Genomic DNA, 56300 nt, shown 5'->3' with positions numbered 1-56300 from the left:
GACTCCGCGTAGCGGCGCCTGCGGTGCAGGACCCAGGCCAGGTTGTGCTCGGTGTGGGCCCGCATCTGCGGTTCCAGCCGGTCCAGTTGTCCGAGCAGCAGGTCCACCTGCGCGTCGACCTGGTCGTCCTGGCCGGTCAGCACCAGGGCGCGGGCCAGGGTCGCGCCGGCCTTCGCGATGGCGCTCGGGTCGTCGAGGGCGAGGGCCGCGTCGAGGCAGATGCGCTGGATCGTGAGCTGCTCGGCCCAGCGGCCGGTGACGATGAGATAGCTCTGCCAGGTGTGCGTCAGCTCCATGCGGGCCCGCACCAGCCGGGGATCGTGTCCGGAGCGCAGGCTCGCCATGGCGGCGGCGTCCTCCTGGTGGAACCACTCCATCGCCTCGGTACGGTCGGCGATCGCGACGCGTACGACGCCGGGCGCCGGGGAGTCGGGCAGGTCCTCCCAAGGGCGGGTGTCCATGATCAGGGTGGCGGTGTGCGCGTTGTGGCGCAGGTAGTCGAGGAGTCTGGTCTCGGCGGCGGAGCGGTCGTCCTGTTCCTGCTCCAGGAGTTCGGCGCCGTAGGCCCGGACGAGGTCGTGCAGCACGTAGCGCCCTTCGGCGTCACGGGAGAGAAGGCTGGCCGAGACCAGCTCCCGCAGATGCCGCCGGGCGGTCGGCATGTCGACGGCCGCGAGCGAGGCGGCGGCCTCGGCGGACACGGCCGGTCCGGGGTGGACCGCCAGATGCCGGAAGAACCGCGCCCGGTCGGCGGTCAGTGCCCGATAGGACCAGGAGAACACGGCGCGTACGTCGACCTGCTGGTCGTCGGTCGACAGGGCGTCGAGCCGCGGCAGGGACTCCATCAGCTCGCGGACGCCGCGGCTCAGCGCCATCCGCGGCGCGGCGCTCAGCTGCGCCCCGACGATGGCGACGGCCAGCGGCAGGCATCCGCACAGCTCCACCAGCCGGGCGGCGGCCTCCGGTTCCGCCGCGCACCGCTCCGCACCGATGCGGGCGGCCAGCGCGGCCACGGCCTCGTCCCGCGTCCACACGTCGAGACTGATCCGGGAAGCGCCCTCGCTCGCGGCCAGGCCGGAGAGTTGATTGCGCGAGGTGATGACGGTCAGGCAGCCCGCGGAGGCGGGCAGCAGGGGGCGCACCTGCTCGGCGTCCCGCGCGTTGTCCAGGACGACGATCAGGCTCCGGGACGAGCACTTCTCGCGGAACAGCGCGCCGCGCGCCTCCGCGGTGCGGGGCATCTCGCCGCTGGGCACTCCGAGCGCGCTCAGAAAGAGCCCGAGGGCCTCTTCGGGGTCCATGGGCCGTCCCGATGCCTCGAACCCGCGCAGGTTCACATAGAGCTGCCCGTCCGGGAAGCGGTCGGCGACCCGGTGCGCCCAGTGCACGGCCAGCGTCGTCTTGCCCACCCCCGCCATGCCCCCGACGGCGCCGATGACGACGTGTGCTCCCCGCACGGCGATCTGCGAGGTGATGTGGCGGGCGGCCGCCATCGCCTCCTCCCTGCCGCGGAACATGGCGGGATCGGGAGGCAGTTGCCGGGGCACCTGCTCGGTGCGCCGGACGGCGGCCTGGGCAAGCTGTTGCCGTCGGCTCTCGTCGAGTCCGAGGGCGTCCATCAGCTCGCGCAGCGTCGCCTGGCGCGGGACGCTCTTCCCGCGCTCCATGTCGCTGATGGCGCGGACGCTCACACCCGAGGCCTCGGCGAGGCTCTCCAGCGTCAGCAGCGAACGCTGCCGCGCCTCGCGCAGCAGTCGGCCGAAAGGCGTCTCGTCCATGTCCACCCCGGAGCGTCGTCAAGGTTGCCGTCATGGATTGAACACCACAGCAACCGGACGGGTTCACCGCCGTCCCTCCAGGCGGTGTGCGAGGTGGAGCAGGTCGGCCAGGCGCAGGACCCGTCCGTCGAATCCCGGGAGGGGGACGTGGAGCGGCGAGGTCCAATGGCCGGGGACGGCGTCCAGGCCGTAGTACGCGCCCGCGAGGCCGCCGGTGACCGCGGCGACGGTGTCCGTGTCGCCGCCGAGGTCGATCGCCGCGCGTATCGCGTCCTCGAAGCCGGTGGTGGTGCGCAGGGCCCACACCGCGGATCCGAGGCAGGGCCAGACCGCTCCGTTGAACTCGGTGGCCCGGTCGGGGTGCCAGTCCGGCGCGAGGACCGTCGCGTAGCGGGTGCGGTGGTCGGGGTGGACGAGGTCCAGGGTGTCCGGGAGCGCGGCGAGGGGGTCGGCGCCCTCGATGGCGACACGGACGAGTTCGTGGAAGATCGCGGTGCCTTCCCAGGCCGCGCGGTCGCCGTGGGTGAGGGCGGCGATGCGGCGGGCCGCGTCCATGGTGGCCCGTGGGCCGGCCGCCGCGAAGTGCACCGCGGAGGTCGACGCCCGCATCAACGAGCCGTTCCCCGCCGCTCGTCCGGTCACCTGGAAGTGGATCGGGGCGGCGAGGTCCCAGGGCATGCCGTTGGTCAGGACGTCCTCGGTCTGCAGCCCGATGTCCTTCGGCTCCGCCGCCGCCCAGCGCTGGAAGCGGGCGAAGATGTCCGGCGGATCCAGTCCGTCCCGCTCCAGCAGCGACTCCGCGACCAGGACGGCCATCTGGGTGTCGTCGGTCGCCTCGCCGGGATCCCAGCCGCCGCCCCCGCCCATCTCACCGCCGCCTCCCGGCACGGGGAACCGCGCGGAGAACACACCCCGGGGCCCGAACTCGAACGGTCCGCCCAGGGCGTCCCCCACGGCCGCGCCGACCACCGCGCCGGCGGCCCGCTGACTCCGCTTCATCCCGCGTACGCTCCCTCCCCGTCGCCGCGACGGCTGTCAGACGACGTCGAACTCGTTGCCCTCGGGGTCCTGCAGGGCCGTGGCGTAGAACCCCGTGTCCGGCTCGTCCTTGACCTGCAGCACCGTGGCACCGGCCGCGACCAGACGGTCCACCGTGGCCCTGACCCGCTGGGTGCGGACGTCCAGCGGGACGTCCCGGCCCCCACCGACCTTCAGGTCGAAGTGCCACCGGTTCTTGGCGGCCTTCGGCTCCGGAACCTGCTGGAACCACACCCGAGGGCCGCGTCCCTCAGGATCGACAATCGACTCCGGGACGTCTCCGGCGCCGGCCGGCAGTTCCTCCTCGGGCACTCCCACCGACGCCCAGTAGGCACGCCACGTGGCGTGCCCGGTCGGCGCGGGTTCCGGCACGTAGCCCAGGGCCTGGGCCCAGAACGCCACCATTCGCTGCGGATCGGAGCAGTCGATCGTCAGCTGCACTGTCATCTCCATGTCCCGGAGCATCCCAGGCGGGTCTGACAATCCGTCGACGGTCCGTCATCGATCGCCGACGGCGGGCTCCCCCAGCACGGCCCCGATCTGCCTGCGTGAGGTGATGCCCAGCTTGCGGAAGACCCTGCTGAGGTGGAACTCGACGGTCGACGTGGTGACGAACAGCCGCCCGGCGATCTCGGCGTTGGTCAGTCCCGACGCGGCCAGGGTCGCCACGTGTCGTTCCTGCGGGGTGAGGTCGAGCCGGGTCGTGGCCGTTCGCCTGCGCGCCTTCTCTCCCGTGGCCAGCAGCTCCGCCCGGGCCCGTTCGGCGAAGGGGGCCGCTCCCCAGGACGCGAAGGACTCGTACGCGGCCCGCAGCTGGATCCTCGCGTCGGCCCGGCGCCTGCGCCGACGGAGCCATTCGCCGAACAGCAGCCGGGACCAGGCGAGTTCGACGGCCACCGGCACCTTTTCGAGCTGGGCGATCGATTCCAGGTACAGCTGCTCGGCGCGGTCGTCGTCGGTCATCAGGGCGCGGCAGCGGGCGAGCAGGCCGAGCGCCCACGGGGTTCCGGCCAGTGGGGCGCGTTCCTCCAGGCGTTCCATGGCCAGGTCGGCGGCGTCGCGACGGCCTGCGCGCAGTCCGGCCTCGACCATGCCGCCGAGGTTGATGTCACCGAGGATCAGCGGGTGTTCGCGGAACACGGCGAGCTGGGCGTCGAGCGCCTGCCGGTACCGGCCGCGGCCGATCTCGTAGATGCTCAGGGCCTGGGCGATCCAGCGCCGGTTGGTCGCGAGCCCCAGTTCCTCGGACAGGGCGCGCAGGGTGGCGACCGCGGCCCGCAGCTCCTTCTCCTGGCCGGTCCAGGCGTACAGCAGGGCCCGGTGGAAGTCTCCGGCGACGCTGAATCCGGTCGCGGCCATGTAGTCGTCGGACTCGTTGAAGCAGCGCTCGGCCACGGCGAAGCGGCCGTCCCAGATCTCCACGGTGGACAGGGCGACCAAGGCGATGCCGAGGCCGAGGACGGCGCCGCGCTCGCGGTTCGCGGTGATCAGCCCCTCCAGGATCTCCCGCTTGGCCTCGATGTCCCACAGCTCGTCCCCGGCGATGCTGACGACCGTGCTGAACGTGTTGGGGTCCCGGAGTTCGCCGGCGGTACGCAGCCGGGCCAGGGCGTCGGCCACGGGTCCGGCTCCCTCGGCGTAGCCGTAGGCGATCAGCCGGGCCATCGCCGCCATCAGCGGGTCGGGGCTCCAGGACGGGAGTTCGCCCTCGCGCCAGGCGTCGGCGGCGGTCTTGGCGACTTCGCGGGGTGTCGTGCCCGTGATCGTCCGGCCGCCGATGATCGCCGCGTGTGTCGCCTCGCGGAGCAGCTCCCAGTTGGCCATGGGGTCGGCGGCGCCGAGGTCGGCCACCGCGTCCAGGAGCATCGCCGGTACCTCGCGCGGGCGGGCGCGGACCATCTCGACGGCGGCCCGCAGCCGTGTCGCGCGGGCCCGCCCCACGGGGCCGGTCAGGGCGGGTGTGGCGAGTTCGAGCAGCGGCTGGACGGCGGGCAGATTGCCGGAGGTGAGGTGGGCCGCCGCGGCGTCGAGATACCGTTCGGCACGCCTGCCGGGATGGGTGGTCATCTCCGCCGCGCGGGTCAGGACCAGGGCCTGTTCGGAGTACTTGCCGCGCGCCTGGGCCCGTTCGGAGGCGGCTTCGAGTTCCGCGGCCACGGTGTCGTCCGGGCCGTCGACCGCCTCGGCCAGATGCCAGGCCCGCCGCTCGGGGGCGCTCGTGGCGGCGAGGGCCGTCTGCACTCGGCGCAGTTCGTCGGCGGTTGCCGCGGAGTGGACCGCCGAGCGGATCAGCGGGTGGCGGAACTCGGCGGTGGTGCCCCGGTTCAGTATCCCGGCGGCGACCGCGGGCCGGGCGGCGCGCACGGACAGTCCGAGGGCGCCGGCCGCCCGCCACAGCGCCGCCTGGTCGTCCGTCGGCGTCGTGGCCATGAGGAGCAGCAGCGTCCGGGTGTCCGCGGGCAGCAGGGCCGCCGCTCGCCGGAAGTGCTCTTCGAGCTGGCGGTTGACCGGCAGGGGCTCGGGCAGCGGGGCGACGCCGGCCAGTTGTTCCGAGGGCAGGTTCACCGCGAGTTCGAGGAGGGCGAGGGGGTTGCCTCCGGTCCCGGCGGCGAGTCGCTCGGCCACCTCCTGGTCCAGGTGGCTGCGCACCCCGGCGGCCAGCAGGGCTCTGGCCTCCGCGCGCGCGAGCCCTTCGAGCCGGAGCGCGGGCAGGTCCGCGAACACGTCGAGGCCGCCGCCGGCGTCCTCGCGCCCGGCGAAGAGCAGTCCGAGGCAGTCCGCGTAGAGGCGTCTGCCGACGAACGCGAGGGTCTCCGCCGATTCGCGGTCCAGCCACTGCACGTCGTCGACCAGGCAGAGCATCGGTGTCGCCGTGGCCGCGTCGGAGAGCAGAGTCAGCGCAGCGAGTCCGACCAGGTGTCGGTCGGAGGGCGGGGCGTCGGTCAGTCCCAACGCGGCGTTCAGCGCGTCACGCTGACGCTGCGGCAGCAGGGGCAGCCGGTGCAGATGAGGACGCAGGAGCCGGTGCAGGGCTCCGTAGCCGAGCCGGGTCTCGGCCTCCACCCCGACCAGCGCGACGACCGTCAGGTCTTGCGCGGACTCGGCCGCGTACCGCAGAAGCCGGGACTTGCCGACTCCCGCGTCGCCGTCGAGCACCAGGACGGCGCTGAAGCCGTCGCGGACGGACGCGATCAGCTTTCCGATCTCCGCCCGCTCGGCGTCCCGGCCGACGAGCGGTGGTTCGGCGGGACGGTGGGTCCGGACCACTCCATGAGACTCCCCCGACGCGTACGGCGACACGCGCACCCCTCCCCTGCCCGCCCATCCCCATGGGCCGTGGCACACCGCACCCTAGAGAGGTGCGGGGCGAGGGGCTTGTCCGATCGTGCACACATGCTGTGCTCCCAGTGAACGCGCCGCGGGACCAGCAGTGCGGAATCCTCGCGTCCGCGCGCCGGGGAAGTCGATACTTCATGCGTGGACGTCCGGCGTCGGTCGAAGCGCTTCGATGTCCGCCCGATCCACGGCTCCACCTGCGATGCCTTCGTCACACGACCTGGGGAAAGTGACATGAGCGTTGTGCACTCGGTGCGGTCGTCGCACGGCAGTGAGGGGCTGGAGCACTGGCAGGAAGAGGTCTTCCGTACCTTCGTCCCGCTGCGGATCACCCTCCCCAAGGACGAGCCGTTCGACGGCCGCATCAGCAGCAGCCAGGTCGGCCCGCTCCAGGTGAGCACCGTCGACTGCGACCGCGGCCGGGTCGACCGCACTCCGCAGCTGATCGCCCGGGACAGCGCCGACTTCGTGTACGTCGGTCTTCAGCGCAGCGGGCGCGCCCGGGTGGAACAGGATGACCGGAGCACCGACATCGGCGCGGACGACCTGGCGTTGTACGACACCACGCGCCCCTACACCCTGCGCTTTCCCCAGCGGTTTCGTATGCAGGTGCTTCTGGTGCCGCGTTCGCTGCTCCCGCAGCCGGAGTCGGACCTCCGGCGGGTCACCGCGACCGCCGTGCACCGCGATGCCGGGCTTGGGAAGGTGATCCTGCCCTTTCTCCAGGGTCTGGTCGACCACGCGCCCGACGTCAACGCCACGGCAGGCGAGCAGTTGGCCGCCAATGCCGTGAGCCTCGTCGGAACGCTCCTCGCCGAGCGGCTCGACCAGGAGACGCAGGACACCCCGGGTGGCAGTCTCGCGCTGCTGCTCCGGCTGAAGGCCTTCATCGACCTGCATCTGGCGGATCCGGATCTGACCCTGGCGTCGATCGCCCGCGAGCACCGGATATCGGTCCGCTACCTCCATCGGCTCTTCGAGGGCGAGTCGACCACCGCCGCCCGCTGGATCCAGCACCGCCGGCTGCACGCATGCCGCACCGAACTGTCCCGCCGCTCCCCGGCCGCCCCCACCGTCGCGGCGGTGGCCCGGCGCTGGGGTTTCACCAACGCGGCACATTTCAGCCGTGCGTTCCGCGCCGCGTACGGCACGTCGCCGAGCGAGTGGAGAGCGGACGCCGCGGCGAGTCGGCCGGGGTGAGCCGAACCTGAACCACTGGGGTCCAACCCCGGTGCGAGGCGGTGAAGTTGCCGTTTTCCTGGTGGCACACCGGGTCGATACGCCCGTAGAAGAAGGGATCGATCATGACCGCTCCGCTTCCCGTGGTCTTCATCCACGGACTCTGGCTGCACAGTTCCTCCTGGCAGCCCTGGATCGACCTGTTCCGCAGCGAGGGCTACGAGCCGTCCGCCCCGGGCTGGCCCGGCGATCCGGACACCGTCGAGGAAGCACGGCAGAACCCGGAGAGCATCGCCGACCACGGCATCGACGACGTCGTCGAGCACTACGCGAACCTGATCGCCGACCTGCCGACGCGGCCCATCCTGATCGGGCACTCGTTCGGCGGCATGATCGCGCAGAAGCTGCTCGGCCAGGACCGGGCCGCCGCGGCGGTCGCGATCGACGCCGCGCAGATCAAGGGTGTTCTGCCGCTGCCGCTGTCCGCGCTGAAGGCGACGTTCCCCGTCTTCAAGAACCCCGCCAACAAGCACCGGTCCGTCTCCTTGACCGAGGAGCAGTTCCGGTTCGCCTTCGGCAACGCGATCCCGGAGGAGGAGTCGACGGCGCTGTACGAGCGCTGGACCATTCCGGCGCCGGGAAAGCCGCTGTACGAGGCGGCCTCCGCCAACTTCAACCCGCACTCGGCGGCGAAGGTCGCCACCGAGAACAGCGGCCGCGGTCCCCTGCTGCTCATCTCCGGCGGCAAAGACCACACGGTGCCCGAGACCGTCACCCGCGCCACGCTCAAGCAGTACCGGCACTCGGACGCCGTCACCGACATCCTCAACTTCCCCGACCGCGGGCACTCCCTGACGATCGACGGCGGCTGGCGGGACGTCGCGACACCCGTGCTCGACTGGCTGCGCAAGCACGGCCAGGAGAACGGGCGATGAGCGACCCTCTCTCCCCGGCCTCCGGGGCGGCCGGGGCCTCCAGGATCCTGGCCGGACGGACCACCGTCGTCACCGGCGCCGGGCGCGGCATCGGGCTGGCCGTCGTCGAGGCCTTCCTCGCGGCCGGCTCCCGGGTGGTCGCGGGGACGAGAGAACGCACCGAGGCCCTGGACCGGCTCGTCAAGCAGGGAGCCGAACTCACCGTCGTGGAGGTCGACCTCGCGCTGCCCGACGGCCCGGCGGCGCTGGTCGCCGAGGCCGTCGCGCTGCACGGCGGCATCGACGTCCTGGTGAACAACGTCGGGGCGGTGCGGCCGCGCCCGGAGGGGTTCCTGAGCGTGACGGACGACGAGTGGGAGTGGACGTTCACGATCAACTTCATGGCCGCCGTCCGCGCCACCCGGGCCGCCCTTCCCCATCTGCTCGCCACCGGCGCGGGCCGCATCGTCACCGTCTCGTCGGTCAACGCCCGGCTGCCCGACCCGCTCGTCATCGACTACAGCGCGGCCAAGGCGGCGCTGACCAACTTCTGCAAGGCCCTGTCCAAGGAGGTCGGGCCGCGCGGAGTGCGGGTGAACACCGTCGGCCCCGGCCCGGTGGAGACGGCGCTGTGGCAGGGTGACGGCGGCGTGGCCGCGACCGTCGGCCGGTCCCGGGGCGTCGACCCCGCGGAGGTGGCGCGCGGCGCGGCGGCCCAGGCGGTGACCGGCCGCTTCACCCGCCCGTCGGAGGTCGCCGACCTCGTCGTCCATCTCGCGGGCCCGTCCTCGGCGAACATCACCGGCGCCGACTTCGTGATCGACGGCGGCCTCGTCGACTCCCTCTGACGGTCCGATCCGCTGTCGTGCCGCCACGTCGTGACGGCTTCACGGCGTGGCGGCGCGACGGATCCCGTCCGCTCACCTCCTGCCCCGCTTCCCCCTCGCGTCCTTTGGAGACGTCAGTGAGATTCCGCATGCCCAGATCCCGTCGGCCGGTGGCCGCGCTCTTCGCCCTGGCCCTGTGCCTGGGCTCCCTCACCCTCACGGCCTCGGCGGCGGACAAGCCGGCCGTGTCACACGGCGAGCAACTGCCCACCGGCTTCAGCGAACACAAGACCGAGGTCGCCGGGACCGGCGTCAACTACGTGATCGGCGGCCACGGTCCGACGCTCGTGCTGATCCACGGCTACCCCCAGACCTGGTACGAGTGGCACGCCGTCATGCCTGCGCTCGCGCGGCACTACACCGTGATCGCTCCCGACCTGCCCGGAGCGGGCAAGAGCGACGCGCCCGGGACCGGTTACGACAAGAAGACCATGGCCTCCACGCTGCACGCCCTCCTCGTGTCGCTCGGGAAGGACGAGGACGTCAACGTCGTCGGGCACGACATCGGCACGATGGTCGCCTACTCCTACGCCGCGCAGTACCCGGGCAGCGTCCGCAGGCTCGTGCTCAGCGAGGCACCGATCCCGGACGCGGGCGTCTACGAGTTCCCCGCCCTGACGGCGAAGGGGCCCGGGGTGTGGAACTTCGGCTTCTTCTCGCTGCCGTCGAACTTCCCGGAGAGCATGGTCGAGGGCCGCGAACTGACCTGGACCTCGGGCTTCATGCGGAGCATCGCGGTGCACAAGGACGCGCTCACCCCGGACGACCTCGAGGTCTTCGCCTCCTATCTGCGGGACGGCGCGCACCTGGAGGCGAGCTTCGACTGGTTCCGGGCGTTCCCGCAGGACATCGCCGACAACGCACGGTTCCGGAAGAAGCGCCTGAGCATGCCGGTCCTGGCGATCGGCGCCGACGGCAGCCTCGGCCCGGCGGTCGCGAAGCAGGTGCGCCGCTACGCCACACACGTCACCCCCGTCGTCGTCCCCGACTCCGGTCACTGGATCTACGAGGAGCATCCGCGGGAGATGACCGACCTGCTGCTGCGCTTCCTGAGCGGACGAAAGTAGCGGCGGACCAGGGGAGCCCGCACCGGTGTCGGCCTCGTCGCCTCCGGCTCAGGCGGCGCGCTTGCGCACCCGTTTGCCCTCCAGCGGCGGGGCCGTGACGGAGCCGTGGGTCCGGCACTCCGGGCGGGCGCAGCCGGGTGCGGGACGGCGGACGAGGGTGAACGCCAGCACCGATCCGACAACCAGTACGGCCGCGCAGATCGGCATGGCCCGCCGGAACGCCGAACCGAAGGCATCCGCCGATCGATACGCGTCCTCCCCCATCCCGGTCAGCAGCGGCAGCGCGGCGACGGCGACGAGACCCGCCACCCGCGCCGCCGCGTTGTTGATGCCGCTGGCCAGGCCGGCACGGGAGGCGTCGACGGAGCCGAGCACCGTGGACGTCAGCGGCGCGACCAGGACGACCATGCCGGTGCCCATGACCAGCACGGCGGGCAGCACGTCCGTGAGGTAGTTCGCGTCCTGTCCCACGCGGAGCATCAGCACCATCGCCGCCGCGCACAGCAACGGCCCCACGGTCAGCGGGATGCGCGGGCCGATCCGGTCGGCCAGGGCGCCGGAACGGGCCGAGAACACCAGCATGAGCGCCGTCGTCGGCAGCAGCGCGCTGCCCGCCGCGAGCGGCGAGAAGCCCGCCACCACCTGCAACTGCAGCGCGGTGAGGAAGAAGAAGCCGCCGAACGCCGCGTACACGCACAGCGTGACCAGGTTGACCGCCGTGAACTGGCGGGAGGCGAAGATGTCCGGCGGCAGCATCGGATCGGCCCGGTGCCCCTCCACGTAGACGAAGGCGATGCCCGCGAGCACCCCCGCCACCGCGCAGAGCGCCACCGCCCAGGATCCGCTGCGGGCCTCGATGAGCGCGTAGGTGATCAGGGCGAGCGCGACGGCCCCGAGGACCGCCCCGAGGACGTCGAAGCGTTCGTGGCGTCGCCCGTCGGACGACTCCGGTACGTGACGCAGGGCGACCGGGACGCACAGCAGGGCGAGCGGGATGTTCAGGAAGAAGACCCAGCGCCAGCCGGGACCGCCGACCAGATAGCCGCCCAGGAACGGCCCGATGGCCGAGCCGATGCCGCCGAACCCCGACCACACGCCGACCGCCCGGCTGCGGTCGTCCGGGTGGAACGAGGCCTGGATCAGCGCGAGCGAGCCGGGGCCGAGCAGTGCTCCGCCGACCCCTTGCAGGGCGCGGGCGGCGATCAGCACCTCGGCGTTCGGGGCGATCCCGCACATGAGGGACGCGAGCGCGAACCACACGACACCCGTCACGAAGATGCGCCGCCGGCCGTAGGAGTCGCCGAGGGACCCGCCGAGCAGGATCAGCCCGGCCAGGGTCAGCATGTACGCGTTGACCGTCCACTGCAGACCCGCGAGTTCGGCGCCCAGGTCCTCGCCGATGCGGGGCAGCGCGACGTTGACGACGGTGGAGTCCAGCATCGCCATGCTGGATCCGAGCACGGTGGTGAGCAGGATCCATTTGCCCTGCGACGAGGCCAGCCGGACATTCGACATGCCCCAGGTATACAGCGCCCGGCCGCCCCGGCGAGGGAGCGGTGGACGGCGGGGCCGTACGCGGCGAAGTCGCCACGCGCATGTTCCGCATGTCCGCTCAGCGCGCGACCATATTTGTCATATATTGCGCTGGTTTGATCCTTCGGTTCAGTTCACTGTTCACCGTCGAAAGGCTCTCCGTGCATCCTGTCTCCCGACGCATCGCCTCCGTGGGCACCGGTCTCCTGATCTGCGCCGCGCCGCTCGCCGCGGCGCCGGTCGCCGCCAACGCCGCCGCGCCTCAGGCCGTCGCGGCCTCGGCCCCGCAGCAGGCTCCGAAGCCGACGCTGTCGGCCAAGGCGACGGTCAAGTCGGCCAAGGCGTGGCAGGAGTTCCGTGTGTACGGCTCCTCCACGCGCATGGCGGCCGGCACCCGCGTCACCCTGCAGCAGTTGCAGAAGAAGGGGTGGGTCAGCCTTCCGATCCACATGAACACCACGCGCAGCCACGCCTACAACCTGCGCGTGAAGCTGGGCATCAAGGGGCTCAACAAGCTCCGGATCGTGGGCGGCGGGGCCGTCTCCAACACCGTCCAGGTCACCATCCGCTAGTTCGGGCGCGGCGCCCCTGCCCCGTCCGGATTCCCGGTCACGGCAGGGGCGGCTCGGCCCTCGCCGGCTCCGCCCTGCGCGGCACGCGCGGACGCCGCCGCCTCCAGCAGGGACCAGCCGTCGATCTCCACGGACCGCTGCCCCTCCGGCCGCCAGCCCCGCGCCCACGCCTCGTCGAGGAGGGCCCGGACGGCGCCGGGTTCGTGCAGGTTCAGAGAAGCGCCGCTGGTGAGCCCGACGTCTCCCGAGCCGAAGGGCGCCCCGCCCGGGACGAACCGGCCGGGTTCCTCGGTGAACACGATGCGCAACGTGCCCGTGCTGCCCGCCGGTTGGGGATGCAGCCGGAGGGTCTCGCGGCAGATCCTGCCCTGATCGGTCACGTCGTGGCTGTGCAGGAGCGTCCAGAGATACGTGCGCCCGTCGGCGACCAGCCGACGAGGCGTGCTGCTCTTGCGGGGCATGCACTGAAGGATAGGCCCGCCCTGGTTTCGATGCGTGCGCAGGCCGCAGAATCGCCACACGACGATCTCCGCAGCCCGCAGCCCGGATTGGAAGAACATGTCCGACGAAACCTGGCAGGAACCGGCCTCCCCGGCCGCGCCCGCCGCCGACCGTCACCGTCTCGACTTCTCGCCCTGGCTGTTCCCGGCCGAGGCCACCGACGAACAGCGCGCCCGTCAGGCGGAGTTCCGCGCCGTACTGAACAAGCGCGCCGGATTCGCGGTCGAGGACGACTGCTTCGTCTCCGAGCTGGCCTCGGTCCAGAACGACACACTTCGCCTGGGCGCCAGGACGACCGTCGCGGCCGGCGCCTACCTGACCGGCGACGTCACGGCAGGCCGCGACTGCACGGTCAACGCCTACACCGTCGTACGAGGATGCATCGCACTCGGCGACTCCGTACGGATCGGCGCGCACACCTCGCTCCTGGGGTTCAACCACACCTATGCCGACCCGGACATCGAGGTGCACCGCCAGCCGCTGACCAGCGTCGGTATCCGCGTCGGCGACGACGTCTGGATCGGGTCACACGTGGTGATCCTGGACGGGGTGCGGGTAGGCGACCGTGCCGTCGTCGCGGCTGGCGCGGTGGTCACGAAGGATGTTCCGGCGGGCGCGATCGTCGGCGGCAACCCGGCGCGCGTCCTCAAATGGCGTGTTCCGGGGGCCCGGCCGTCCGGTCCCACCGACGATCTGGCCGCCACGGTGGCCGCGTTCGCCGACCGGGCCCGCGAGCAGGCCGACGCGCTGCTCGACCGCTGCTTCGTGCCCGCGCCGGACGGCGGGCTGTTCGTCGACACACCTGACGCGGCGCCCACGGTCCGCGCCCAGTGCGACGCCGTCGAGATCTCCTGCCTCCTGCTCGGCCGCGCTCCCCTGCATCTGCCGCAGGCCGATCTGATCGACCGGCTCCGGCAGTGGCAGGACCCGCGGACCGGCATGGTGGGCCCGCTGCTCCCCGACGGCACCCAACGGCCCCCGGCCCAGGGACTGTTCGATCCGGAGGCCGACTACCACGTATTGAGCGTCGGCCACGCACTCGATCTTCTCGGCAGCGGCTTCGAGCACCCCGTGCACGTCGTCGCCGAGGCGCGGCCCGAGGAGATACTCGCCGGACTGGACCGGCAACCCTGGGAGGAGAACGCCTGGGGAGCCGGGCACTGGGTCGACGTGCTGTCCACCGCCGTCCACTGGAACCTCACCCTCGGCGTACCGGGACAGCCCGGGGCCGTGGAGGCGCTCTTCGGCTGGCTGCTGACGCGGGCCGACCCGCGGACCGGCATGTGGGGATCGCCCCGGGAAGAGGACGGTCTGCTCCAGATCGTCAACGGCTTCTACCGGGCCTCTCGGGGATCCTTCGCCCAGTTCGGAGTTCCGCTCCCCCACCCGGAGCGGGTCGTCGACACGGTGCTCACCCACGCACGCGACGTACGCGTCGTCCGCCCGGAGCAGCAGAACGCCTGCAACATCCTGGACATCGCGCATCCGCTGTGGCTGACCCGCCGGACCGGTTACCGGACGGACGAGGTCACGCAGCTCGCCCGCACGCTGCTGACGAACGCCGTCGGCCACTGGACGGACCACCAGGGCTTCGGATTCCGGGCTCCCCATCGCACGACGGCCGGCCTGCCGAAGACCGTTCCCGGCCTCCAGGGGACGGAGATGTGGCTCGCTCTGATCTGGTACCTCGCCGATCTCGCGGGCGTCTCCGACGCACTCGGCTACCGCCCGCGGGGCGTGCACCGGCCGGAGCCCGCCGACACGCTCGGGCGGAAGGGCTGATCGACGGCGGGGCCGACTAGGGCGCGTCGCTGACTCCGAGGCGCAGGTGCTCGACGTGGAAGAGGGCCTGGTCGAGGAGTTCGGCGACATGGTTGTCGTAGAGGGCGTAGATGATCGAGCGTCCGTGCCGCTCGCCCGTGACCAGGCCGAGGTTGCGCAGCAGGCGCAACTGGTGGGAGCAGGCGGAGGCTTCCATGCCGACGGCGTCGGCGAGGTCTCCGACGGAGCAGGGCCCTTCCTGGAGACGGGCCAGGATGTACAGCCGCGACGGCGTGGCGAGGGCCTGGAGAGTGGCGGCCACGTCGGCGGTGCCGACGGCGTCAAGGCGCTCGCGGGTGGTGGCGCTGCTGGCCGTGTCGGTTCCGTGCCCCATGAGGGACATCATACCGATGACATATGAAGACCTGTTCATGCGTTCCTGTATCGTGGAGGATGTCCCCCTCGGCCACCCGTGAAGGGTTGTTCTGTCATGTCTTCCGTCCTGGTTCAGCGGCCCACGAAGGCCGTTCCCGGGCCGCGGCCACCGGCTCCCCGGCGGCGTACGCGGGTGCTGGCGCTGCCCGAGCCCCGCTGGGCGCTGGCCGCGCTGGTCCTGTTCCTGGTCGCCCTGCCGCTCCACCTGCTCGACGCTCCGGTGTGGGCCTGGGCACCCTTGTTCGCCGGCACGTATCTCGCGGGCGGCTGGGAACCGGGGTGGGAGGGTCTGAAAGCACTGAAGGACAGGACCTTGGACGTGGATCTGCTGATGGTGGTCGCCGCGCTCGGCGCCGCCGCCATCGGGCAGGTCCTCGACGGGGCGCTCCTGATCGTCATCTTCGCGACCTCCGGCGCCCTGGAGTCGGTGGCCACCGCCCGCACCGCGGATTCGGTGCGCGGCCTGCTCGATCTCGCGCCGTCCACGGCGACGCGGCTCCTCACCGACGGCCGGGAGGAGACCGTCGCCGCCGAGGACCTGCGGATCGGGGACACGGTCCTGGTACGGCCGGGCGAGCGGATCGGCGCCGACGGGCAGGTCCTGGACGGGGCGAGCGACGTCGACCAGGCCACCATCACCGGCGAGCCCCTGCCGGTGGCCAAGCAGGCCGGGGACGACGTGTTCGCCGGCACGGTCAACGGCACCGGCGCCCTGCGTGTCCGGGTCGAGCGGGATCCGGCGGACTCGGTGATCGCCCGGATCGTGGCCATGGTCGCGGAAGCCTCGGAGACCAAGGCGCCGACCCAGCTGTTCATCGAGAAGGTCGAGCAGCGGTACTCGATCGGCATGGTCGCGGCGACCCTGGGTGTCTTCGCCGTCCCGCTCCTCTTCGGCTCCGCGCTCCAGCCCGCTCTGCTGCGGGCGATGACGTTCATGATCGTCGCGTCCCCCTGCGCGGTGGTCCTGTCCACGATGCCGCCGCTGCTGTCGGCCATCGCCACCGCGGGGCGGCACGGCGTGCTGGCCAAGTCCGCCGTGGTGATGGAGCGCCTGGGACAGGTCGACACCGTCGCCCTGGACAAGACGGGAACGCTGACCGAGGGCACGCCGCGCGTCACCGACGTCCGGCCTCTGCCCGGCGCCGGGCTGGACGAGGACGCTCTGCTGTCCCTCGCGGCCGCGGCCGAGCTCCCCAGCGAGCATCCCCTCGCCCGCGCCGTCGTCCGCGCCGCCCGCGACCGCGGCCTGCCACTCGCCGCGGCGGGCGGCTTCGACTCCGTACCCGGTCGGGGCGTCACCGCCGTCGTCGACGGTCGCGCCGTGCAGGTCGGCTCCCCTGCCCGCCTCTGCCCCACCGGCGGCCCTCAGGCGGGTGACGTGGTGCGGTCAATCGAGGACGAGGGGCGCACCGCGGTCCTCGTCCTGCGCGACGGTGCTCCGGTCGGGGTGCTGGGCGTCGCCGACCGGCTCCGCCCCGACGCCGGGGCGACCGTGGCCGCGCTCGCCGCCCTGACCGGTCATGCTCCGGCCCTGCTGACCGGCGACAACGAACGCGCTGCCCGTCGCCTCGCCGCCGAGGTCGGCATCACGGACGTACGCGCCGGCCTCCTGCCTCAGGACAAGGTCGCCGCCGTCGAGGAGTGGGCGGCCGCGGGGCGCCGGGTGCTGGTGGTCGGCGACGGCGTCAACGACGCCCCGGCCCTGGCCGCCGCCCACACCGGCGTCGCCCTCGGCGGGGCGGGCTCGGATCTCGCTCTGGAGACCGCGGACGCCGTCGTCGTCCGGGACGAACTCGCCACGATCCCCGCCGTGGTGGCCCTCTCCCGGCGGGCCCGTCGCCTGGTCGTGCAGAACCTGGTCGTCGCCGGCGTCTTCATCACCGTGCTGGTGGCGTGGGATCTGATCGGCACGCTCCCGCTGCCGCTCGGTGTCGCCGGGCACGAGGGCTCCACCGTCGTCGTCGGCCTCAACGGCCTGCGCCTGCTGCGGGACGCGGCCTGGCCCCGCGTCACCGAGGACGTGGCATGAGCAGGCGCGGCCGTCGCACGCGCACGGACCGCCCCACCGGGGCGGCGGCCGACGCCCGCTGCACGATCACCGTCTGCCGCGGGTGCTGCTGCGGCACCCCTGCCAAGGTTCCGCGCCTCGACCACGATGCCCAACTCGCCGATCTGCGCTCGGCGCTGGCCGGAGCCGCCATGGTCCGGCGGACCGACTGCCTCGACGCGTGCGAACGCGCCAACGTCATCGTCGTGCAGCCCTCCCCGGAAGGGCGGAGAGCGGGCGGGCGGCCGGTCTGGCTGGGGCAGGTCAACGACCCCGGTGCCACGGCCGACATCGCCGCCTGGATCGCAGCGGGTGGCCCGGGTCTGGCCGATCCTCCGGGCGTCCTGGACCTCTACGCCTTCCAGCCGTCACGGCGCGTCCGGCACGAACTCGAGGACTGATGCGCCTGCTCGGCGATGCCCGCCATGAACGCCCTGTCGGGGAAGTCCCCGTCGAGCAGTCGCAGCGGACCCGCCGTCAGGGAGAGCCGCTGGGCGAGCAGGTAGAGCGCGAGCCGGTCCTCGTCCAGCCCCTCCACCGCCAGCGGCGCACAGGCGTCGTGCAGGCGAATCCGCAGGAAGAAGTGCTCCCGCTCGACGTCGAAGTACATCGTGCCCTCGATGTCGATCACCACGGGGTTGCAGCCGCCGCCCGTCCGGCCACCATGGCCCGCACCGCCTCTCCCCCAACAGCGATCGATCACAGTGATCGACACCGGTGATCCGCGCACCCTACGGGCACCCCGGCACGGAGGCGATCGGGTTTCCGTGCGGGCTCCCGATGTCTGCCGGGAACCCGCACGGAGGGGCGGTGACGGCCGCGCCGTCAGATGCCGCAGGAGGACGCGGACCAGTAGCGCGAGCTCTGGCTGCCCAGATGGGCGTGGGTGCTGTGACCCGGGTAGCCCGGGCCGAGGATCTCGTTGAAGCCGTGGTTGCGGGCCTGCTTGACGATCTCGCAGTACGAAGGGGTGCCGACGAGGTCGATGCCGCGGCCGTAGAGATGGTTGCTGTTGGCCGCGCCGCCCACCGCGTTGTTGCACGCGTGGGAGCGGAAGCCGCTGCTGGTGGTCAGCGCCCGGTCGCCGAGGGCGTGCCGCAGGGCCTCCAGCTTCCACATCTGCTGCAGCGCGTTCGCCTTCGCGGCGGCCGCCGAGACCGCGCCGCCGGACCAGTCCGCGTTGCACCGGTTCATCTCGGCGTAGGTGAAGTGCGCCGGGGTGCAGTCGCCGTCCTGGAGGGCGTAGAGCTTGCTGTAGGTCTGCGCTCCGGCGACGCCGTCGGCCGACAGACCGTAGGCCTGCTGGAAGCGGGTGACGGCGGCCTTGGTGCCGGGGCCGAACTCGCCGTCGATCGCGAGGACCGCGCCGTACCCGGGGTACCCGGCGACCCGGATCTGCAACTGCCGCACGTCCTCACCGCTGGCGCCCTGGCCGAGGGTCCGGTTCCAGGTGTAGCAGTCGTCGGCGTGCGCGGTGCCCGTGGTGGCCGCCGCACCCAGCATGGAGAGCGACGCGAGCATGACAAGCGTGAGAAGCGTACGGAGATGACGTCTTAACACTGTGCCTCCCGAGGTGAATGCCGCTGGGAATCAAGGGCCCTTGACACTGCCCGGCCCTGCTACGCGCGTCAATAGGGCTTTCCAACGGGCGACTTGGGCACCGCCGCCCACGGGGACAAACGGCCTGTCACACAGGCCCGCGCGGCAGCTTTCCCATGTGCTGGTGCATGAAAAGAACCTGCGGGGAGCCCACCAGATGCTGTGCGCGCTCCTTCAGCATGCGCTGCACGTGTGGCTGGTCCTCGTGGGCCAGGAAGGCGCGTTCGTCGGCGTAGAGCTCGTAGAAGATCCGCACGAGCGGCTGGCCCTCGGGGGTGTGGACGGTGTACACCAGCGTGTCCGGCTCGTCGGCGATGCCTTCGAGTGCCTCGGCGACAAGGGCGTCGAAGGCTGCCGCGGATTCGGTGGAGCGCAGTTCGAAGACGACGTTCAGCGCGTACGGCGTCGGTCCCGGCTGCTCGGGGAGGGCGCTGAGGTCGCGACTCATGTGCAGCGCCTCACGTCGTGTGATCTCGGGGTCCATCCGCTCCTCATGCCCCCGCTCTCCGCCCCTAGCCGTACCGAAGGCGTGCGGTGTGGCGGCCGTCCGCCCCCGGCACCGGCATGTTCGCGCCCGCGCGCTCGGGCCCGCCGTGGACACACTTTCCGAACCACTCGCCGCCACGGGCCTTTCGGTCTCCGGCATCGAGTCGAGCCGGCCCATGGTCGAGCGTTTGCGCACCCTTGGCCGGTGCGGAGGTGATCCCCGTCGTCCTGGGCGACATGGCGACGGCGCCCAGCGCCCAGCGGCCGGCGGCCGGCTGTCAGCGATCCGAGAGGTTCTCGGCCGCCCGGCGTCCCGCCTCTGCGGTGCGGCGCAGGAAACCCGCGAGCAGTTCGAGTTCGGCCTCGTCGTAGTCGGCACAGATCCGCTCCACGGAAGAGTTCATCTCGGCGAAGTGGCCGAGCAGTTCGGCGTTGCGTTCGCGCAGGGCGCGGACCGTGGTCGAGCGGCGGTCCGACGGGTCGCGCTCACGCGCGATCCAGCCGCCGCGTTCGAGCCGGTCGAGGATTCCGGTGGTGGTGGCGGCGTGGAGTCCGGCGCGCTGCGCCAGGGCCGTCGGGCTGAGCGGGCCGTGCGCGCTGATCAGGTCGAGGCAGTCCATGTCCATGCCCTTGAGGTCGAGCTGCGTACCGACCCGCCGCCTGAGCAGCGCCAGTTCGGCGCTCAACTCGCGTACTCCCTGACCCACTTCGACCGTGACCTGCCTGCGGCGCCGCGCTCCACCGGCACGCTCTACGGAACTCATAATGTACGCCTTCCGAAATACTATGCTACGGTTCTCGTACATTACGGCATCCTGAGTACGGCTCGATGGGGGCATGAGCATGTTCGTACTGATCGGAGCAACCGGAACCGTAGGACGGCAGGCCATGGACCTGCTGCTCCAAGGCGGCGCGGAGGTCGCCGCGGTGACCCGTGACCGCACAGCGGATCTGCCCGACGGCGCACGACCGGTCGTGGGGGATCCGTCCGCGCCGGGCACACTCGCCGACTGGCCGCAGGACGCGGAGGGGATCCTGCTCAGCCCGCGCGCCGTCGGACCCGCCGCCGAGGAACTGCTCGCTCTGGGCGCGGCGCGCGGCACGCGGCACGTCGTGGTGCTGTCGTCCTCGACGGTGGAGCACCCGGCCGGCCGCCGGCGCTTCGTCGAGGAGTTCCGTGCGGTCGAGGAGGCCGTCGGCCGCTCGGGGCTGTCGTGGACGTTCCTGCGGTGCGCCGACTTCGCCGCCAACTCCCTGGCCTGGGCACCGCAGATCCGGAGCACCGGCGTGGTGCGGGGCGCCCATCGCGGGGCCACCACCTCGCCCATCCATGAGCGCGACATCGCCGAGGTGGCCGTCCGGGCCCTGACGGAGCCCGGACACGCCGGTCGCGCCCATGTCCTCACGGGGCCGGACTCCCTGGACCAGCGGGACAAGGTTCGCCTCGTCGGAGAGGCCGTGGGACGGACCCTGGCATTCGAAGAGGTCGCGCCCGAACAGGTACGGCAGGCCATGCTCGCCCAGGGGCTGCCCGCGGACGTTCCCGAGCGGCTCCTTGGCTCTCTGGCCGACTACGCGACCCGGCCGGGCCCCACCACGGACACCGTGGAGCGGCTTCTGGGGCGTCCCGCGCGCAGCTTCGCCGCCTGGGCCCGGGAGAACGCCTCCGCTTTCGCGGAGCGCTCGCTCCCCACTCGCTCCAGCGCTCGCCCCGAGGAGAGTTGATGCCGGAGATCGAGCTGTCCGCCGGAACCATCGCCTACCGCGACACCGGCGGCGACGGCCCCGCGCTGGTGCTCCTGCACGGATTCATGATGGACGCTTCGCTCTGGGACGCGGTGCGGGCCGACCTGTCACCGGACCACCGGTGCATCGTGCCCACACTGCCCCTGGGCGCGCATCAGCACCCGATGCGCGCCGAGGCCGATCTGTCCCTGCCGGGCGTCGCACGGCTCGTCGCGGAATTCCTCGACCGGCTCGGCCTTCAGGACGTGACGCTGGTCGGCAACGACACCGGCGGGGCTCTCGTTCAACTGCTCATGGCCGACGGCGCCGACCGCGTGGGGCGTGCCGTCCTCGTCTCGTGCGACGCCTTCGACAACTTCCCGCCGGGGCTCACCGGTAAGACGCTCGTCCTCGCCGGCAGACTGCCGCCTCGCCTGTTCGGCCTGTTCATGCGGCAGATGAAGCTGCGGCCGATGCGGCGGCTCCCTCTCGCGTTCGGGTGGCTGACCCGGCGCGGAGACGCGACCACCGCAGGCTGGATGGAGCCCGTCACGAGCCGGCCCGGGATCTCGCGGGACGCCGTACGCATGCTGCGGGCCGCGGCGGCCGACACCGCCGTCCTGCAACGCGCGGCCGAACGCCTGCCCCGGTTCCAGCGGCCCGCTCTCGTGGTCTGGGCGAGCGACGACCGGGTGATGCCGCCCGCGCACGGCGCCCGCCTGGCCGAGCTCCTCCCCCACGCGTCCCTGCGGGAGGTCCAGGACAGCCACACCCTCGTCCCCCTGGACCAGCCACAGCAACTCGCTTCCCTCATCAGGGACTTCGCTCCATCAGGGCCGCTTGGCCCGCAGTGACGCGGGCAGAGTCCAGCGGGCGCGCTTGGACGTGGTGGTCTTGTCGGTGTCCGGCGTGGGGCGTTGTTCGGCAGCGGAATCGGAGGCGGACGGGCGTCGCCGCCATCGCGGGCGACGCTCCTCGGCCTCCGCGGCCTCGGCCTGCGCGGGCTCGGGACGGCGCGGGTGCCACCAGCGCACGCGGCGGGGGTGCAGCGCACGGCCGAGCCTGCGCCCCAGGACGAGGTAGCCGAGGAAGGCGCCCGCCGAGTTGAGGATCACGTCGTCGATGTCGAACGCCCTGCCGGTGACCATAAGCCCCTGCGCGATCTCGACGGTGAGCATCACCAGAGCCGTCATCAGCACCACACGGACCAGGCCCCGGGTGCGCGGGAAGAGCACCGGCAGCAGGAAGCCGAACGGCACCCCCAGCAGGATGTTCCCGCCCACCTGCTTCACGGTGTCCCGCCAGTCCGGCTGGTCGAAGTACAGACGAATGGAGTTCCCCGGATGCAGGTTCGTGTGCGTCAGCGACACGGATGCCGGCGAGGGCACGAGCGTCGCCCTCGCCAGCGCAACGGCGAACGCCACCATGCAGACGAATCCCAGCGCCATGACAAAGGCGCGCGCCAACTTCCAACCCCATGTGTGCCGTCGTAGCCGCGGCTCGCGTTCCATGGACTTCCAGATGCCCCGAGGTTCCCTCTCTACGCACGGCCCGTCCGGGGTTCAACGGTCGGGTGCGACGGCCCTGCCCGGCGAGGCCGGATTCGCCGTCAACTGCCGTGCGTGGACGCCTCGTTCGGAGCGCCGACCGCCACCGGGTCGGTAGCGCGTCGCGGCGTCGCGGACCCCTCCACGGGCCTCGACCTCGCCAGCCACAGGCCGGTGAACACGGCGGTGGCCAAGGTGATGGCGCCGGCGGCGAGGAAGGCGTCGTTGAGGCCGGCCTCGAAGGAGGCTCCGCCGGATTGCCGGGCGCGGACGACGGCGCCGAGGAGCGCCACGCCGAGCACCGCGCCGATCTGCCGGGTGGTGCTGCTGATGCCTGACGCGAGGCCGCCCTCCTGCGGGCTGACCGCCTGGATGGCGGCTCCCGTCAGCGGGGACATGGTCAGGGCGAAGCCGACGCCGACGACCCCCAGCCGCCACCACACGTTCCCGTAACCCGTGTCGGCGTGCACCGTGCCGAGTGCAAGGAGGCCGAGGCCCGCCAGGGCCAGGCCGACGGTCACCACGACGCGGAAGCCGTACCGGGCGGCGAGCCGCCCCGCGTACGGGCTGACGATCACCATGCCGAGGGAGAGCGGCAGGGTCTGCAGGCCGGCGCGGAGGATCGAGCTGCCCTGGACGTACACGAAGAACTGGGAGAAGAAGAACGACGAGCCCATGAGCGCGAACCCCACCACGACCATGGCGGTGTTGGACACGGTGAACAGGCGCTGCCGGAACAGCCGCAGCGGCAGCATCGGTGCGGAGCGGCGCGCCTCGACGGCGACGAAGGCGGCGAGGAGGATCACCCCGGCGGCGAAGCTGCCCAGGATCACCGGAGCCGTCCAGCCGCGGGCACCCCCCTCGATCAGCCCGTAGGTCAGCACCCCCACCCCCAGAACGGACAGCGCCGTCCCCGGGACATCGATCGCGGGAGCGCTCGGATTGCGGGACTCGTCGAGGGTGCGCAGCCCGATCAGCAGAAGGACCACGCCGATGGGCAGGTTGACCAGGAAGATCGCGGGCCAGCCGAAGGCATCCGTCAGTACCCCGCCGGCCACGGGGCCCACGGCCAGGCCGAGTCCGCTGATTCCGGCCCACAGTCCGATCGCCTTCATGCGTTCCTGCGGCACGGGATGGGCGGCCGCGAGCAGGGCGAGCGAGGCGGGGCTCAGCGCGGCGGCGCCGATGCCCTGCAGCACCCGGCCGGCGATCAGCCAGCCGAGCGAGGGCGCGAGGGCGCACAGCAGCGACGCGACGGTGAACACCGCCCCGCCGGCCAGGTACACCCGCTTGCGGCCGAACCGGTCGGCGAAGACACCGCCGGACAGCAGCAGCATGGCGACGAGCAGTACGTAGGCGTCGACGATCCATTGCAGGCCGGTCAGTTGGGTGTGCAGCCGGTGCTGCATGTCGGGCAGCGCGGCTCCGACGATCGTGTTGTCGAGCAGGACCATGAACTGGCCCAGGCAGACCACCGCGAGCAGCACGACCCGGCTGGGTCGACTGCCTACGGCCACAGGCGATACCGCCACGGGGATTCCTCTCGATCGCCGATTGCGCCTTCTCCACGGCCGACGCGGTCAGCCGTGAGCGCACTAACGCAGCCAGCGGCTGCGTTAGTGGACTATAGGGAGGATCGCCTCACAAACGCAAGTGTCAACTGCGTTAAGGTGGGGGGCATGAACGACCAAGATCGAGTCCGGCGGCCCGGCGGGCGCAGCGCCCGCGTCGGCGCCCAGGTGCACCAGGCCGTCACCGGCCTGATCAATGAGCGCGGCTACGGCAACTTCACCGTCGGCGAGGTCGCGGCCCGCGCGGGCGTGGCCGACAGCAGCATCTACCGCCGGTGGGGCAGCCTGGAAAGCCTGCTCAGCGACGTGGCGCTCACTCGCCTCAACGCGCAGTCGCCGATGCCCGACACCGGGAGCCTGGCCGACGACCTGCGTACGTACGCGGCCCAGGTGGCCCGGGAGATCACCGGGCCCGACGGTCTGCTGCTGGTGCGCCTGGCCGTCGCCCTGTCGAGCGACGGGGGGCAGGGCCTGCGGGCGGCCGACGAGCTCCGCGCCGACCGCACCCGGCAGCTGCAGTCCATGCTCGACCGCGCCCGAGACCGGGGCGAGAGGACACCCGACGCGCTCGACGTGCTGGACCACATCCTGGCCCCCATGTACATCCGCGTCCTGTTCGGCATGGTGCCGCTCACCCCGGAGTACGTCGACGGGCTGGTCGACCGGCTGCTGTGACCCAGGGCCTGTCTTCAAACTCCCCTCGTCGCCCGGAGGGCGGCCCCGCGGCGTCTGGTGCGTGCTCTCGTCGTGCCGGGTGCAGGGCCTCGTACTGGACGTACTCGGCCTTGTGCCCGGTGCGGCGAGAGCGCGTGCCAGGCGTCGCGGGGCAGAGGGGAGTGTGAAGACAGGCCCTAGCGGGCCGCGATGCCGCGCATCACCAGATCCACCACCGCGCCGAACGCCTCCCGCGCGTCCGGGCGGGTCCACTCCGGGGCGTACACCGGGTCGTGGAAGTGGGCCGTCGCCTCGAAGAGGGCGCGGACCGTCGCCGCGGTGTCCGGGACGTCGAACTCGCCCCGGGCGACGCCCTCTTCGAGGATCGTCGTGAGCTGGGCGAGGAGTTCGGCGATATGGGCGTCGACCACCTCGCTGTTCTCCGTCGTCAGGACCGTGTACGTGGCGAACAGCTCCGGGTCGTCGCCCGCCTTGTGCCGCTTGGCGTCGAAGAGGGCCGACAGCCAGTGCCGCAGCTTGGCCGCGGGCGGCTCGTCACCGGCCGCCACCGCCTCCAGGACGCCGGTGGTCCGGTCGAGCCAGCGCTTGGTGACCGCGCCGCGCAGCTCGGCCTTCGTACGGAAGTGTCGGTACACCGAGCCGTGGCTGACCCCGAGCGCGCGGGCCACGTCGACCACCGTCGCCTTCGCGGCGCCGTGGCGGCGCAGCACGTCCTCGGTCGCGGCGAGGATGCGCTCGGGGGTCAGGGTCTCGGTGGTCGGTGCCATGGCGTCGACGGTACCGGGCGCCGGTCAGCGCTCACTGTCGAGGTCGGCCATCTGTGCCGCCGCGTAACGGTCGCCGGCGGCGGCGCCCGCGGGCACGGCCTCCTCGATCGCGGCGAGGTCGGCCTCGTCGAGCGTCACGTCGAGCGCGCCCAGCGCCTCGGTCAGCCGGGTCCGGCTGCGGGCGCCGATCAGCGGCACGATGTCGTTGTCGTGCTGCGAGCCGCGGCTGAGCACCCAGGCGATCGCGATCTGGGCGACGCTGACGCCCTTCTGCTCGGCGATCTTGCGCAGCTGGTCGACCAGGTTCAGGTTGTGGTCCAGGTTCTCCCCCTGGAAGCGGGGCGAGAAGGAGCGGAAGTCGCCCGGGGCGAGCTGCCGGTCGCGGGTGTAGTGCCCGGAGATCAGGCCGCGCGACAGCACGCCGTACGCGGTGATGCCGATGCCCAGCTCGCGGGTGGTCGGCAGGATCGTGTCCTCGATGCCGCGCGAGATGAGCGAGTACTCGATCTGGAGGTCCGAGATGGGGGCGGTGGCGGCGGCCCGGCGGATGGTCTCCGCGCCGACCTCGCTCAGCCCGATGTGCCGCACATGGCCCTTCTCGACGAGCTCGGCGATGGCGCCGACGGTCTCCTCGATCGGCACGTCCGGGTCGAGCCGGGCGATCCGGTAGACGTCGATGTGGTCGACGCCGAGCCGCTGGAGCGAGTACGCGACGAAGTTGCGCACGGCCTCGGGCCGCCCGTCGTACCCCGACCAGCCGCCGTCCGGGTCGCGCAGCGCGCCGAACTTCACGCTGGTCAGCGCATGGGCCCGGGCCGCGGCGGGCGCCGAACGCAGCGCCTCGCCGATCAGCATCTCGTTGTGCCCCATGGCGTAGAAGTCGCCCGTGTCGAGCAGGGTCACGCCCGCGTCGAGCGCGGCATGGATGGTGGCGATGGACTCGGTCCGGTCGCTCTCGCCGTACAGCGCGGACATGCCCATGCAGCCGAGCCCGAGGGCGGCGGTGCGGGGGCCGGTGGTACCGAGGGTTCGTGTGGGGAGGTTCATGACTCCAGCCTGACATGACAGATGACAGATTTCAATATCTGTCATTTGTCATGCGTCATTCGTTGTGCATGTGCTTGAGTCACCGGATGCCGACGTCGCAGTTGTTTCTCGCCGTGCTGATCGCCGCCCTCGTGCTCCTCGGTACCGGGGCCGTGATGCTGCTGTGGGCCGAGCGGCGGGACGGTGGTTCCGGTCCGCGGCTCCGGGGCCTCGCCGTGATCACCGCGGGGGTGACCCTGCTGCTGTACGCGTGGGGGCTGCTCCATGTGCTGGGTGCCGTGACGAGTGCGGAGGGCGGCGGTACCGACTCCCTGCCGCTGCGCCCGTGCCGCTCCCTCGGGGACGAGGTCGCCGCCCGCACCGTCGGGTACGACATCGGCCTCGTCCCGCTGCGCTTCGTGTGCGAGACCGGCGACGGCGGACGCCATCCGTCCCCCAGCGTCCCCGCGTACGTGAACCCCGGCGTCGCCGTCCTCGCCCTCGGTGCGGTGGGGCTGGGCGTCCGGGGCACCGTCGGAGCCGGGCGGGCGGCCCGCCGCCGGGCCGCCGCCTCAGGCGATCGTCCGGGGTAGCCGCAGGCTCAGCGCCGCCGTCACCACGATCGCCCCCAGCTGTGCGAGCAGCGTCACGATCAGGGCGTCGCGCATGCCCACACCGGCGGCCAGGGAGAGGAAGAGGGAGCCGAGGGTGGCGACGCCGAGGGCCAGGGCCGACTGGTGCGTCGTCGTCAGGACGCCGCTGCCGACGCCCGCCCTTGCCGCGGGCACCTCGGACAGCACGATCCGGAACAGGACCGGGAGTTGCAGGGCCTGGCCCGCGCCCATCAGCACCGTGCCCGGCAGCATCTCCAGCACGCCCAGATGCGGCCAGGTGCGCCACGCCGCCACGGCGACCAGGACGATGCCGGTCGCCTGGAGGGCGCCGCCCGCCGTGACCACCCGCGTGCCCCAGCGGGCGATGAGCCGCGGCCCGGCCAGCGAGGTCAGGAAGAAGACCACCGCGAACGGCGCCAGGGCGAGACCGGCGACGACCGGGTCGAGCCCCTCGCCCTGTTGTAGCGACACCGCGATCGCGAACATGAACGCGCTCAGCCCGATGTCGAACGGGACGATCATGAGCAACGCCCGCCGCAGCGAGACCAGTCGGAACAGCGACGGCGGGACCAACGGGCTGCGGCCGGCCCGGTCGGCGGAGCGCTCCACCCGGTAGAAGGCGAAGGCCAGGACCGGGAACGCGGCGAACGACAGCCAGGTCCACAGCGGCCACCCCGCCGCCCGCCCCTCGGTCAGCGGCGCGAGCAGCGCGCCCAGCGCCAGCGCGAGCAGCACCGTACCGGGGACGTCGACCGGCTCGGGCCGCGACGAGCGGGTGCGCGGGACGGTGCGGGCGGTGAGCGCGAGGGCGACCGCGGCCACCGGCACGTTCACGAGGAACACCGCCCGCCAGCCGCTGCCGAACAGATCGGCGGAGACCAGGAGGCCGCCGAGGACCTGGCCCGTCACCATCGACAGGCCCGCCATCGCGCCGTACAGACTCATGGCGCGGGCCCGGCGCGGCCCGGCCGTGGTGGTGGCCTGGATGGTGGCGAGGACCTGCGGCGCGATCAGCGCGGACGCCGCGCCCTGCGCCACCCGCGCCACCACCAGGAACGTCGCGTTCGGGGCGAGCCCGCAGGCCAGCGAGGTGAGGGCGAACGTGGTGAGACCGAGCGAGAACAGCGCGCGCCGGCCCAGCAGATCGCCGAGCCGGCCGCACAGCACGAGCAGCACCGCGAACGCGATGCCGTAACCGGAGATGACGAGTTCCAGGACGGACTCGCTCGCGTGCAGATCGCGGTCGATGTCGGGCAGGGCGACGTTGACGATGAAGAAGTCGATGAGAGGCAGGGCCGCACCGAGCAGCACCGTGAACAGGCCGGCCCCGGTGAGCGCGGGGGCTTCCGGTGCCGTGGCCCGCGCCGGTACGGCGGCGGTGGGTGTCTGGGTCGTCATGGCAACGAGAATCCGCCGCCCGCGAAGCTGGTACCAGAGTGTTCTTATCCTGGTAGAACCTCTACCTGGCAACAGGATCCGCGGCGCCGCACGCTGGGAGCGTGACCACCATGACGCAGGAAGCGCAGCAGAGGTACGCGGCGGGCGACCGGCCCGGCGAGATCCGCCGGCACGAGCTGGCCGGATTCCTGCGCAGCCGCCGCGAACGCCTCACGCCCGAGGAGGTCGGCCTGCCGCGCGGACGCCGGCGCCGCACCCCGGGACTGCGCCGCGAGGAGGTCGCCCACCTCTCCGCGGTCGGCGTCACCTGGTACACGTGGCTGGAGCAGGCCCGCGACATCCAGGTCTCCGCGCAGGTCCTCGACGCGCTGGCGCGGGCCCTGCGGCTCGACGCGGGGGAGCGGGCCCACCTGTTCGGCCTGGCCGGCGCCGTCGACCCGAGCCCGGCGGCCGGCTGTGCCACGGTCACCCCCGAACTGCGGCTGCTGCTGGACCAGTTGGCGCCGTTCCCGGTCTGTGTGCAGAACAGCCGCTACGACATCCTCGCCTTCAACCGCACGTACGGGGCGCTCTTCTGCGACCTGGAGGCGGTCCCCGTCGAGGACCGCAACGTGATGCTGCTGGCCTTCACGAACGAGCGGTGGCGGGCGTCGATCGTGTACCTCGACGAGGTGCTGCCGATGATGACCGCCAAGTTCCGCGCGACGATGGCCGGCCACCTCGGCGAACCCGGCTGGAAACTGCTGCTCCAGCGGCTCACCGAGGAGTCGGCCGAGTTCCGGGAGCTGTGGGAGCGCTACGACGTGCAGCAGACGTCCACCAGCAAGGTCAAGCACTTCCGCAACGCCCACGTCGGGCCGGTCTCCTTCGTCCACACCGATCTGTGGCTGGGCGGGGACCGGGCCGCGCGTCTGGTCACGTACACCCCGGCGGACGACACGACCCGCGAGCGCCTGCTGGAGCTGGAGAGGCTGGCCGCCGCCCGCTGACCCCGCCCACCGACGTCGCCTACCGGGCCGACGCCTCCGTCAGCGCCGCGTCCGCCGGCTCCTCCAGGCGCCGCGCCGTGCGCCGCGCCGTGCCCCGCGCCCACGCCCCGCTGGTCACCGCGCCGAGCACCAGCACCGCGAGCCCGCACCCGGTGATGATCCACCAGCAGGCCCGGCCGGCCGTGACGAACGACGCCGCGTACGAGGACCCGGCGACGCCCGAGGCGAGCACCGCGCCGATGACGGCGACGCCGAGGGTCTGGCCGATCTGCCGGCTGGTGGAGGCGACGGCCGCGGCCACCCCGGCCTGGGCGCGCGGCATCCCGGAGACGGCGGTGTTGGTGATCGGCGCGTTCACGAAACCGAAGCCGATGCCGAAGAGGACGTACCCGATGACCAGGCTGGTGTTCGACGTCTCGGCGTCGAAGGCGGCGAACAGCACCCCGCTCGCCGTCATCATGACGCCCGCGACGAGCAGCGGAAGGCGCGGGCCGCGACTGCCGACCAGCCGGCCGGACAGCGGCGCGCAGAGGAAGGTCATGGCCGCCATCGGCAGCATCCACAGGCCCGCGTGCAGCGCGTCGAGACCGCGGACGTCCTGGAGATAGAGCGTCGACAGGAACAGGAAGCCGCCGAGCGCCGCGAAACCGCAGATCGCGATGGCGGTGGCGCCGCTGAACGGCGCCGACCGGAAGAACCGCAGATCGATCAGCGGCTCCACCCGGCGCGGCTCGTAGAGCAGGATCCCGACGAGCGCGGCCACCGCGACCACCGCGCAGCCCACGATCCGCGCCGAGGTCCAGCCCGCCGAGGGCGCCTCGATGATCGCGTACGTGAGTGAGCCGAGCAGCGCGATGATCAGGAGCTGCCCGACCGGGTCGGGGCGGCGGGCCTTCGGAGCGCGGGACTCCGGCACGTAGCGCAGGGTGAGCAGCAGGGCCGCGAGGCCGACCGGGAGGTTGATCCAGAAGATCGAGCGCCAGCCGACGGAGTCCACGAGCAACCCGCCGACCAGCGGTCCCGCGGCCATCGAGATGCCGACGACACCGCCCCACACCCCGATGGCACGGGCCCGCTCGCGCGGGTCGGTGAAGGTGTTGGTGATGATCGACATCGCGACCGGGTTGAGCATCGAGCCGCCGATCGCCTGCACCATGCGGAAGGCGACGAGCGCCTTCAGGGTGGGGGCCAGCGAACAGGCCACCGACGCGGCCGTGAAGATCACGAGCCCGGTGACGAAGACCTTGCGGCGCCCGATCCGGTCGGCCGTGGACCCGGCCAGCATCAGCAGCGAGGCGAGGACCAGGGTGTAGGCGTCGATCGTCCACTGCATGCCCGAGAGCGTGGCGTCGAAGTCCTTCGCCATGGAGGGCAGGGCGACGTTCAGGACGGTGTTGTCGAGGCTGACGATCAGCAGGCTCATGCAGCAGATCGCCAGCACCAGCTGTCGCCGCCGGGGAGTCAGGGTGGGTGCATCGGGCATGTAATCGACGGTAGCCGGAGTCGGGACCGTACGGGTACGCGAGCCCGTCGCCGGGCGGGGTGAGCGGGCGGTGGGCCGGGTGGGGGACAATGGATGCTTGGCCAGGCCGCCCGACGGCCCGGCCGACGCCCCAGCCGTACGTCCCCGGAGACTCGCCCCGATGTCCCAGCAGCCGCTCCAAGTAGGCCCGCACACCGTGCAGCCGCCCGTGGTCCTCGCACCCATGGCGGGCATCACGAACGCGCCGTTCCGCACCCTGTGCCGGGAGTTCTCGGGCGGCAAGGGGCTCTTCGTCAGCGAGATGATCACGACCCGCGCCCTGGTCGAGCGCAACGAGAAGACCATGCAGCTGATCCACTTCGACGAGACCGAGAAGCCTCGCTCGATCCAGCTGTACGGCGTCGACCCGGCCACCGTCGGCAAGGCCGTCCGCATGATCGCGGAAGAAGGTCTCGCCGACCACATCGACCTGAACTTCGGCTGCCCGGTCCCCAAGGTGACGCGCAAGGGCGGCGGCTCCGCGCTGCCGTACAAGCGGCCCCTGCTGCGGGCCATCCTGAAGGAGGCCGTGTCGGGAGCGGGCGACATCCCGGTCACGATGAAGATGCGCAAGGGCATCGACGACGACCACATCACGTTCCTGGACGCCGGGCGGATCGCGGTCGAGGAGGGCGTCACCGCGATCGCCCTGCACGGGCGCACCGCCGCGCAGCACTACGGGGGCACCGCCGACTGGGACGCCATCGCGCGGCTCAAGGAGCACGTGCCGGAGATCCCGGTGCTGGGCAACGGGGACATCTGGTCGGCCGACGACGCGCTGCGCATGGTCCGGGAGACCGGGTGCGACGGGGTCGTGGTCGGGCGGGGCTGTCTCGGGCGGCCCTGGCTGTTCGCCGATCTCGTCGCCGCCTTCGAGGGGCGGGACGAGCGGGTGCGGCCGACGCTTCGGGTGGTCGCCGATGCCATGGTGCGGCATGCCACGCTGCTCGGGGAGTGGATCGGGGACGAGGCGCGGGGTGTCATCGACTTCCGCAAGCACGTCGCCTGGTACCTCAAGGGGTTCTCGGTCGGCTCCGAGATGCGCAAGCGGCTGGCGATCACGTCGTCGCTGGACGAACTCCGGTCCGGGCTCGACGAGTTGGATCTGGACCAGGACTGGCCGGCTGGCGCGGACGGGCCCCGGGGGCGCACGTCCGGCAACAACCGCGTCGTCCTGCCCGACGGCTGGCTGAAGGACCCGTACGACTGCGCGGGGCTCTCCGAGGATGCCGAGCTGGATACGTCGGGCGGTTGATCGTCTGCGGCTCCGGTGGGGGCTGGTCGCGCAGTTCCCCGCGCCCCTGACGGCATGCGCTGCGCGCAGCCTCCCGTTGTCGGGTGCGGCTCTCGTCGTGGCTGGGCGCGCAGTTCCCCGCGCCCCTGAGATGCGCACTTCGTGCGCCATCTCATCGAGAGAGACACGGCACCCGTGCGGCCTCGGGGGGAGGCGGCGCGAAGCGCCTGCCTCAGGGGCGCGGGGAACTGCGCGCCCAGCCACAGCGAGAGCCGCGCGTCACGGACTACCTAGGGGCGCGGGGAACTGCGCGCCCAGCCACAGCGAGAGCCGCGCTTTACGGACTACCTAGGGGCGCGGGGAACTGCGCGAGAAGCGGCCACCGGCCCGCGCTTGAGGGACTGCCCAGGGGCGCGGGGAACTGCGCGGGAAGCGGTCACCGGACGTCAGTCGGGACGCGACCAGCAAAAAAGCGCGGGGAAACCTGACAGCCCGCCCCCGATTCAGCCCCCGACGGCGCTCAGCAGTGCCAGCGGCGCCGCGGCCGAGCGGGATTCCCGGGCGCAGGCGTACGGGAAGGGAACCGGCGCCGGGTAAGCGGCACGGTCGTACCCGGCGACGACCTCCGGCAGCCGCCCCCCGCAGGCGACGGCCGCCGCGACCACCCCGCCGGCAACCACCCGCGCCTCATCGTGCAGCCCGTACCGGGCGAGCCCCAACGCGATCAGCGCGTTGTCGTGCGGCCACACCGACCCCCGGTGATACGAGAGGGGATGGTAGGCAGGCTGCCCGGCGGCGACGGTGCGCACGCCCCACCCTGAGAAGAAGTCCGGCTCCAGAAGGCGCCGCCCCACCACAGCCCCGTACTCCTTGTCGAGCAGCCCGGACCAGAGCAGATGCCCGGCGTCGGAAGCCAGCGCGTCGACCTGCCGCCCGTCCCCGTCGAGCGCGAGTGCGGGGAAGCCCTTCTCCGGCATCCAGAAGTCCCGCACGAAACGATCCCGCAGATCGGCGGCGGCCTGTTCGAGGAGCTCGGCGTAGACCACGTCGTCCCAGACCGTCCGGGCCAGCGCGGCGGTGCGCCGCAGCGCGTCGTACGCGTAGCCCTGGGCGCCCGCCGCCATCACCGGCCCGGTCGCCCGGCTGCCGTCGGCGGAGCAGATCGCGCCGGGGGAGTCCTTCCAGTTCTGGTTGGCGAGACCGCCCTGGTCGGCGCGGTAGACGAGATACCCGCGCGACGTCAGGCCGCCGTGGTCCAGCATCCAGCCCACCGCGGCCCGAGCATGCGACTCCAGGCGCCGGGCGAGCCCGGAATCCCCGGTGTGCTCCGTGTACGCCCCGAGCAGCACCAGGAACAGCGGCGTCGCGTCGACCGAGCCGTAGTAGCGCCCGTACGGCACCTGCCCGAAGTGCGCCAGCTCCCCGTGCCGCACCTCGTGCACGATCTTCCCGGGCTGGGCGACGACCCCCTCGATCTGCTCGGTGGCCTGGGCCGCGGCGAGCACCGGCAGGGTGGCCGCGGCCAGTTCGGGCCGGTAGGGGAGGGCGAACAAGGACGTCAGCAGGGCGTCGCGGCCCAGCAGCGCCAGGAACCACGGCACCCCGGCCGCCGGCACCAGATGCCGCTCCCCGTCGGGACCGTCCGCCGGTACCCGCAGCACCGCCAGATCGGCGAGTCCACGGGAGCAGGCCGCGGCCAGCTCGGGCCACGCGCCGGGCAGCGTCACGCCCGCGCCGAACTCCCTTGCGGAGGCGGCGAGTTCGGCGGCCGCCGCGGCCGGGCTCGCGGGCACCGGCGTCGGCGCGGCTCCCGAGGGCAGCGCCGCCACCCGCAGGGTGAGACCGGCGCTGCCCTGCGCCGCCAGCTCCACGGTCCACACCAGACGCCGCGCCCCGGTGCCGGTCTCCTCGACGGCCTCCGGCGCCGGATCGCTGGTCACGGTCGTCGACGAGCGCCAGTCACCCCGCGTATAGGTGAACTCCACGCCGTCGTCGAGGACTTCACGGGTACGGACCGCGCCCGTCTTCGCATAGGTGCGGTGATCGGAGCGCAGCTCGAACTGGTCGGCGAAGTCGGCGTCGACGGTCAGCGCCACCCGGACCGTGGTCGGCACCGGCCGGTTCGACACGATGCGCAGCAGCTCCACCAACGAGCCCTCGCCCAGCGCCTGTTCACGGAAGAGCGTGTACGCGGGCGGCTCCTGGCGGCCGCCGCGCGGCACCAGGGCACAGCGGGCCGGGCCGCCGTGGCCCCCGTCCTCGTACGACAGCGGAGTGAGCACCTCGGGCGCGGCCCCGTCGACGGTGAGCTGCCAGCGCGACAGGTGCCGGGCGTCCCGGACGAACAGGCCGTCCGAGGAGACGGCGCCGCGCACCGCGCTGAGCCCGCCGCCCGCGTCGAGCGACGCGAACGTGCCGTCGCAGATCAGGAGTTGAGAAGTGCGGCCCTGTCCCTGGCCGTATCCGTGTCCACCAAAAGTCTCCGTCATCGAGAGGTTCCTTCCCTCCGGCCCCTCCGGCCCGGTTCCCGCGTTCCCGCCCGCCCGGCGGCGCCCGCCGCCGGCCGCCCGTCCAGCAGATCCAGTGTCAGTGCGGCGGTCCAGCCGAAGCCGCGGGCGCCGCAGCCCGCCCCCGTGTACGGATCGACGTACTCGGCGAAGTCCGACGCGTCCGCCGCGTCCAGCAGCGCCGCCCGCAGCCGCGCCGCCCGCGCGTGCTCGCCGTGCAGCCGCAGTCCGCGCTCCAGCAGCCAGTTGGTGTTGAACCAGGCCGGGCCGCGCCAGTACCGGTGCGGGTCGAAGGCGGGGCCCAGCAGGTCGTAGCTCGGCGCGAGCCGCAGCCCGTCGCCGAGGCCGAAGTGCGGGCCGCGCGCCGTGCCGAGGAGCGCGCCGACCACGGAGCGCGGCAGCGCGGGCAGGATCAGCGGGATCAGGCCCGAGACGCCGTACTCGCGAATCAGCCCGCCGCCGCGCACGTCCCGGCAGAAGAACATGCCCGCGGCCGGGTCCCACAGCCGGTCGACGAGCGCCGCCGTCAGCCGCTCGGCGCGCGCGTGCCGGGCCGTCCCCGCCGCGCCCAGCTCGCAGGCGATCCGGGCGAGCGCGTGCTCGGAGGCGGCCAGCAGCGCGTTGAAGGACGGGTCCTCGACCGCGAACTCGCCCGCCCCGTCGGCGTACCGGCCGTCGCGGTAGTCCGTCGCGAGGCGCACGTACCGGCCGTAGTCGAGGTCGGTGGGGCGGTCGTCCGCCGTGCCGTGCGCCAGGTCGGCGCGGCGGAAGGCGCCCGGCTCGGCCGGGGTGATCCGGCTCAGCGGGGCGTCCCAGCAGGGGCTGTTGTCCATCCCCTGCTCCCAGGGGTGCACGACCGAGACGAGCCCGCCGCCGCCCAGGTCGCGGCGGTGCAGCAGATAGCGGTGCCAGGCGGCGAGTGCGGGGTACACGCGGAGCAGGAAGCCGCGGGAGCGGGAGAGCGCCGGGTCGGCGCGGTGCACCAGCCAGGCGGCCAGCGCGTGCACGGGGGGCTGCACGATCCCCGAGGTCTGCACGGTGGCCGGGGCGCCGGCGGTGCGGCCCGCGGTGGAGGAGCGCCAGAAGTCGGGGCTCGGGAAGTAGGCGTCCAGCGCGATGTCGGGGTTGAACACGATGTGCGGGATCCGGCCGTCGCCCCACTGGGCGCTCAGCAGCGTCTCCAGCTCCGACTGGGCGCGTAAGGGGGAGACGTGCCGCAGGCCGATCGCGATGAACGCCGAGTCCCACGACCACTGGTGCGGGTACAGCGTGCGCGAGGGGACGGTCGACGCCCCCGTCCAGTTGGCGTCGAGGACTTCGACGGCACGCTCCCGCAGCGGATCGGGCGGCTGCCCGCGCCGCCCGGTGCCGGCCGCGATCGCGTGCCGCTCGGTCGTGTGCTCCACATGTTCTCCCGTGAACCGCGGGACTGCCGGGCCGATCCCCTGACAGGGTGTCGGTTACGCAGCAGGCAGCATAGAGTTACGTCTACTTAACACGCAAAACCTAGAATGTAACGCGCAGTTGATGAACGCAAGGGGGTGGACCCGATGGCGGGGAACCAGGCGAACGCCGGAGAACTGCTGCGGCTCGTGCGCAGTGGCCGGGCGACGACGCGCGGCGCGCTCCAGGAGGCCACCGGCCTGTCCCGGGCCACCGTCGGCCAGCGCCTCGACCGGCTCTTCCGGGCCGGCTGGCTGCGCGAGGGCGCCGCGGAGACCGTCAACTCCCGTCTGGGCGGCCGCCCTTCGATCCACCTGGAGTTCGACGACACCCATGCGGTGGCGCTCGCCGCCGCCCTCGACACCCGGCACGCCCGCGCCGCCGTCCTGACCCTGTCCGGCGAGGTGCTCGCCGAGCGCACCGGCGACCTCACCGTGGACGAGGGCCCGGAGACCGTCCTGTCCCAGCTCGGCGTCTGGTTCGGCGACCTGCTCAAGGAGGCCGGCCGGGACCCCGGCACGGTGTGCGGCATCGGGCTCGCCGTGCCCGGTCCGGTGGACATCGCCAGTGGCCGCGTCATACAGCCGCCGATCATGCCGGGCTGGGACGGCTACGACATCGCGGGGCGCCTCGCCCGCGCCGCCGCCGAGCACGCGGCCACCCCGCCCGAGCTGCCGGTCCTCGTCGACAACGACGCCAACCTCATGGCGTACGGGGAGCAGCGCGCCGCCCACCCCGACTGCCGCGCCTTCGTCCTGGTCAAGGTCTCCACGGGCATCGGGGCCGGGGTCGTCGTGGACGGCGCCATCTACCGGGGCATCGACGGCGGTGCGGGCGACATCGGCCACATCCGCGTACCGCAGGCGCCCGGTGCGGCGGCCGCGCTGTGCAAGTGCGGCTCGTACGGCTGTCTGGCCGCGGTCGCCAGCGGCCGGGCCCTGGCACGCCGGCTCACCGCGGCGGGAGTGCCCGCCGCCTCCGGCTGGGACGTGCGGGAACTGCTCGCCGCCGGGCACCCGGAGGCGGTGCGGCTCGCGCGGGAGGCGGGGCGGGACGTCGGCGAGGTGCTGGCGACCGTCGTGACGCTCCTCAACCCCGGCGTTCTCATGATCGCCGGAGATCTGGCCGGAACTCCCTTCCTGACGGGCGTGCGCGAACTCCTCTATCAGCGGGCGCTGCCCCGCTCGACCGCGCATCTGGACGTCGTCACGGCGCGGCTCGGCGAGCGCTCCGCGCTCATCGGAGCGGGAGCGCTGGTGGTGGAGGAGCTGTACGCCCCCGAGCGGGCGGAGCGGCGGCTCGCCGCGCTGGGCGTGTGACAGGCCCGTTTCGCCCCGCTCACCGCCCGATCCGCTGTCCGCATGCTGACATCGGAGCGTCCGCGCGGCGCTTCAAACGGCGTGATTCTCGCCACCCCTGATAGCTCTTGCGCTCAGATGAGCGCTAAATCCTCGTCTGTGCTTCTTCAAGACCTGGCACTCAGTGCCACCGCTCGATCATTTACTTAGTGAACGCATATGAGTGGTGAGCATGCTCATGTGAGCGATATCCGGGCTCTACGGGGGTTGAGTATTTGAGTCTTGAAGGCGAGGGGGATGGGAGAGCTACCCGCTGGTCACTTTCGATCTCCTGGCGGACGGGTGGTTACGGCCGCATGACAGCTGAGTGGACGTACCCACAGCCCTTGGATCTGGGTATGTTCCTCGCCGTCAGGGCAGCCAGCCGAGCCTCGAGGAGTCGAGACCCGTGTCGGAAAACAAGGATCCTCAGGTAGCGAAGTTCGTTTACGACTTCACCGAGGGCAACAAAGATCTCAAGGACCTCCTCGGCGGCAAGGGTGCCAACCTCGCCGAGATGACCAACCTGGGTCTTCCGGTCCCTCCGGGCTTCACCATCACCACCGAGGCCTGCAAGGTCTACCTCGACAGCGGCGAGGAGCCGGTGGCACTGCGTGACGAGGTGAGTGCGCACCTCGACGCCCTTGAGAAGACGATGGGGAAGAAGCTCGGCCAGCCCGACAACCCCCTTCTGGTGTCGGTCCGTTCGGGCGCCAAGTTCTCCATGCCCGGCATGATGGACACCGTCCTCAACATCGGTCTCTCCGACAAGTCGGTGCAGGGCCTCGCCAAGCAGGCCGGCGACGACCGCTTCGCCTGGGACTCGTACCGCCGCCTCATCCAGATGTTCGGCAAGACGGTGCTCGACGTCGACGGCGAACTCTTCGAGGAGGAGCTGGAGAAGGCCAAGCACGCCAAGAAGGTCACGGTCGACACCGACCTCGACGCGGCCGACCTGAAGAAGCTCGTCACGCGCTTCAAGAAGATCGTCAAGACCGAGGCCGGGCGGGACTTCCCGCAGGACCCGCGCGAGCAGATGGACCTGGCCATAAAGGCCGTCTTCGAGTCGTGGAACACCGACCGCGCCAAGCTGTACCGCCGCCAGGAGCGCATCCCCGGCGACCTCGGCACCGCCGTCAACGTCTGTTCGATGGTCTTCGGCAACCTCGGCCCCGACTCCGGCACGGGCGTCGCCTTCACCCGCGACCCGGCCTCCGGCCACCAGGGCGTGTACGGCGACTACCTCCAGAACGCGCAGGGCGAGGACGTCGTCGCGGGCATCCGCAACACGGTCGCGCTCGCCGAGCTGGAGAACATCGACAAGAAGTCGTACGACCAGCTCATGCAGATCATGGAGACCCTTGAGAACCACTACAAGGACCTCTGCGACATCGAGTTCACCATCGAGCGCGGCCAGCTGTGGATGCTCCAGACCCGCGTCGGCAAGCGCACCGCCGGTGCCGCCTTCCGGATCGCGACCCAGCTCGTCGACCAGGGACTGATCGACGAGGCCGAGGCGCTCCAGCGCGTCACGGGCGCCCAGCTCGCGCAGCTGATGTTCCCCAAGTTCGACGAGGACGCGAAGGTTGAGCAGCTCGGCCGGGGCATCGCCGCCTCGCCGGGCGCCGCCGTCGGCAAGGCCGTCTTCGACTCGTACACCGCCATCAAGTGGTCGCGCTCGGGCGAGAAGGTCATCCTGATCCGCCGCGAGACCAACCCCGACGACCTCGACGGCATGATCGCCGCCGAGGGCATCCTGACCTCGCGCGGCGGCAAGACCTCGCACGCGGCCGTCGTCGCGCGCGGCATGGGCAAGACCTGTGTCTGCGGCGCCGAGGACCTGGAGGTCGACACCAAGCGCCGCCGGATGACCGTCGGCGACGTGGTCGTCGAGGAGGGCGACGTCGTCTCCATCGACGGCTCCAGCGGCAAGGTGTACCTCGGCGAGGTGCCCGTCGTCCCGTCGCCGGTCGTCGAGTACTTCGAGGGCCGGATGCACGCCGGCGCCGACGACGCCGACGAGCTGGTCGGCGCCGTCCACCGGGTCATGGCCTACGCCGACCGGGTCCGCCGGCTGCGCGTGCGCGCCAACGCCGACAACGCCGAGGACGCGCTGCGCGCCCGCCGGTTCGGCGCCCAGGGCATCGGTCTGTGCCGCACCGAGCACATGTTCCTCGGCGAGCGCCGCGAGATGGTCGAGAAGCTGATCCTCGCCGACACCGACGTGGAGCGCGAGGAGTCGCTGAAGCAGCTCCTGCCGCTCCAGAAGCGGGACTTCGTCGAGCTGTTCGAGGCGATGGACGGACTGCCCGTCACGATCCGCCTCCTCGACCCGCCGCTGCACGAGTTCCTGCCCGACATCACCGAGCTGTCGGTGCGCGTCGCCCTCGCCGAGTCCCGCCAGGACGCCAACGAGAACGACCTGCGCCTGCTCCAGGCCGTGCACCGGCTGCACGAGTCGAACCCGATGCTGGGCCTGCGCGGCGTCCGCCTCGGCCTGGTCATCCCCGGCCTGTTCGCCATGCAGGTACGGGCCATCGCCGAGGCCGCCGCCGAGCGCAAGAACGCCAAGGGCGACCCGCGCGCCGAGGTCATGATCCCGCTCGTCGGCACCGTCCAGGAGCTGGAGATCGTCCGCGAGGAGGCCGACCGGGTCATCGCGGAGGTCGAGGCCACCAGCGGCGTCAAGCTGAAGCTGGCCATCGGCACCATGATCGAGCTGCCGCGCGCCGCGCTGACCGCGGGCCAGATCGCGGAGGCCGCCGAGTTCTTCTCCTTCGGCACCAACGACCTCACGCAGACGGTCTGGGGCTTCTCCCGCGACGACGTGGAGGCCAGCTTCTTCACCGCGTACCTGGAGAAGGGCATCTTCGGGGTGTCGCCGTTCGAGACGATCGACAAGGACGGCGTGGGCTCCCTCGTCCGCAACGCCGTCGAGGCCGGCCGCGCCACCCGCCCCGACCTCAAGCTCGGCGTCTGCGGCGAGCACGGCGGCGACCCGGAGTCGGTGCACTTCTTCCACGAGGTGGGTCTGGACTACGTCTCCTGCTCGCCGTTCCGGATTCCGGTCGCCCGCCTCGAAGCGGGCCGGGCGGCCTCGACGTCGGCGGGCAGCGACCACCGCTGACGCTGTCGATGACAGCCGGAGCCGCCGTCGGTCCCCGACCCTCACCGATCGCGGCGGCTCCGGTGTGCGGAGCGAGGGCGGCACCCCTGTGCGGGGGGTGCCGCCCTCGCGCGTGGCCGGGAATGCGGGGTTGAGCGGAACCGGGCCTGCCACTTGACTGTCGGTCAACCGCCCCTCCGATCAGCCCAGGGAGCACAGCCATGACCGGCTGGAACGCGCTCGACATCCCCGACCAGAGCGGCCGCACCGCCGTGGTCACCGGAGCCAACAGCGGCATCGGATACGTCACCGCGCGGGAGTTGGCCCGCGCGGGCGCCCAGGTCGTGCTCGCCTGCCGGAGCGCGCGGCGGGGCAGCGCCGCCGTGGACCGGATCCGGGACGAGGTGCCCGGCGCCGCGGTCGAGTTCGGGGCGCTCGATCTGGGCGAGCTGGCCTCCGTGCGCGGCTTCGCCGAGGGCTGGGCCGACCGGCCGCTCGATCTTTTGGTCAACAACGCCGGGGTCATGGCCCTGCCGTACAGCCGCACCGCGGACGGCTTCGAGAGACAGTTCGGCGTCAACCACCTGGGCCACTTCGCGCTGACCGGCCTGCTGCTGCCGAGCCTGCTGGAGGCGCCCGAGCCCCGTGTCGTCTCGGTCTCCAGCGGGCTGCACGCGCTGGCCGACATCGACATCGGCGACCTCAACAGCGAGCGGCGGTACCGGCGCTGGGCCGCCTACGCCCGCTCCAAGACCGCCAACCTCCTGTTCGTGCACGAACTGGCCCGGCGCGCCAACGCCAGCGGCCCGCTCGCCGCCGCCGCGCATCCCGGGTTCGCCGCCACGTCCCTCCACACGCGCGGGGCGCGGATGGAGGGCCGCACGGGAAGGGAGCGCCTCTACGAGGCGGGCGCCCGGGCACTCGCCCAGCCCGCCGAGGACGGGGCGCTGCCCACGCTGTACGCGGCGACCGCGCGGGGCGTGCGGCCCGACGCGTTCTACGGCCCCCGCCTGCTGATGTGGCGCGGGACGCCGACCAGATCGTGGCGGGCGTCGTGGACCGTCGACGACGCGATGGGGGAGCGGTTGTGGGCGGCGTCGGAGCAGTTGACCGGGGTCGTCTACGAGGGGCTGAAGAGCTGAGCGCCGCCGTCACAGGTTCGCGAGGATCGCCCGTGCTCCGTCCTCGTCCCTCCGTGCCCTCACCTCGCGCAGCACCTCGTCGCCTGCGACCGGCGGCCCGTTCGCCCTGGCCCGTCCCGCGCCGGTCTCCAGGCGGTGCCACGGCACCGGGTTCGCGGTGAGGACCGCCGGGTCGAGCTCCATCCGCGCGCCCAGGGCGTAGAGGAGCAGGGCACCTTCACGATTCGCCGACGGCGACACGCGGCCGTAGTGCCTCTGTCGTAATTCCCACGCATGGTTGATCGTTGGGGCCGAGGGGCCTCACAGCGAAGCCATACGGAACGGACAGGGGGACACCCGCGATGACCATCAGCCGCAGGGGACTGCTCGCCACCACAGCCGCCGGATCCGCGCTGGGCCTGCTCAGCGCGTGCGGGTCCAACACCGGGCGCGACGGCGGCGGATCCGAGGGCGGCCCGAAGCTGTCGCAGTGGTACCACCAGTACGGGGAACAGGGCACCGAGCAGGCGGTGAAGAAGTACGCGGCGGCGTACGGCAAGGCGAGCGTCAGCGTCCAGTGGCGCCCCGGCAACTACGACCAGCAGACCGCCGCCGCCCTGCTCACCGACTCGGGGCCCGACGTCTTCGAGGTCAACGGCCCGAGCCTGGACATGATCCAGGGCCGGCAGGTCGCCGACGTCACCGATCTCCTCGAGGGCGTCGAGGACGACTTCAACCGGGCCGTCCTCGCGCCGAAGCGGTACGACGGGAAGATCTGGGGCATCCCGCAGGTCATCGACATGCAGATGCTCTTCTACCGCAAGAGCCTGCTCGACGAGGCGGGTGTGCGGCCGCCCGCCACGCTCGACGAACTCGTCGACGGCGCGGCGAAGTTGACGACGAAGAAGGTCAAGGGCCTGTTCCTCGGCAATGACGCGGGCGCCGGGGTCCTCGGCGGCACCCCGCTCTACGCGGCCGGGCTCAGCCTCGTCACCGAGGACGGCAGAACGGGCTTCGACGACCCGGCCGCCGCCCGCGCCCTCGGCAAGATCCGGCAGCTGTACGCCGACAAGTCGCTGCTGCTCGGCGCGCCCGCGGACTGGTCGGACCCCTCGGCGTTCACCCAGGGGCTCACCGCCATGCAGTGGTCGGGCCTCTGGGCGCTGCCCGCCGTCCAGAAGGCGCTCGGCGACGACTTCGGCGTGCTGCCCTTCCCGAAGGACGGCGCGCAGGGCAAGCCGTCCGTGCCGGTCGGCGCGTACGCCGCCGCCGTCTCCACCCGCAGCAGGCACCAGCAGGCGGGCAAGGACTACCTGAAGTGGCTGTGGGTCGACCGCACCGACTACCAGGAGGACTTCGCGCTGAAGTACGGCTTCCACATCCCGGCGCGGATCTCGCTCGCCAAGAAGGCGGCGGCGCTGCGCGAGGGCGCGGCGGCCGACGCGGTCCGCTTCACCACCGACCACGGCTACGCCCAGCCGCTGCTGTGGACACCGGCCGCGCAGACCGCGTACCAGGACGCCCTCAACCGCATCATCAAGAGCGGCGCGAACCCGGACGGCGAGCTGAAGAAGGTCGTGCGGAAGGTGTCGGCGGAGCTCGACCGCGTGAAGAAGAAGTGACCCGCACGGCAAGCCGGCTCCGCGAGCGCAACCGGGCGTTGTGGTTCTGGGTGTTCGTCGGCCCGTTCGTGCTCGGCCTGCTCGTCTTCACGTACGTCCCGCTCGGCTGGAGCGTCTGGCTCAGCTTCTTCGACGCGCACAACACCGTCACGCCCGACACCTTCGTCGGCCTCGACAACTACACGTCGCTGCTCAAGGACGACGCCTTCACGAGCAGCCTGTGGACGTTCTGCGTCTTCACGCTCTTCATCGTCCCTGCCACCTACGCCGCCTCACTCGCCCTCGCCCTCATGGTGAACCGGCTGCGGCGTGCGCAGGCGTTCTTCCGCTCGGTGTTCTTCCTGCCCGCCGCGTGCAGCTATGTCGTCGCGGCCCTGATCTGGAAGATGTCGATCTTCAACGGGGTGCGTTTCGGACTCGCCAACACCCTGCTCGCTTACGTGGACGCGGACCAGATCGCCTGGCTCTCCACGACCGACCCGCCCTGGTACTGGCTCGTCATCGTCACCGTACGGCTGTGGCTGCAGGCCGGCTTCTACATGATCCTGTTCCTGGCAGGACTGCAGCGCATCAGCCCGACGCTCTACGAGGCGGCGGCCGTCGACGGCGCGCGCCCCGGCTGGCAGGTGTTCCGGCACATCACGTTCCCGCAGCTGCGCGCCACGTCCGTCGCCGTCGTGCTGCTCCTCGTCATCAACGCCTTCCAGGCCTTCGACGAGTTCTACAACCTGCTCTCCGACGCGCGCGGCTATCCGCCCTACGCCCGCCCGCCGCTCGTCTACCTCTACTACACGGCTCTCGGCCAGGGGCAGAACCTCGGCCTCGGCAGCGCGGGCGCGGTGCTTCTCGCCCTGATCATCGCGGTGGTCACGGTGGGGCAGGCGCGCTGGTTCGGCCTCGGCAGGAAGGAGGCCGACTGATGGCCCGTGCCACCCGGGTGCACGACGACGCCCTGGTCCGGGTGGGCCGCGCGCTGCGGCTCGCCCTCCTCGTGGCGCTCGCGCTGCTCTTCCTGATCCCCTTCTACCTCCTGGTCCGCAACGGCCTGGCGCGCGAGGAGGACATCACCTCGCCCGACTGGACGTTCTTCCCGGCATCCGTGCAATGGGGCAACCTGAGCGAGCTGTTCGACGACAGCTCCGTGCCCTTCCTGCGCTCCCTGCTCAACTCCGCGCTGATCGCGGTCGCGACGACCGTGGGTACGGTGCTGCTCGCGTCCCTCGCCGGGTACGGCCTCGCCCGCATCCCGTACCGGCACGCGAACAAGGTCTTCTACGCGATCCTGGGCACCCTCATGGTCCCGGCGGCCGTCACCTTCGTCCCGACCTTCGTGCTGGTGTCGTCGCTCGGCTGGGTCTCGACGCTGCGCGGCCTCATCGTGCCGACCCTGTTCTCCGCGTTCGCCTGCTTCGTCTTCCGGCAGTACTTCCTGGGATTCCCCCAGGAGTTGGAGGACGCGGCGCGCGTCGACGGGCTCGGGCCCTGGCGTACGTACTGGCGTGTGGTCGTGCCGAACGCGCGGCCCGTCTTCGCCGCCGTCGGCACGATCGTCTTCATCGGCGCCTGGAACTCCTTCCTGTGGCCGCTGGTCATCGGACAGGACCGGAACGCGTGGACCGTGCAGGTGGCGCTGTCGTCGTTCACCACGTCCCAAGTGGTCCGACTGCACGAGCTGTTCATCGCGGCGGCCGTGTCGATCGTGCCGCTGCTGCTGGTGTTCCTGCTGTTCCAGCGGTGGATCGTGGCGGGGGTGGAGCGCTCCGGGATCGACTGAGTGGCATTTCGCGTGCGGGCCGGTGGGGCTTATCGCGCAGTTCCCCGCGCCCCTGGGAGCGAGCTCCGCTCGCCCAGGGGCAGGGGAAGGCGCGCGAAGCGCAGCCTTCAGGGGCGCGGGGAACTGCGCGACCAGCCACGACGGGAGCCGCGCCCGCCGTGGGACGGAACATGGCAGACGCGGCTGCGGACCAGTGATCAGGCGGCAGCCCCGCCATCGATCACCAGATCGGTGCCCACCACAGACGCGGCGTCCTCCGAGGCCAGATACAGCACCGCCGCCGCGACCTCGGCCGTCGCCGAGACGCGGCCGAGCGGGGACTCGGACTTCATGCGGGTCTCGCGGTCGGCCTCCGTCTCGTGCGGGCGCAGGGACATCGAGGTGGCCGTGGGGCCCGGGCTCACCGCGTTGATGCGGACGCCGTCCGCGATGTGGTCGAGGGCGGCGCCGCGGGTGAGGGCGGAGACGGCGGCCTTGGCGGCGCCGTACGCGGTGGTGCCGGGCCGGGTGCGGTGCGGGCCGATGTTCGAGGAGATGTTGACGATCGCCCCGCCCGCATCCTGGGTGCGCATCCGGGCGACCTGGGCCTGGAGCGCGTACAGGACGCCCGTGACGTTGATGTCGAGCAGCGTGTGCCAGTCGTCGGCCGGCAGGTCGGCGACGGGGGCGCCGCCGCGGAAGACGCCCGCGTTGTTCACCGCCACGTCCAGCGAGCCGAAGCGGTCGACGGCCGCGCCGACGAGGGCCCGCATGTCCTCGGCGCGGCGGACGTCGGCCGGGTGCGCGAGCGCGGTGCCGCCCGCCGCCTCGATCAGGGCGACGGTCTCCGCCAGCGGGCCGCGGGTCCGGCCCGCGACGACCACGTTCGCGCCCTCCGCGGCGAGCGCCAGCGCGACGGCCCGGCCGAGCCCCGAACCGGCGCCGGTGACGAGTGCGGTCCGGCCGGAGAAGCGGTCGCGGGGCAGGAGGGGCATGGCGTACCTCTTTCTTGAACGAACGGTTCAGTATGAGGGCAGGTGAAAAGGCCGAGCCGGGACGGGATTCTCAGTCCAGCAGGGTGAGGGCCTGTTCGGCCGCGTCGCGGACCCGGGCCGGGTCCTGCGACACCTTGCCGGTGACCCTGATGCCCTGGAGCAGCACGAGCAGCATCCGGGCGAGCGCGCGCGGATCGCGGTCCCCGGGCAGCTCGCCCCGGGCACGCGCGCGCACGAGCGCCGAGTGCAGCAGCGTCTCGATCTCCTCCCAGGACCGCTCGACGCGGCGCGCGGCCCGGCTGTCGTGCGGGCCCAGCTCCGCCGCCGTGTTGGTCACCAGGCAGCCCAGCAGGCGGAGTTCGCTCGTGGCGGCCTCGGCCGCGAACCGGCGCACCAGGGCGCGCACGGCGTCCAGCGGCGGACCGTCCCCCGACAGCTCGGCGACGGTGACCGCGCCGGTGGACTCGGCGTACCGGTCCATCGCCTTCAGGTACAGCTCGTGCTTGCTGCCGAACGTCGCGTACAGGCTCGCGCGCCCGATGCCGAGACGGTCGACGAGGTCCGCCATCGACGTCGCCTCGTAACCGCGCGCGTGGAACAGCTCCACGGCCGCCTGCAACGCGGTGTCGGGGTCGAATTCCTTGGTCCTGGCCACGGGGTGACCCTAGGGCTTTCTGGAACGAGTGGTCAACTGCCCTGTTGCCGGGCGGTGGCACGCACCGCGTACGCCCGCACGGCGACCCCGTCGTCGTCCAGGCAGCGCCCCGTCTCCAGGTCGAAGCGCTGCTTCAGCAGGGGGGAGGCCACGAACGGGCGGCCCTGCGCCGAGCCGAGCAGCCCGCGCGAGAGGACGGCCGCGCCGGTGAACGGGTCGGTGTTGTCGATGGCGTGCACCCGGCCGGCGCGGTCCAGGAACACCGCCGCCTGCCGGCCGTCCGGCAGCAGGGCCGCGACCCCGCGACCCGGTGTCAGGCGGGACAGTTCACACACCGTCAGCCAGTGTTCCTCGACGCCGAGTTGCACCATGGCGGACGTCTTCTCGGGGGCGATCGGAGCCGTGGTCATCGGACAGTCAGTCCTTCCAGGGGGATCAGTGGCAGTTCGGGCTTGATCTGGTCGCGCTCGGGCACGAACCGGATCGTCGGGTCGGGGGTCCCGGGGGCGTTCACGAACGACACGAAGCGGGCCAGCCGCTCGGGGTCGTCGAGGGTGTCCGCCCACTCGTCGCGGTAGTGCGCGACATGGGCCTTCATCAGGGCCTCGAGCTCGTCGCAGATGCCGAGCGAGTCGCGCACGACGACGTCCCGTACGTGGTCGAGCCCGCCCTCGATCCGGTCCAGCCACACCGAGGTGCGCTCCAGACGGTCGGCGGTGCGGATGTAGAACATCAGGAAGCGGTCGATCAGCCGGATCAGCTCGGCGTCGCTCAAGTCCTGCGCCAGCAGGTCGGCGTGACGGGGCGTCATGCCGCCGTTGCCGCCCACGTACAGGTTCCAGCCGTTGGCCGTGGCGATGACACCGAAGTCCTTCGACTGGGCCTCGGCGCACTCGCGGGCGCACCCGGAGACGGCCGACTTCAGCTTGTGCGGGGAGCGCAGGCCCCGGTAGCGCAGCTCCAGGTCGATCGCCATCCGCACGCTGTCCTGCACCCCGAACCGGCACCAGGTCTGCCCCACGCACGACTTCACGGTGCGCAGCGACTTGCCGTACGCGTGCCCCGACTCGAAACCGGCGTCCACCAACCGCGCCCAGATCATCGGCAGCTGGTCCACCCGGGCGCCGAACAGGTCGATCCGCTGCCCGCCCGTGATCTTCGTGTAGAGCCCGAAGTCGCGGGCGACCTCGCCGATCACGATCAGCTTCTCCGGGGTGATCTCGCCGCCCGGGATCCGCGGCACGACCGAGTACGACCCGTTCTTCTGAAGGTTCGCGAGGAAGTGGTCGTTGGTGTCCTGGAGCGCGGCCTGCTCGCCGTCCAGGACATGGCCGTCCGCGCCGATCGAGGGCGCGAGCGAGGCGATGATCGAGCCGACCGTCGGCTTGCAGACCTCACAGCCGTCGCCGCCGCGCGCCGCCTCCCGCCCGTGCTCGTCGAGGAGCTGCGCGAAGCCGGTGATCCGCCGGACGCGCACGATCTCGTACAGCTCCTGCCGGGTGTGCCGGAAGCAGCCGCACAGCCCGCCGTCACCGCTCTTCGGCAGCAACTGCCCGATCAGCTTGACGCAACTGCCGCACCCCGTACCGGCCTTGGTGCACTTCTTCACCTCGGGCAGCGTGGCGTGCGCGCAGATCTCGCCCTTGGTCACGTTGTGGCAGGAGCAGACGACGGCGTCGTCGGGCAGCGCGTCGGGACCGAGCTGCGCCGCCCCGCCCGTCCCCGCCGGGAGCACCAGCGACTCGGGCGCGACCGGCGGCACCGTGCCGGTGAGCGCGCGCAGCGTGCCGTACGCCTCCGCGTCGCCCACCAGGATGCCGCCGAGCAGCTCGCCCCCGCCGCCGATGACGAGCTTCTTGTACGTGCCCGAGCGCGCGTCCGAGTAGACGACGTCGAGGCAGCCGTCGGCCGTGCCGTGCGCGTCGCCGAACGAGGCGACGTCCACGCCGAGCAGCTTCAGCTTCGTGGAGAGGTCGGCGCCGGTGAAGGCGGTCAGGGAGGTGCCGGAGGCGATGGCGTCGGCGGCGGTGAGCGCCATCTCGTAGCCGGGGGCGACCAGGCCGTACACCCGGCCGTCGCTCGCGAGCGCGCACTCGCCGATCGCGTAGACGTTCGGGTCGCTGGTGCGGCACTGCTCGTCGACCGCGACGCCGCCGCGCTCGCCCACCGACAGGCCCATTTCGCGGGCGAGTTGGTCGCGCGGCCGGACCCCGGCGGAGAACACCACGAGATCGGTGGCGAGCTCCCCGCCGTCCGACAGCCGCATACCGGTGACCCGGCCGTCCGCGTCCGCGACGACCTCCTGCGTGCCGACCCCGGTGTGCACGTCGAGCCCCATGTCCCCGATGGTCTTCAGGAGCGCCGCGCCACCGCCCTCGTCGACCTGTACGGGCATCAGCCGGGGCGCGAACTCCACGATGTGGGTCGCGAGACCAAGACCCTTCAGCGCGCCCGCGGCCTCCAGGCCGAGCAGCCCGCCGCCGACCACGGCACCGACCGTGGCGCCGCTCTTCGCGTACTCCTCGATCGCGTACAGGTCCTCGATGGTCCGGTACACGAAACAGCCGGTGGCGTCCTTGCCGGGCACCGGCGGCACGAAGGGGTAGGAGCCGGTCGCGAGGACGAGCGTGTCGTACGCGACCGTCAGGCCGGAGCGGGCGCGCACCGTGCGCGCCGCGCGGTCGACGGCCTCCGCCGGGTCCCCGACATGCAGTTCTATGCCGTGCCGCTCGATGAACTCCGGGTCCGTCATCGACAGCTCCTCGGGCGTGGTGCCCGAGAAGTAGGAGGTCAGATGGACCCGGTCGTAGGCGGGCCGGGGCTCCTCGCACAGCACGACCACGCGGTGCGACGCGGTGAGACCGCGCTCGGCGGCCGCTTCGAGGAAACGCTGGCCGACCATGCCGTGGCCGACGAGAACGAGGGTGGGCAGGGCCGGTCCGGCCGGGTCTGGCGCCATGTCAGAGGCCTCCGTCGTACGCGTACGGTGCGGTCATGCGTCGCAGCCTGGCGGGCGGACGTTTCTCGGTGGCGTCCCGTCAGTTTCGGCGGGGGAACGGTGGGCTCAGCGGGGTGGGGCGAACGGTGTGAGGACCTCTGCGGCGCCGTCGTGGCTGGTCGCGCAGTTCCCCGCGCCCGACGACGAACCCCCCTCGCTTAACCCGTGTTCAGGCCCTCCTGAAGGGGACCTTAAGGATCTCCCCAGCGGTCCTGACCAGCCGAATTTCCGGCCCGGCGGCGCCTAGTGTGCCGGGCGTGACCACCGAGGCCGTCGAACCCGAACTCTCCCGCTACCCGGCACTGTCGGCCTACCGCAGGCAGACCGAGGAGCCCGCGCCCGCCCGCCCCGTACCACCCCGCCCGCGCCGGGCCCCCGCATCCGGCCCGCCGCCCCGGTGCGGGTCACCCCGGCCGCGCTGCGGGCCGGGATCCTCACGGGCGCGGCCGCCGTGAGCCTGGTGTGGGCCGCGCAGGCCGCCCTCTCGCCGCGGCTCGACGCGCTGTTCGCGAGCGGCGCCCATCTGACGGGACTGCTCGCCGGGTACGGGATCCTGGTCATGCTCCTGCTCATGGCGCGGGTCCCCGCCATCGAGCACGGCGTCGGAGCGGACCGGCTCGCCCGCCACCACGCCCGCGGCGGCCGGCACGTCCTCACGCTCTGCGCCGCGCACATCGTCCTCGCCCTGCTCGGCTACGCGGCCCACACCGGCACCGACCTCGTCACCACGGTCACCGATCTGCTCGGCTACCCGGGGCTCGCCGCGGCGGCGGCCGGCACCCTGCTGTTCGTCACCGTCGGCGTGAGCAGCGCCCGCACCGTGCGCCGCCGCGTCGGCCACGCCACCTGGCGCGGCCTGCACCTGCTCACGTACCTCGGCGCCGCCCTGGCCTTCGCGCACCAACTCGCGGGACCCGACATCGCCTCGAACCCGCTGAGCCTCGGCCTGTGGTCGCTGCTGCACGCCACCGTCGCCGTCCTCCTCGTCTGGTACCGCCTCGCGGTCCCGGTGCGGCAGGCGCTGCGGCACGCCCTGCGCGTCGTCGACGTGAGGGTCGAGGGTCCCGGCGTCGTCTCCGTCCTGATGCGCGGGCGCGACCTGGGCATGCTGCACGCCGAGCCGGGCCAGTTCTTCCGCTGGCGGTTCCTCACCCGGCGGCTGTGGAGCACGGCCCTGCCGTTCTCGCTGTCCGCGCCGGTCGACGGCGACCACGTGCGGATCACCGTGCAGGCCGTCGGCCGGCACACCCGGCGGGTACGGCGGCTGCGTCCCGGGGTACGGGTCGTCGCCACCGGCCCGTTCGGCGCGCTCACCGCCCACCGGCGCACCCGCCGCAAGGTGCTGCTGCTCGCCGGGGGAGTGGGCATCACGCCGCTGCGCGCCCTGTTCGAGACGCTGCCCGGCGCACCCGGCGACCTCACGCTCCTGTACCGCGCGAGCAACGCCGAACGGCTCATCCTGTGCGAGGAGCTGGAGTCCATCGCCCGCACCCGCCGGGCCGCCCTGCACTACCTCCTCGGCCCCTCCGACGCGGCCTTCGACCCCCTCGCGCCGCAGGCCCTGCGCAATCTCGTGCCCGGACTCGCCGACCACGACGTCTACGTGTGCGGCCCGCCCGGCATGACCGCGGCCGCGACGACGGCACTGGCCCGGGCCGGCGTCCCCGCGGACCGCGTCCACGCCGAGTCCTTCACGTACTGACCCCGACCTGCCGACCTGCCTACTGTCCCGGAGAAACCGCCCATGGGCCGTCACGCCAGCCCCGTCCGCACCTTCCACGCGCCCACGGTCCAGGCCCGCCGCAGACTCACGGCGGGGCTCACCTCCGCGAGCGCCCTCGTCGCGGCCTGCCTCGCCCTGACCGTCGACCCGGCCGCGCCGGCCGCTCCCGACCGGGCGGCCCCGCGATCCGGAACGGCTACCTCAGAAAAGCCTCAACTCTCCACACATTCGTGGACCGCACACCTATCCCGTCCATAGGCTCACGATCATGCCTGACATATCCCTGACCACCACCGTCGTCCTGTGCGTGGCCGCCCTCGCCGCCGGCTGGGTCGACGCGGTGGTCGGCGGCGGCGGTCTGCTGCTGCTCCCCGCGCTGCTGCTCGGCCTGCCGAACGGCGCGCACGCGGGCCCGTACGCGCTCGGCACCAACAAGGCCGTCGCCATCGTCGGCACCACGGGCGCCGCCGTGACCTACGCCCGCAAGGCCCCCGTCGACGTACGCCTCGCCGTCCGGATCGGCCTCGCGGCGCTCGCGGGCTCGACCGGCGGGGCGGCGCTCGCGGCGGGCCTGAGCACGGACGTCCTCAAGCCCATCGTGATGGTCGTCCTGGTCGGGGTCGGCGCCTTCGTCATCTTCCGCCCGTCGTTCGGCACGGCCCCCTCCGCGACCCCGGCCTCTCCCCGCCGGATCCTGGCCGCGATCGGCTTCGCGGGCCTCGGCATCGGTTTCTACGACGGCCTGATCGGCCCGGGCACCGGCACCTTCCTGGTCCTCGCCCTCACCGCGATCCTCCACCTCGACCTGGTCACCGCCTCCGCCACCGCCAAGATCGTCAACTGCTGCACCAACGCGGGCGCGCTCGCGATGTTCGCCTGGAAGGGCACGGTGTACTGGCAGCTGGCCGCGCTGATGGCCGTGTTCAACCTGGCGGGCGGCATGGTCGGCGCGCACACGGCGCTCAAGCGCGGCGCCGGGTTCGTGCGGATCGTGCTGCTGACGGTGGTCTGCGCGCTGGTGGTCAAGATGGCGTACGAGCAGTGGGTGGCCTGAGCGCCGGTGCTCAGCGGCTGCCCGTGAGGTGGGCGAACACCACGACGTTCCCCTGGTAGCCGGTCCGCCGTGAGTACGGCCCGCCGCAGGTGATGACCCGCAGCTCGGGCCGCCGGGCCGCCCCGTACACCTTCTCGTCGGGGAAGGCGTCGGCCTTGTAGACCTCGACGGCGTCGACCGTGAACACCGCCACCGAGCCGTCGCGCCGGTCGATCTCGATGGCGCTGCCCCGGGTGAGGGCGCCGAGGTCGTAGAAGACGGCGGGCCCCTCGGCGTTGTCGACATGCCCGGCGACGACCGCCGTGCCGCGCTCGCCGGGCCGGGTGCCGGCCTCGTACCAGCCCGCGAGGTTCTTCCGCCCCGGCGGCGGGACGTCCAGGCTCCCCGCGCGGTTCAGGCCGAGGCCCGTCAGCGGGGCGTCCACACGAAGCGAGGGGATGCGGACCCGGTCGGGCGGGGACGGGGACATCGGGGCCGCGCCGGGGGCCTCCCGCGCGGTGCCGGGCCGGGCCTGGTCCGCGGACGGCTGCGGCGGCGGATGCCCCTCGGAGCCGCTGGCGAGCAGCCAGCCGCCGGAGCACAGGGCGAGCACGGTGACCGCCCCTATGACCGCGTTGACCCGGCCGGCCCGGCGGCGGACACGGTGGACACGGCGGTCGCTGAGATCGCGCAGGCGCATGAGGACTCCTGACACTCCTGACACAGCCTGCCCCGGCCCCTCCGGCCGCGAGGGGGGTGCGGCCGGAGGGACGGGGAGGTGGCGGTACCGGTGGACGACGGACGGGGGTCGGGACGGGCGCGCGGACGGCGGAGGGAGTCCGTGCGGCCCGTCGGAACCGTCCGTCAGATCCCATCGCCTCTCGCCCGGCGATGCAGGAGCCAGGTACCGCCCGCGGCGGCGACGGCCAGCGCCGCCACTCCCGCCGCGGTCTGCACGGGGTCGGGACCGAGCGCGCCGCCGACCCCCGTCTCGACATGTCCGCGGGGCATCCGGGCGCCCGGCGAGCCGCCCGCCCCGGCGAGGGACACGATCAGGTCGCCGGTGACCAGGGTGCCGCCGGAGCAGCGGGCGACGATCTCGTACGTGCCCGGCTGCGCGGACGCGGGCACGGTGAAGGTGCCCGCGGAATCGGTGTCCTCGGAGTCGGTGTCCTCGGCCTTCGGCGCGAGGGTGAAGGTGCCCGCGCCGACCGCGCTGGCGTCGCCCGACGCCGTCCCCCGCGCACCGCAGGCGGTGGTGTCCACGGTGACGGCGGCCCCCGGGGCCGTGGTCGCCGGATAGACCTCGAGGCCGCCCTGCGAGGCACCCGCGGGGGCGGCCCCGAGCCCGGTGAGGGCGACGGCGAACGCGACGGCGGTCAGCGGTCGGCCTGTGCGCATCGTTGCTTGCTCCTTGTGCGTCCAGCTCGGGCGGCGGACGCGCCCTGCAAGCACGAGGTAAGTGGCAGTCGCACCACCGCGCCTCCTGATACGCCGTCAGAAAGGTCGTTCGAGGTGTGCTCCTGACGGTGCGACGGGAACATTCCAGCAGGTCATCGGCGTGTCGGAGGAGAATTGCCCGAAAGGCGGCGTCCGGCGTGCGACCGGGTGATCCCGTCGCGCGCCGGACGCCGCCGGGACTGGCGGAGCGTCAGTTCACGGACACCGCCGACCAGGCGGCGGCCACGGCCGCGTACTCCGCGCCGCCCGCCCCGTACAGATCCTTCGCCGCGCTCAGCGTCGCGGTGCGGGCGCCCGCGTACGTCGTGGACGACGTCATATAGACCGTCAGGGCCCGGTACCAGACGGCCCCGAGCCGGTCCTTGCCGATCCCGGTGAGTGTCGAGCCGTCGCACGTCGTGCCGTCGTGCCGGACCCCGCCGATCACCTTCGGGCCGCTGCCCTCGGCGAGCAGGTACGCGAAGTGGTTCGCGACGCCGGAGGAGTAGTGCACGTCGAGGTTGCCGACGCCCGTACTCCAGCAGTCCGCCGAGTTCCCGTCCTTGCTCGGCCGGTCCATGAAGCGCAGCGCCGCCTTCCCGAAGCCGGGCTTGACGATCTTCTCGCCGATGAGCCAGTCGCCGGGGTCGGCCGGGTTGGCCGCGTGGAACTCGACGAGCGTGCCGAAGATGTCGGAGGTCGCCTCGTTCAGGCCGCCGGACTCACCGGAGTAGGTCAGGCCGGCCGTCGACGAGGTCACGCCGTGCGACATCTCGTGGCCCGTCACGTCGAGCGCGACCAGCGGCCCGAAGGTGGTCCCGTCACCGTCCCCGTACGTCATGCAGAAGCAATCGTCGTCCCAGAAGGCGTTGTTGTAGCCGTTGCCGTAGTGGACGCGGTTGTACGAGCCCTTGCCGTCGCCCGCTATGCCGGTGCGGCCGTGGACCTGCCGGTAGTAGTCCCAGGTCCGGTCCGTGCCGTACTGCGCGTCGACGGCGGCCGAGGCGCGATCCGCCGCCGTGCCGGTGCCCCAGTGGTTGTCGGCGTCGGTGAAGAGGGTCGCAGGGGCGCGGCTGAGACAGATGCCGAGGACGCACAGGTCGGTCTTGTTCGCGGCGTCGCCCGTGTACGTGCCGCCCCGGCCGGCGTCCTTGAGCTGGTACGAGGTTCCCTGCGCGGTCGTCTCCAGCGGAACGGTGCCGGAGTACAGGGACCGGCCGTCGCCGGTCGCCGTCTCGATGCTGTCCCACGCGTCGATCCGCCGCCCGCTGCCGGCGTCGGTGAGGACGGTGCGGGCCACCGGGTTGCCCAGCGAGTCCTTCGCCACGGCGTGGGTGCGCCAGGCCAGGACGGGGGAGCCGTGCAGCGCGTCCACGACGAGTTCGGGCCGGGCGGTGAGGCCGCGCAGCAGCTGTCCCGGGTGCGCGGAACGCAGTGCGCCGACGGCCAGGTCGGCGGCGCGCGGGGCGGCGATCTTCGGGGTGGTGGTGGGGACGCTCGGCGTGCCCCGGGTCGCGCGGTCGGCGCCCTCGTAGCCGCCGTCGGGCCCGAGGTGGACCACGAAGTCGCCGCCGAGGACCGGGAGCCGGCGGTAGGCGCGGTCGTAGCGGACGTGCTGGGTGCCGTCCTCGTCGACGATCACGTCCCGTACGGAGGTGTCCTGGGCGGTGGTCAGGGAGAGGGGGTCCGCGTGCTCGGCCAGGGCGGTCGCGGCGTGGGCGATCGCTTCGGCGCGGGTGGGGTGCGGGGTGGGCGTGGCGTGGGCGGTGGGGGACAGGGCCGCGATGAGCAGGGTGGCTGCGGCCGCGAGGGTCACGGCTGATCCGGCGGGGGGTCTCATCGATCCGTTTTAAGCGGCCATGACAAGTGTCGTCCAGGGTGCGGATGTGCCGGGGCTGTGAAAGCACAATGACCCCATGCCGAACCCCGAATCCCCCGCCTCCGTGCTGACCGTCCTGACCACCATCGACGACCCCGCACGCGCCGAGGCCCTGGCCCGCGGCGCCGTGGAGTCCCGCCTTGCCGCGTGCGCCCAGGTCAGCGCGCCGGTCACCTCCGTGTACCGGTGGGAGGGGGCCGTGGAGACGGCGCGGGAGTGGCAGGTGCTGCTGAAGACGACGGTGGCGCGGTACGCGGACCTGGAGTCGTGGCTGAAGCGGCATCACGGCTACGCCGTACCCGAAATCGTGGCTCTGCCCGTCGTTCGGGGGTCGGCCGAATATCTGGGGTGGGTGGCGGACGAGGTCGAGTGACGGGTGCCCCACCGTCGTGGCCGGCCGCGCAGTTCCCCGCGCCCCTGAGGCATGCGCTTCGCGCAGCCTCCCCTGGACGAGCGAAGCTCGTTTCAGGGGCGCGGGGAACTGCGC

Annotated in this window: 49 protein-coding genes and 1 pseudogene (1 of these 50 running past the window's edge); 23 read left to right on the top strand and 27 right to left on the bottom strand. The window is 72.4% G+C overall.

What is annotated here, in order from left to right; all coding sequences use genetic code 11:
- The 4 genes from ABZ930_RS21120 to ABZ930_RS21105 form a co-directional block, all read right to left on the bottom strand.
- Positions 1 to 1778: the 5' portion of a tetratricopeptide repeat protein gene (locus ABZ930_RS21120; protein ID WP_361549873.1), read on the bottom strand. The gene continues 466 nt to the left of window position 1, outside the view; only the first 1778 of its 2244 coding nucleotides appear in the window; the start codon lies at positions 1776 to 1778; its stop codon lies off the left edge, out of view.
- Between the two features lie 63 nt (positions 1779 to 1841).
- Complete coding sequence (locus ABZ930_RS21115) at positions 1842 to 2777, bottom strand: ADP-ribosylglycohydrolase family protein (RefSeq protein ID WP_361549871.1); 936 nt, start codon at positions 2775 to 2777, stop codon at positions 1842 to 1844.
- A 36-nt stretch (positions 2778 to 2813) separates the two neighbouring features.
- Entirely contained in the window at positions 2814 to 3269 is a 456-nt protein-coding gene (locus tag ABZ930_RS21110; RefSeq protein WP_361549869.1) for a VOC family protein, read from the bottom strand.
- Positions 3270 to 3314: 45 nt separating this feature from the next.
- On the bottom strand, positions 3315 to 6083 hold the full coding sequence (locus ABZ930_RS21105; RefSeq protein WP_361549867.1) for a LuxR family transcriptional regulator: 2769 nt from the start codon (positions 6081 to 6083) through the stop codon (positions 3315 to 3317).
- Positions 6084 to 6386: 303 nt separating this feature from the next.
- Between ABZ930_RS21105 and ABZ930_RS21100 the strand changes: the two genes are divergently transcribed.
- The 4 genes from ABZ930_RS21100 (at position 6387) to ABZ930_RS21085 (ending at position 10199) form a co-directional block, all read left to right on the top strand.
- Complete coding sequence (locus ABZ930_RS21100; protein WP_361549865.1) at positions 6387 to 7352, top strand: helix-turn-helix domain-containing protein; 966 nt, start codon at positions 6387 to 6389, stop codon at positions 7350 to 7352.
- A 104-nt stretch (positions 7353 to 7456) separates the two neighbouring features.
- On the top strand, positions 7457 to 8266 hold the full coding sequence (locus ABZ930_RS21095) for an alpha/beta fold hydrolase (RefSeq protein ID WP_361549863.1): 810 nt from the start codon (positions 7457 to 7459) through the stop codon (positions 8264 to 8266).
- Positions 8263 to 9093 carry an SDR family NAD(P)-dependent oxidoreductase gene (locus tag ABZ930_RS21090; RefSeq protein ID WP_361549861.1) on the top strand — a complete coding sequence of 277 codons (831 nt, stop codon included), beginning with the start codon at positions 8263 to 8265 and terminating at the stop codon, positions 9091 to 9093. The genes ABZ930_RS21095 and ABZ930_RS21090 overlap by 4 nt, the downstream gene beginning before the upstream one ends.
- Positions 9094 to 9221: 128 nt before the next feature.
- The gene (locus tag ABZ930_RS21085; protein ID WP_361549859.1) at positions 9222 to 10199 is read left to right on the top strand and encodes an alpha/beta hydrolase; all 978 of its coding nucleotides are present in this window, start codon (positions 9222 to 9224) and stop codon (positions 10197 to 10199) included.
- A 48-nt stretch (positions 10200 to 10247) separates the two neighbouring features.
- On the opposite strand, the gene ABZ930_RS21080 is transcribed toward ABZ930_RS21085, so the two are convergent.
- Entirely contained in the window at positions 10248 to 11714 is a 1467-nt protein-coding gene (locus ABZ930_RS21080) for an MFS transporter (protein ID WP_361549857.1), read from the bottom strand.
- A gap of 209 nt (positions 11715 to 11923) precedes the next feature.
- Between ABZ930_RS21080 and ABZ930_RS21075 the strand changes: the two genes are divergently transcribed.
- Positions 11924 to 12304, top strand: a complete 381-nt coding sequence (locus ABZ930_RS21075) for a hypothetical protein (protein WP_361549855.1) — start codon at positions 11924 to 11926, stop codon at positions 12302 to 12304.
- Here the strand turns inward: ABZ930_RS21075 and ABZ930_RS21070 are convergent.
- A complete protein-coding gene (locus ABZ930_RS21070; protein ID WP_361549853.1) occupies positions 12301 to 12765 on the bottom strand; it encodes a hypothetical protein in 465 nt (154 codons plus the stop codon). The two genes, ABZ930_RS21075 and ABZ930_RS21070, sit on opposite strands and share 4 nt — an antisense overlap.
- Before the next feature lie 97 nt (positions 12766 to 12862).
- Between ABZ930_RS21070 and ABZ930_RS21065 the strand changes: the two genes are divergently transcribed.
- On the top strand, positions 12863 to 14587 hold the full coding sequence (locus ABZ930_RS21065; RefSeq protein ID WP_361549851.1) for an acyltransferase: 1725 nt from the start codon (positions 12863 to 12865) through the stop codon (positions 14585 to 14587).
- Positions 14588 to 14603: 16 nt separating this feature from the next.
- Here ABZ930_RS21065 and ABZ930_RS21060 read toward each other — a convergent pair whose 3' ends face one another.
- Positions 14604 to 14960: a metalloregulator ArsR/SmtB family transcription factor gene (locus ABZ930_RS21060; protein WP_361549849.1), complete on the bottom strand. Its 357-nt coding sequence runs from the start codon at positions 14958 to 14960 to the stop codon at positions 14604 to 14606.
- Positions 14961 to 15056: 96 nt separating this feature from the next.
- On the opposite strand from ABZ930_RS21060, the gene ABZ930_RS21055 reads away from it, so the two are divergent.
- Positions 15057 to 17030, top strand: a complete 1974-nt coding sequence (locus ABZ930_RS21055) for a heavy metal translocating P-type ATPase (RefSeq protein WP_361549847.1) — start codon at positions 15057 to 15059, stop codon at positions 17028 to 17030.
- The gene (locus tag ABZ930_RS21050) at positions 17027 to 17449 is read left to right on the top strand and encodes a (2Fe-2S) ferredoxin domain-containing protein (protein ID WP_361549845.1); all 423 of its coding nucleotides are present in this window, start codon (positions 17027 to 17029) and stop codon (positions 17447 to 17449) included. The genes ABZ930_RS21055 and ABZ930_RS21050 overlap by 4 nt, the downstream gene beginning before the upstream one ends.
- Here the strand turns inward: ABZ930_RS21050 and ABZ930_RS21045 are convergent.
- The 4 genes and pseudogenes from ABZ930_RS21045 to ABZ930_RS21030 all read right to left on the bottom strand — a co-directional run.
- A pseudogene (locus ABZ930_RS21045) lies at positions 17401 to 17694 on the bottom strand (aminoglycoside phosphotransferase family protein); the annotation flags it as partial. The gene ABZ930_RS21050 and the pseudogene ABZ930_RS21045 sit on opposite strands and share 49 nt — an antisense overlap.
- 179 nt (positions 17695 to 17873) lie before the next feature.
- On the bottom strand, positions 17874 to 18608 hold the full coding sequence (locus ABZ930_RS21040) for a D-Ala-D-Ala carboxypeptidase family metallohydrolase (RefSeq protein ID WP_361549843.1): 735 nt from the start codon (positions 18606 to 18608) through the stop codon (positions 17874 to 17876).
- A gap of 127 nt (positions 18609 to 18735) precedes the next feature.
- Positions 18736 to 19095 (bottom strand): antibiotic biosynthesis monooxygenase, encoded by a 360-nt coding sequence (locus tag ABZ930_RS21035; protein ID WP_361549841.1) that lies wholly within the window; start codon positions 19093 to 19095, stop codon positions 18736 to 18738.
- A gap of 316 nt (positions 19096 to 19411) precedes the next feature.
- On the bottom strand, positions 19412 to 19819 hold the full coding sequence (locus ABZ930_RS21030; protein ID WP_361549839.1) for a MarR family transcriptional regulator: 408 nt from the start codon (positions 19817 to 19819) through the stop codon (positions 19412 to 19414).
- 151 nt (positions 19820 to 19970) lie between these two features.
- On the opposite strand from ABZ930_RS21030, the gene ABZ930_RS21025 reads away from it, so the two are divergent.
- Positions 19971 to 20858 (top strand): NAD(P)H-binding protein, encoded by an 888-nt coding sequence (locus tag ABZ930_RS21025; RefSeq protein WP_361549837.1) that lies wholly within the window; start codon positions 19971 to 19973, stop codon positions 20856 to 20858.
- Complete coding sequence (locus tag ABZ930_RS21020; RefSeq protein ID WP_361549836.1) at positions 20858 to 21712, top strand: alpha/beta hydrolase; 855 nt, start codon at positions 20858 to 20860, stop codon at positions 21710 to 21712. Before ABZ930_RS21025 ends, ABZ930_RS21020 begins: the two co-directional genes overlap by 1 nt.
- On the opposite strand, the gene ABZ930_RS21015 is transcribed toward ABZ930_RS21020, so the two are convergent.
- Positions 21689 to 22369, bottom strand: a complete 681-nt coding sequence (locus ABZ930_RS21015) for a VanZ family protein (protein WP_361549834.1) — start codon at positions 22367 to 22369, stop codon at positions 21689 to 21691. The genes ABZ930_RS21020 and ABZ930_RS21015 overlap by 24 nt on opposite strands.
- A gap of 98 nt (positions 22370 to 22467) precedes the next feature.
- Positions 22468 to 23937 (bottom strand): DHA2 family efflux MFS transporter permease subunit, encoded by a 1470-nt coding sequence (locus ABZ930_RS21010; protein WP_361549832.1) that lies wholly within the window; start codon positions 23935 to 23937, stop codon positions 22468 to 22470.
- Positions 23938 to 24084: 147 nt separating this feature from the next.
- Between ABZ930_RS21010 and ABZ930_RS21005 the strand changes: the two genes are divergently transcribed.
- On the top strand, positions 24085 to 24651 hold the full coding sequence (locus ABZ930_RS21005) for a TetR/AcrR family transcriptional regulator (protein ID WP_361549830.1): 567 nt from the start codon (positions 24085 to 24087) through the stop codon (positions 24649 to 24651).
- Between the two features lie 176 nt (positions 24652 to 24827).
- On the opposite strand, the gene ABZ930_RS21000 is transcribed toward ABZ930_RS21005, so the two are convergent.
- Both ABZ930_RS21000 and ABZ930_RS20995 read right to left on the bottom strand, forming a co-directional pair.
- Positions 24828 to 25418 (bottom strand): TetR family transcriptional regulator, encoded by a 591-nt coding sequence (locus ABZ930_RS21000; RefSeq protein ID WP_361549828.1) that lies wholly within the window; start codon positions 25416 to 25418, stop codon positions 24828 to 24830.
- 24 nt (positions 25419 to 25442) lie between these two features.
- Positions 25443 to 26465, bottom strand: a complete 1023-nt coding sequence (locus ABZ930_RS20995; RefSeq protein WP_361549826.1) for an aldo/keto reductase — start codon at positions 26463 to 26465, stop codon at positions 25443 to 25445.
- 86 nt (positions 26466 to 26551) lie between these two features.
- Here ABZ930_RS20995 and ABZ930_RS20990 point away from each other — a divergent pair, with 86 nt between their 5' ends.
- Positions 26552 to 27037: a hypothetical protein gene (locus ABZ930_RS20990; protein ID WP_361549824.1), complete on the top strand. Its 486-nt coding sequence runs from the start codon at positions 26552 to 26554 to the stop codon at positions 27035 to 27037.
- Here ABZ930_RS20990 and ABZ930_RS20985 read toward each other — a convergent pair.
- Positions 27017 to 28456, bottom strand: coding sequence for an MFS transporter (locus tag ABZ930_RS20985; RefSeq protein ID WP_361549822.1), 1440 nt, complete (start codon positions 28454 to 28456; stop codon positions 27017 to 27019). The genes ABZ930_RS20990 and ABZ930_RS20985 overlap by 21 nt on opposite strands.
- 110 nt (positions 28457 to 28566) lie before the next feature.
- On the opposite strand from ABZ930_RS20985, the gene ABZ930_RS20980 reads away from it, so the two are divergent.
- Positions 28567 to 29445, top strand: a complete 879-nt coding sequence (locus ABZ930_RS20980) for a helix-turn-helix transcriptional regulator (protein ID WP_361549979.1) — start codon at positions 28567 to 28569, stop codon at positions 29443 to 29445.
- Between the two features lie 19 nt (positions 29446 to 29464).
- Here the strand turns inward: ABZ930_RS20980 and ABZ930_RS20975 are convergent, their stop codons facing one another.
- Positions 29465 to 30928 (bottom strand): MFS transporter, encoded by a 1464-nt coding sequence (locus ABZ930_RS20975; protein ID WP_361549820.1) that lies wholly within the window; start codon positions 30926 to 30928, stop codon positions 29465 to 29467.
- A gap of 160 nt (positions 30929 to 31088) precedes the next feature.
- On the opposite strand from ABZ930_RS20975, the gene dusB reads away from it, so the two are divergent.
- Complete coding sequence (dusB, locus tag ABZ930_RS20970; protein WP_361549818.1) at positions 31089 to 32222, top strand: tRNA dihydrouridine synthase DusB; 1134 nt, start codon at positions 31089 to 31091, stop codon at positions 32220 to 32222.
- A 482-nt stretch (positions 32223 to 32704) separates the two neighbouring features.
- Here the strand turns inward: dusB and ABZ930_RS20965 are convergent, their stop codons facing one another.
- Together ABZ930_RS20965 and ABZ930_RS20960 are read right to left on the bottom strand one after the other, a co-directional pair.
- A complete protein-coding gene (locus ABZ930_RS20965; protein WP_361549816.1) occupies positions 32705 to 34690 on the bottom strand; it encodes a glycogen debranching N-terminal domain-containing protein in 1986 nt (661 codons plus the stop codon).
- Positions 34687 to 36114 carry a hypothetical protein gene (locus ABZ930_RS20960; RefSeq protein WP_361549814.1) on the bottom strand — a complete coding sequence of 476 codons (1428 nt, stop codon included), beginning with the start codon at positions 36112 to 36114 and terminating at the stop codon, positions 34687 to 34689. The genes ABZ930_RS20965 and ABZ930_RS20960 overlap by 4 nt, the downstream gene beginning before the upstream one ends.
- A gap of 144 nt (positions 36115 to 36258) precedes the next feature.
- On the opposite strand from ABZ930_RS20960, the gene ABZ930_RS20955 reads away from it, so the two are divergent.
- The 3 genes from ABZ930_RS20955 to ABZ930_RS20945 all read left to right on the top strand — a co-directional run bounded on the left by ABZ930_RS20955 (position 36259) and on the right by ABZ930_RS20945 (position 41736).
- Positions 36259 to 37470: an ROK family protein gene (locus ABZ930_RS20955; RefSeq protein ID WP_361549812.1), complete on the top strand. Its 1212-nt coding sequence runs from the start codon at positions 36259 to 36261 to the stop codon at positions 37468 to 37470.
- A 427-nt stretch (positions 37471 to 37897) separates the two neighbouring features.
- Positions 37898 to 40615 carry a pyruvate, phosphate dikinase gene (gene ppdK, locus ABZ930_RS20950; RefSeq protein ID WP_361549810.1) on the top strand — a complete coding sequence of 906 codons (2718 nt, stop codon included), beginning with the start codon at positions 37898 to 37900 and terminating at the stop codon, positions 40613 to 40615.
- Between the two features lie 200 nt (positions 40616 to 40815).
- Positions 40816 to 41736, top strand: a complete 921-nt coding sequence (locus tag ABZ930_RS20945; protein ID WP_361549808.1) for an oxidoreductase — start codon at positions 40816 to 40818, stop codon at positions 41734 to 41736.
- Positions 41737 to 41745: 9 nt separating this feature from the next.
- Here ABZ930_RS20945 and ABZ930_RS20940 read toward each other — a convergent pair whose 3' ends face one another.
- On the bottom strand, positions 41746 to 41976 hold the full coding sequence (locus ABZ930_RS20940) for a hypothetical protein (protein WP_361549806.1): 231 nt from the start codon (positions 41974 to 41976) through the stop codon (positions 41746 to 41748).
- 101 nt (positions 41977 to 42077) lie between these two features.
- On the opposite strand from ABZ930_RS20940, the gene ABZ930_RS20935 reads away from it, so the two are divergent.
- From ABZ930_RS20935 to ABZ930_RS20925, 3 genes are read left to right on the top strand one after another with little or no spacing between them, the layout of a single operon-like run.
- Positions 42078 to 43337 (top strand): sugar ABC transporter substrate-binding protein, encoded by a 1260-nt coding sequence (locus tag ABZ930_RS20935; RefSeq protein WP_361549804.1) that lies wholly within the window; start codon positions 42078 to 42080, stop codon positions 43335 to 43337.
- Positions 43334 to 44257 carry a sugar ABC transporter permease gene (locus ABZ930_RS20930; RefSeq protein ID WP_361549802.1) on the top strand — a complete coding sequence of 308 codons (924 nt, stop codon included), beginning with the start codon at positions 43334 to 43336 and terminating at the stop codon, positions 44255 to 44257. Before ABZ930_RS20935 ends, ABZ930_RS20930 begins: the two co-directional genes overlap by 4 nt.
- Positions 44257 to 45111 (top strand): carbohydrate ABC transporter permease, encoded by an 855-nt coding sequence (locus tag ABZ930_RS20925; protein WP_361549800.1) that lies wholly within the window; start codon positions 44257 to 44259, stop codon positions 45109 to 45111. Before ABZ930_RS20930 ends, ABZ930_RS20925 begins: the two co-directional genes overlap by 1 nt.
- A 197-nt stretch (positions 45112 to 45308) precedes the next feature.
- Here the strand turns inward: ABZ930_RS20925 and ABZ930_RS20920 are convergent, their stop codons facing one another.
- From ABZ930_RS20920 to nirB, 4 genes are all read right to left on the bottom strand, one after another.
- The gene (locus ABZ930_RS20920) at positions 45309 to 46085 is read right to left on the bottom strand and encodes a glucose 1-dehydrogenase (protein WP_361549798.1); all 777 of its coding nucleotides are present in this window, start codon (positions 46083 to 46085) and stop codon (positions 45309 to 45311) included.
- 70 nt (positions 46086 to 46155) lie between these two features.
- Entirely contained in the window at positions 46156 to 46740 is a 585-nt protein-coding gene (locus ABZ930_RS20915) for a TetR family transcriptional regulator (RefSeq protein ID WP_361549796.1), read from the bottom strand.
- Positions 46741 to 46772: 32 nt separating this feature from the next.
- Positions 46773 to 47150 carry a nitrite reductase small subunit NirD gene (gene nirD, locus ABZ930_RS20910; RefSeq protein WP_361549794.1) on the bottom strand — a complete coding sequence of 126 codons (378 nt, stop codon included), beginning with the start codon at positions 47148 to 47150 and terminating at the stop codon, positions 46773 to 46775.
- Positions 47147 to 49699, bottom strand: a complete 2553-nt coding sequence (gene nirB, locus ABZ930_RS20905) for a nitrite reductase large subunit NirB (RefSeq protein WP_361549792.1) — start codon at positions 49697 to 49699, stop codon at positions 47147 to 47149. The genes nirD and nirB overlap by 4 nt, the downstream gene beginning before the upstream one ends.
- Positions 49700 to 50135: 436 nt before the next feature.
- Between nirB and ABZ930_RS20900 the strand changes: the two genes are divergently transcribed.
- Complete coding sequence (locus ABZ930_RS20900) at positions 50136 to 51440, top strand: ferredoxin reductase family protein (RefSeq protein WP_361549790.1); 1305 nt, start codon at positions 50136 to 50138, stop codon at positions 51438 to 51440.
- A gap of 289 nt (positions 51441 to 51729) precedes the next feature.
- Positions 51730 to 52515 (top strand): sulfite exporter TauE/SafE family protein, encoded by a 786-nt coding sequence (locus tag ABZ930_RS20895; RefSeq protein ID WP_361549788.1) that lies wholly within the window; start codon positions 51730 to 51732, stop codon positions 52513 to 52515.
- Between the two features lie 10 nt (positions 52516 to 52525).
- Here ABZ930_RS20895 and ABZ930_RS20890 read toward each other — a convergent pair whose 3' ends face one another.
- From ABZ930_RS20890 to ABZ930_RS20880, 3 genes are all read right to left on the bottom strand, one after another.
- Complete coding sequence (locus tag ABZ930_RS20890; protein ID WP_361549786.1) at positions 52526 to 53194, bottom strand: class F sortase; 669 nt, start codon at positions 53192 to 53194, stop codon at positions 52526 to 52528.
- A gap of 164 nt (positions 53195 to 53358) precedes the next feature.
- The gene (locus ABZ930_RS20885) at positions 53359 to 53895 is read right to left on the bottom strand and encodes a hypothetical protein (protein ID WP_361549784.1); all 537 of its coding nucleotides are present in this window, start codon (positions 53893 to 53895) and stop codon (positions 53359 to 53361) included.
- A gap of 250 nt (positions 53896 to 54145) precedes the next feature.
- Positions 54146 to 55774, bottom strand: a complete 1629-nt coding sequence (locus ABZ930_RS20880; protein WP_361549782.1) for a M4 family metallopeptidase — start codon at positions 55772 to 55774, stop codon at positions 54146 to 54148.
- A gap of 76 nt (positions 55775 to 55850) precedes the next feature.
- Between ABZ930_RS20880 and cutA the strand changes: the two genes are divergently transcribed.
- Complete coding sequence (cutA, locus tag ABZ930_RS20875; protein WP_361549780.1) at positions 55851 to 56186, top strand: divalent-cation tolerance protein CutA; 336 nt, start codon at positions 55851 to 55853, stop codon at positions 56184 to 56186.
- The last annotated feature ends 114 nt before the right edge of the window (positions 56187 to 56300 follow it).

This window comes from Streptomyces sp. NPDC046716 (genome assembly GCF_040645755.1).
Taxonomy (GTDB): Bacteria; Actinomycetota; Actinomycetes; order Streptomycetales; family Streptomycetaceae; genus Streptomyces.
The sequence above is the reverse complement of the archived record's forward strand: the minus strand, read 5'-3'. Positions and strand labels throughout refer to the sequence as shown.

Excerpts from the sequence above, each read along its gene's own strand:
- ABZ930_RS21115 (WP_361549871.1), bottom strand. The coding sequence starts at position 2,777 with ATGAAGCGGAGTCAGCGGGCCGCCGGCGCGGTGGTCGGCGCGGCCGTG.
- ABZ930_RS21110 (WP_361549869.1), bottom strand. The coding sequence starts at position 3,269 with ATGGAGATGACAGTGCAGCTGACGATCGACTGCTCCGATCCGCAGCGA.
- ABZ930_RS21100 (WP_361549865.1), top strand. The coding sequence starts at position 6,387 with ATGAGCGTTGTGCACTCGGTGCGGTCGTCGCACGGCAGTGAGGGGCTG.
- ABZ930_RS21095 (WP_361549863.1), top strand. The coding sequence starts at position 7,457 with ATGACCGCTCCGCTTCCCGTGGTCTTCATCCACGGACTCTGGCTGCAC.
- ABZ930_RS21090 (WP_361549861.1), top strand. The coding sequence starts at position 8,263 with ATGAGCGACCCTCTCTCCCCGGCCTCCGGGGCGGCCGGGGCCTCCAGG.
- ABZ930_RS21085 (WP_361549859.1), top strand. The coding sequence starts at position 9,222 with ATGCCCAGATCCCGTCGGCCGGTGGCCGCGCTCTTCGCCCTGGCCCTG.
- ABZ930_RS21080 (WP_361549857.1), bottom strand. The coding sequence starts at position 11,714 with ATGTCGAATGTCCGGCTGGCCTCGTCGCAGGGCAAATGGATCCTGCTC.
- ABZ930_RS21070 (WP_361549853.1), bottom strand. The coding sequence starts at position 12,765 with ATGCCCCGCAAGAGCAGCACGCCTCGTCGGCTGGTCGCCGACGGGCGC.
- ABZ930_RS21065 (WP_361549851.1), top strand. The coding sequence starts at position 12,863 with ATGTCCGACGAAACCTGGCAGGAACCGGCCTCCCCGGCCGCGCCCGCC.
- ABZ930_RS21060 (WP_361549849.1), bottom strand. The coding sequence starts at position 14,960 with ATGGGGCACGGAACCGACACGGCCAGCAGCGCCACCACCCGCGAGCGC.
- ABZ930_RS21055 (WP_361549847.1), top strand. The coding sequence starts at position 15,057 with ATGTCTTCCGTCCTGGTTCAGCGGCCCACGAAGGCCGTTCCCGGGCCG.
- ABZ930_RS21050 (WP_361549845.1), top strand. The coding sequence starts at position 17,027 with ATGAGCAGGCGCGGCCGTCGCACGCGCACGGACCGCCCCACCGGGGCG.
- ABZ930_RS21035 (WP_361549841.1), bottom strand. The coding sequence starts at position 19,095 with ATGAGTCGCGACCTCAGCGCCCTCCCCGAGCAGCCGGGACCGACGCCG.
- ABZ930_RS21025 (WP_361549837.1), top strand. The coding sequence starts at position 19,971 with ATGAGCATGTTCGTACTGATCGGAGCAACCGGAACCGTAGGACGGCAG.
- ABZ930_RS21020 (WP_361549836.1), top strand. The coding sequence starts at position 20,858 with ATGCCGGAGATCGAGCTGTCCGCCGGAACCATCGCCTACCGCGACACC.
- ABZ930_RS21015 (WP_361549834.1), bottom strand. The coding sequence starts at position 22,369 with ATGGAACGCGAGCCGCGGCTACGACGGCACACATGGGGTTGGAAGTTG.
- ABZ930_RS21005 (WP_361549830.1), top strand. The coding sequence starts at position 24,085 with ATGAACGACCAAGATCGAGTCCGGCGGCCCGGCGGGCGCAGCGCCCGC.
- ABZ930_RS21000 (WP_361549828.1), bottom strand. The coding sequence starts at position 25,418 with ATGGCACCGACCACCGAGACCCTGACCCCCGAGCGCATCCTCGCCGCG.
- ABZ930_RS20995 (WP_361549826.1), bottom strand. The coding sequence starts at position 26,465 with ATGAACCTCCCCACACGAACCCTCGGTACCACCGGCCCCCGCACCGCC.
- ABZ930_RS20990 (WP_361549824.1), top strand. The coding sequence starts at position 26,552 with ATGCCGACGTCGCAGTTGTTTCTCGCCGTGCTGATCGCCGCCCTCGTG.
- ABZ930_RS20985 (WP_361549822.1), bottom strand. The coding sequence starts at position 28,456 with ATGACGACCCAGACACCCACCGCCGCCGTACCGGCGCGGGCCACGGCA.
- ABZ930_RS20980 (WP_361549979.1), top strand. The coding sequence starts at position 28,567 with ATGACGCAGGAAGCGCAGCAGAGGTACGCGGCGGGCGACCGGCCCGGC.
- ABZ930_RS20975 (WP_361549820.1), bottom strand. The coding sequence starts at position 30,928 with ATGCCCGATGCACCCACCCTGACTCCCCGGCGGCGACAGCTGGTGCTG.
- dusB (WP_361549818.1), top strand. The coding sequence starts at position 31,089 with ATGTCCCAGCAGCCGCTCCAAGTAGGCCCGCACACCGTGCAGCCGCCC.
- ABZ930_RS20965 (WP_361549816.1), bottom strand. The coding sequence starts at position 34,690 with ATGACGGAGACTTTTGGTGGACACGGATACGGCCAGGGACAGGGCCGC.
- ABZ930_RS20955 (WP_361549812.1), top strand. The coding sequence starts at position 36,259 with ATGGCGGGGAACCAGGCGAACGCCGGAGAACTGCTGCGGCTCGTGCGC.
- ABZ930_RS20945 (WP_361549808.1), top strand. The coding sequence starts at position 40,816 with ATGACCGGCTGGAACGCGCTCGACATCCCCGACCAGAGCGGCCGCACC.
- ABZ930_RS20935 (WP_361549804.1), top strand. The coding sequence starts at position 42,078 with ATGACCATCAGCCGCAGGGGACTGCTCGCCACCACAGCCGCCGGATCC.
- ABZ930_RS20925 (WP_361549800.1), top strand. The coding sequence starts at position 44,257 with ATGGCCCGTGCCACCCGGGTGCACGACGACGCCCTGGTCCGGGTGGGC.
- ABZ930_RS20920 (WP_361549798.1), bottom strand. The coding sequence starts at position 46,085 with ATGCCCCTCCTGCCCCGCGACCGCTTCTCCGGCCGGACCGCACTCGTC.
- nirD (WP_361549794.1), bottom strand. The coding sequence starts at position 47,150 with ATGACCACGGCTCCGATCGCCCCCGAGAAGACGTCCGCCATGGTGCAA.
- nirB (WP_361549792.1), bottom strand. The coding sequence starts at position 49,699 with ATGGCGCCAGACCCGGCCGGACCGGCCCTGCCCACCCTCGTTCTCGTC.
- ABZ930_RS20895 (WP_361549788.1), top strand. The coding sequence starts at position 51,730 with ATGCCTGACATATCCCTGACCACCACCGTCGTCCTGTGCGTGGCCGCC.
- ABZ930_RS20890 (WP_361549786.1), bottom strand. The coding sequence starts at position 53,194 with ATGCGCCTGCGCGATCTCAGCGACCGCCGTGTCCACCGTGTCCGCCGC.
- ABZ930_RS20885 (WP_361549784.1), bottom strand. The coding sequence starts at position 53,895 with ATGCGCACAGGCCGACCGCTGACCGCCGTCGCGTTCGCCGTCGCCCTC.
- ABZ930_RS20880 (WP_361549782.1), bottom strand. The coding sequence starts at position 55,774 with ATGAGACCCCCCGCCGGATCAGCCGTGACCCTCGCGGCCGCAGCCACC.
- cutA (WP_361549780.1), top strand. The coding sequence starts at position 55,851 with ATGCCGAACCCCGAATCCCCCGCCTCCGTGCTGACCGTCCTGACCACC.